This window comes from Streptomyces beigongshangae, assembly GCF_019710745.1.
Lineage (GTDB): Bacteria > Actinomycetota > Actinomycetes > Streptomycetales > Streptomycetaceae > Streptomyces > Streptomyces beigongshangae.
The window spans coordinates 1-56694 of sequence record NZ_JAHKJW010000020.1; the positions used below are offsets into that span (position 1 = coordinate 1).

Below are 56694 nucleotides of genomic sequence, written 5' to 3' on the forward strand. Positions count from 1 at the left end.
CAATCATTCCAGGAAAGCCCCCGCACCTCGGTGCGGGGGCTTTCCTGCGTTCAGGGGCGTCTAGGGTTTTGTCATGCGCTATGACCTGGTGATCTTCGACAACGACGGTGTCCTCGTGGACAGCGAGCCGCTCTCCAACACCCTTCTCGCCGCGTACCTCACCGAACTCGGGCACCCCACCTCGTACGAGGATTCCCTGCGCGACTACATGGGGGCCGCCATGCACCGCGTACACGATCTGATCGAGGAGCGGACCGGGGAGCGGCTGCCGGCCGATTTCGACGCCGTCTTCGACGGGCGTGTGTTCGCCGCCTTCGAGCGGGAGCTGCAGCCGGTGCCGGGGGTGGAGGAGGTCCTGGGGAAGCTGACCGCGGACGGGGTTCCGTACTGTGTGGCGTCGTCCGGGAGCCATGAGCGGATCCGGGTGGGGCACCGCACGACCGGGCTGGACCGGTGGTTCGACGACGGGCGCGTCTTCAGCTCGCAGGACGTGGGGCGCGGGAAGCCGGCGCCGGACCTGTTCCTGTACGCGGCCGACATGATGGGGGTGCCCCCGCGGAAGTGCCTGGTCGTCGAGGACAGCCCGCTCGGGGTGCAGGCGGCCGTCTCGGCGGGGATGGACGTGTACGGGTTCACGGCGATGACACCGGCGGAGCGGCTGGCGGGCGCCGACCGCCTCTTCGACGAGATGGGCGAGCTGATCGGGCTGCTGCAGAGCCGAAGCTGAGCGGAGTTCATCTTCTGCGGCGTCTACCCACGGGTAAGCCGGAGCCCTACGCTGAGCCGCCATGACAGAGGTGCTGCGGCGTGGCCGGGCTTCGTTGGCGTTCAGCTTCTTCGCCCAGGGCGCCGTCTTCGCGCTGCTCGTGACCCGTATCCCCGCGATCCAGGACCGGTACGGGGTCTCCGACGGACTGCTGCCCGCCTTCCTCGCCGCCGTACCGGTCCTCGCGGGCATCGGGAGCGTCTGCACCGGGCGTCTGGTGAGGCGGGTGCCGCCGAGTCACGTCCTGCGGTGGTCGCAGCCGGTGGTGCTGCTCGCGCTGCTCGGCGTGGGGGCCGGTGACGGGATGTGGGCGCTGGGGCTCGCGCTCGCCGCCTTCGGGCTTGCCGTCGGAGCCCTTGACGCGTCCATGAACATGCTCGGGGTGAGCCTCCAGCACGCGTACGGGCGCAGCATCATGCTCGGGTTCCACGCCGCGTCCAGCCTGGGCGGGATCGTCGGGGCCTCGCTCGCGTGGCTGGGGGCGCACGGGGATCTGGCGCTGTTCGTGTCGTACCTGCCCGCGGTGGCGGTGCTGCTGCCCGCCGCGCTCGTGGGGAGCCGCTGGTACGTGGACGGGGACCGGTCCGGGGCCGGGTCCGGGGAGGAGCGGGTGCAGGAGGCGGCCGGCGGCACGGGTGCGGGGCTCAGGCCGCTGCTGCCGCTGTGCCTGGTGATGGCCTTCTCGTACATCGGTGACGCGACCGTCTCCAACTGGAGCGCCAAGTACCTGCAGGACGTGCTCGGCAGCTCGGAGCAGCTGGCGACCGTCCCGTACAACGTCTACATGGTCACCACGCTGATCGGGCGGGCCGTGGGGGACCTCGGGGTACGGCGGTTCGGGGCCGTGGCGGTCGTGCGGGCGGGGGCGCTGGTCGCGGCGGCGGGCTTCGCGGTGGTGGCGGGGGCGCCCGGGGCCTGGACCGGGATGCTCGGCTTCACGCTCGTGGGCTTCGGGCTGTGCGTGATCGTTCCGCAGGCATTCGCGGCGGCGGGGAAGCTCTTCCCCGGGGCTGCGGACGCGGCGGTCGCCCGGCTGAACATCTTCAACTATGTGGGGTTCCTGGTCGGTTCGCCCCTGGTGGGCGCTCTGGGCGATGCGTGGAGCTATCGGGGGGCGATGCTCGTGCCGATGGCGTTGGTCCTGGTGACACTGTTCCACGTTCGCTCGTTCGCCTCCGGGCCTTCCGGATACGGTGACGGTCATGAGCGGCCGCGCACAGCTGATGTGGGACGAGGCAGTAACGGGCTATGACTTCGGTCCGGACCATCCGATGGACCCGGTCCGGCTGACGCTGACCCGGCGCCTGGTCGACGCCTTCGGGCTCGACCGGGAGGTGGAGGTCGTCGCGGCCAAGCCCGCCGGGGACTCGACCCTGCGGCTGGTGCACCGGGAGGACTACATCGAGGCGGTCAGGGCCGCCTCCGCGGATCCCCGGGCGGCGGACCCGGCGTACGGGCTCGGGACCACGGACGATCCCGCCTTCGCCGGTATGCACGAGGTGTCCGCCCTGATCGCGGGGCAGTCGGTGGGCGCCGCCGAGGCGGTGTGGCGGGGCGAGGCGTTGCACGCGGTGAACTTCGCGGGCGGGCTGCACCACGCGATGCCCGGGAGCGCGTCCGGGTTCTGCATCTACAACGACGCCTCGCTGGCCGTCGCCCGGCTGCTGGAGCTCGGTGCCGAGCGGATCGCGTACGTGGACGTGGACGTGCACCACGGGGACGGGGTGCAGGCCGCGTTCTGGACGGATCCGCGGGTTCTGACGGTGTCCCTGCACGAGCATCCGCGGACCCTCTTCCCGCAGACGGGGTGGCCCGAGGAGACCGGGGGCGCCGGGGCGGAGGGCTCCGCCGTGAACGTGGCGCTGCCGGCCGGGACCGGGGACGCGGGGTGGCTGCGGGCCTTCCACTCCGTGGTGCCCGAACTGCTCGCCGACTTCCGGCCGCAGGTGCTGGTCACCCAGCACGGGGCCGACACGCACTTCGAGGATCCGCTCGCCCACCTCGCCGTCTCGCTGGACGCCCAGCGGGCCGTGCAGGTCGCCTGTCACGAGCTGGCGCACGAGTACGCCGGGGGGCGGTGGGTCGCGCTCGGCGGGGGCGGGTACGCGGTGGTGGACGTCGTGCCGCGGTCCTGGACGCATCTGGTGGCGATCGCGGCGGGGCGGGAGGTGGCGCCCTCCTCCACCGTTCCGGAGGGCTGGCGTCAGGAAGTGTTCGCCCGTACCCGGCAGTTGGGGCCCGCGCGGATGACCGACGGGCGGTGGCCCGTGTCATGGGCGGAGTGGGAGGCGGGGTACGACCCCGCGGACCGGCTGGACCAGGCGGTGCTGGCCGCGCGGCGGGCCGCGTTCCCCCTCCGGGGCCTGCTGGCCTAGCGCCCCTCGGGGGCGTCCGATTAGGCCAACCGTGGGGCTCCCGGCCCGTTGTGGGCGCGGTCGTGCGCCACGTGCGGCAGCATCGGGGGGTGTTGAGCACCGGAGCGCTGCGGGCGCACCTGCTGACGGCGAGGCTGGCCGGGACCGTGGCCACCTCGCGCGAGGCGAGCCTCAGGAGTTATCGGCTGTTCGCCGCCCGGGATCCGCGGGTGACGATCGGAATCGATCCTGAACTGAACTGGAAGCAGCGCGATCTGATCGCTCTGATGGCGGACAGATGCGGGGTATCCGCCGATCCGCGGCATACGTCCGGGCTCGACGTGATCGATCCCGAGCGGACCCTCGGGGCGCTGGACGCCTTCGCGGAGCGGGTCGCGCACGCCGCGCGGCACCGTTCGACGGTGCTGTTCGGCACCGGACACCCGCACCGGCTGATCGGTTTCTACGCCGCTCTCGCGGACGCTCTGTCGGCGGCCGGATGTACCGTCCTCACCTCCGCGCATGGCCACCGTGTCGACATAACGACCCGGTTCGGCCTACGCACGTACAACCTTGACTACGTACGGGGAGTCGCGCTGGTGCGGGAACCCGGGGTGTGGGGCGCCGGTTGCGGGACCGGCGCGCACACCCACTCACCCCTCCCGGTTCGGGTCGTCCTGGCCGCCGCGGCGGAGGCCGGCGGACCGCTTCCCGAGCTTGTGGTGGGGGACCACGGATGGGTCTGCGGAGCAGGTCAGCTGGGGTTCGAGGCCATCGGCCTGGGGGACACCGACGACCCCGCGCTGTTCGTCGGAGAGGCGGAGGGGCGAGTGTCCGTCGTCGTTCCACTTGATGACGCTGTGCGGTCTGATTACTACCGACCGCTTACTCGCTATGTACTCAATCGAGCGTGTCTGTCACAGTAGGCCGCCGATGGCCCCTCCTCTTCCCCACTCGCATCACCCGCCCCTACTCTGGGGAGTGAGCGCGCAACGACGAAGTGTCACCGGAAGGGGAAGCCGGCGACCGTCGAGTGCGGAAGGTTCAGGTGTGTCATGGCTGCTGGCGAGAGGCCTCTGAACGAGGTTCAGTTCCTTACCGTGGCGGAAGTCGCCTCGGTGATGCGAGTGTCGAAGATGACCGTGTACCGCTTGGTGCACAGCGGTCATCTGCCCGCGATCCGGGTGGGGAGGTCATTCCGCGTCCCGGAGCAAGCGGTTCACGAGTACCTCCGCGAGTCGTACGTGGGGGTCGAGACAGCCTGACGGCGGTCCGGGGAAGTCCCGGGGCGGCTCGATCGCGCTCCCGGGATTTCGTCCGGAACCCCTCGATTACAACCTCAGCGCTCAGGCGGGTAGGCTGGCCCCTCATAAGTCGTGTGGGCCCATGCAGCCCAGCAACGAGTAAAGAGAAGTGAGCGAGGGTAGTCGTGGGCTCTGTTATCAAGAAGCGGCGTAAGCGGATGGCCAAGAAGAAGCACCGCAAGCTGCTCAAGCGCACTCGCGTCCAGCGTCGCAACAAGAAGTAACCGCGACGGACGGCAGTCGCCACCACGCGCGAGCGGGGAGTCGGCGACGCCGCGACAGTGCGCTCTGTGGCCCCCCACCGGCCGGTGGGGGGCCACAGTCGTGTCCGGTCGTATGGTCTGTGCGGCGAATGGCCGGGTCTGTACGTATGTCCGGGGACGCCGCGGCGTCACGCATCGGGCAGTCCTCACAGCGCGACGCCGACCGGCTAACGTGACCGTCACGGGGAACGCGGCAGAGTGCGGGCAGCAGGTCGTCGACGGCTGGAAGGAAGGCGCTGATCTTGGGGAAGGTCGTGCTCGTCACCGGAGTGGCCCGTCAGCTGGGGGGCCGGTTCGTACGGCGGATCCAGCGTGACCCCGAGGTGGACCGGGTGGTCGCCGTGGACGCGGTCGAGCCGGAGCACCACCTGGGCGGAGCGGACTTCGTACGCGCCGACATAAGGCAGCCCACCATCGCCAGGCTGCTGGCCGAGCACTCCGTGGACACGGTGGTGCACATGGACGTGACGGGCACACCGCTGACCAGCGGAAGCCGGACCACGGTCAAGGAGACCAACGTCATCGGCACCATGCAGCTGCTCGGCGCCTGCCAGAAGTCCCCGACGGTCGAGCGGCTGGTCGTGAAGTCCAGCACGAACGTCTACGGCTCGGCCCCCCGTGACCCGGCGGTCTTCACCGAGACGACCACGCCCAAGTCCCTGCCCAGCGGAGGCTTCGCCAAGGACACGGTCGAGGTCGAGGGGTACGTGCGCGGCTTCGCGAGGCGCCGGCCCGACGTCGCCGTGTGCATGCTGCGGTTCGCCAACATCCTCGGACCGGGTGCGGACACCCCGCTCGCCGCGTACTTCTCGCTGCCCGTCCTGCCGACCGTCCTCGGCTACGACCCGCGGTTGCAGTTCGTGCACGAGGACGACGTGATCGACGTCCTGCGCATCGCCTCGCACGAGCCGGAGCGGGGCACGCTCAACAGCGGCACGTTCAACATCGCCGGCGACGGCGTCCTGCTGCTCTCGCAGTGCGCCCGCCGGCTGGGCCGGCCCACGGTACCGCTGCTGATGCCCGCGATCAGCTGGGTGGGCTCGGCGCTGCGCACGGTGGGCATGACGGACTTCTCGCCGGAGCAGCTGAGGCTGCTCACCCACGGCCGGGTCGTGGAGACGAACCAGATGCGCGAGACGCTCGGGTACCGGCCGAAGTTCTCGACGGCGGAGGCGTTCGCGGACTTCGCCCGCAGCCGCGGGCCCGGGCTGCTGCCCCCCGAGGCCCTCGCCGGGGCCGTCGACCGGATCGCCGCACTGCCCGCACTGGGCGGTGGCCACCTCCCGACGCAGAGCGCGGACTGACGCCAACCGAGGAGCACATCAACGATGGCGGACGCCAAGGTCATTCCGTTCGACGACGACCGGTCCCGCGGGGGTGCCGTGCCGCGGCCACCGCGGCGCCGGAACGCGGGGGGCAGGCGCAAGGGCGAGCCCGCGGTGGTCCAGGAGGTCCAGCCCCTGCCCGCACGAACGATTCAGCAGGATGATGTCCCCGTGACGCGTGAGGAGCCCGTTGCCGGTGGAGCGGCTGCCGGTGGGCCGGCCGCGGCGGAGGAGCGGGGCGGTGGCTGGGACCGGCGCATCGCCGGCGGTCTGTCGTTCCTGCGGCGGCGTCTGACGGGCGAGTACGAGGTCGACGACTTCGGTTACGACCAGGAGCTGACCGAGCAGGTCCTGATGTCGCTGGTGCGGCCCCTCTACGAGAAGTACTTCCGCGTGGAGGTGAAGGGCGTCGAGAACATCCCGTCGGAGGGCGGGGCGCTGATCGTCGCCAACCACTCGGGGACGCTCCCGCTGGACGGCCTGATGATGCAGGTCGCGGTCCACGACAACCACCCCCGGAACCGGCACCTGCGGCTGCTCGCGGCCGACCTGGTCTTCATGCTGCCCGTGGTCAACGAACTGGCCCGCAAGGCCGGTCACACCCTGGCGTGCGCGGAGGACGCCGAACGGCTGCTGGAGCGCGGCGAGCTGGTCGGGGTGATGCCCGAGGGGTTCAAGGGCATCGGCAAGCCGTTCGGCGAGCGCTACAAGCTCCAGCGGTTCGGCCGGGGCGGATTCGTGTCCACCGCGCTCCGCCAGGGCACCCCGATCATCCCGTGCTCGATCGTGGGCGCGGAGGAGATCTATCCGATGATCGGCAACGCGAAGACCCTGGCGCGGCTGCTCGGGTTCCCGTACTTCCCGATCACGCCGACCTTCCCGTGGCTGGGTCCGCTGGGCGCGGTGCCGCTGCCGACGAAGTGGACCATTCAGTTCGGCGAGCCGATCCCCACGGACGGCTATCCGCCGGAGGCGGCCGAGGACCCGATGCTGATGTTCAACCTGACGGACCAGGTGCGGGAGCAGATCCAGCACACGCTCTACAAGCTCCTGGTGCAGCGCCGCTCGGTGTTCTTCTGACCTGGTCCCCTCGGCCTCGGTACGTGGGGTGCCCCTCTTCCCGAAGAGGGGCACCCCACGACCGGCGGGTCGGCGGGTCGGCGGGTCGGCGGACGGGCTTAGTCCGCGTCCTCGCCCTCGATGCCCAGGCCCGGGAGCAGGCCCGGCAGCAGGGGCGGCAGGGTCACGTCCGGCTCGGGGGGCGGACTGTCCTTGCCCTTGCCCGACGGGGTGACGCTGGTGTCCTCCTCGGGCGGGTCGAGGAGGCCGCCGGTGCTGCCGCCGAGCAGCCCGTCGTCCTGGGTCCGGGACGTGGACGGCTTGGGTCTGCCGCTGCCGGGGCCGGAACCCGTGCCGGCGCTGTGGGACGCCTCCCCGCCCGTGGCGCTGGGCGGGACGGAGTGGTCCGAACCGGAGGAGCCGGGGGAGTCGGGGCTCGGGCCGCGGTGCCGGCCGGTGCCCTCCGGGACGGGCGGCTGCGGGAGCAGCGCCCGCAGCGGGTCGACCTCCTCCTCTATGGCGTCGAAGACCGAGCTGACCTGGCGGCTGACGTCACCGAGCTGCACGGGCAGCCGCTCGCGCAGGGCGCCCCACGCCTCCCGGTGCGACCGCGAGAAGGCGGAGAGCCGCTGGATGGGGCCCAGGGAGTCCGGGTCCCGCTCGTACGCCTCGTGCAGGAGGCGGTGGCCCTCGGAGGCGTCGTGCTGCATACCGGACAGGGCGCGCCGGATCTCGCCCAGGGACTCGTGGTCCAGGGGGCCCGACCGGCCGCGCTCCATCAGGCGGCGCGCCTCGCTCAGCCGGGTGGAGGCATGGTCGAGGTAGAGCCCGCCGCGGTCGTTGTTGTCGTCGGCCATGCCCAGCCTGAGGTCCTCCATGCCGCGCTTGAGCCCGTAGAGCGAGTCGCCGGGCAGCGCGTCGGAACTGGCGGCGGCCACTCCGCTGAACGCCCCGGCGGCCACGCCCACGGTGAGTCCACTCGCGGCGAGTCCCTTCGACAGCCTGGACCTGGGCCTCAGTTTCCCGAGCCCGGTCGCCCGGTGCGCGCCCCTGCTCCGGTGGGACCGCTGCTCGGGCAGCGCGGAGCGCGCCGCTTCGCCTCCCGTGGCCGTGCCCTCCCTCAGCATGGCCTCCATCGCGGCCACCAGCTGTGCCCGCTGGACGACCTTGACCTCGGGGTCCATCGTCGGTTTGGGCAGCTCGCCGAGGCCGGTCGCCAGGGACAGCATCCGGCTCTGCTCGGACCGGTCCGCGACGGCCGGAGCGGGTCCCTCGGACTGCTCGGACTGCTCGGCCGCCGGGCCCCTGTCGGACTGCTCCTCCAGGGCCTGGGCGAAGGCGTTCGTCCGCCGGTGCGCCGATACGTTCGCGATCACTGGCGGCACCTCCTCTCGTCATGACGGTCGGCTCCCCAGGGGGGTCCTGGGATCGCATTCCTGATCGCGACGACTCGATCGAGTGATCGAAGACGGTCAAGGTGTGACCACAGGGAGCCTGTATCCCGCACAACGAGCGGCTCGGCACTTGGGTTACGGACGACGGATGATCGGACCGCGGAACCAACGGGGTTTCACGGACTGTCAGTTGGACGTGGCTGAGCGTACGGAGCCATACGGAGTCGTATGGAGCCGTACGGGATCGTGCGGGGGCGTGCGGGTCGTACCGGAGCCGGTTCACCGGAGCCGGTACGGCGGGCCCGGCGGGCCGGCCGCGTGGTGCCGGATCCGCGGGGGCACGGGGTCTCAGCGGGCGTCTTCCGGGAGGAGCCGGGCCAGGGTGCGCACCGCCCGGTACTGGAGGGTCTTGATCGCGCCCTCGTTCTTGCCCATGACACGGGCGGTCTCGGCGACCGAGAGGCCCTGGAGGAACCGCAGGGTCACGCACTCCTGCTGCTGGGGGTTGAGACGGCGTACGGCGTCCAGCAGTGCCGCGTTCGAGAGGGACTCCAGGACGGAGTCCTCGGGGGAGCGCTCGACCTCGTTGGCGTCGAGCATCTCGCCGGTGGTCACTTCGAGCCGGAAGCGGCTCGACTTGAAGTGGTCCGCGACGAGGTTGCGGGCGATGGTGACGAGCCAGGCGCCGAAGTCACGGCCCTGCCAGGTGAACGTCCCGATGCGGCGCAGTGCGCGCAGGAACGTCTCGCTCGTGAGGTCTTCCGCGGTCGCCTTTCCGCCGACGCGGTAGTAGATGTAGCGGTACACGGTGTCGCTGTACTGGTCGTAGAGCCGGCCGAAGGCATCGGCCTCACCGGCCTGCGCGCGCTCCACGAGATCCATCATCCGGGCGCTGTCACTGTCTGCGGCCGGACGGCGTGCGGGGGTGGCTGGCGCGCTCGAACGTCCTCGTCTGCCGACCGCCGCGCTGTTCTCGGCCAGTGCGTAGCACGGGCCGACGGGCGCGACGGAGACAGCGAGGGCGGGGACGGCGTACGCGGTGGGGACGAAGCCGCGCAGGCGGTCGAGGACCGTCGCGCGCAGCGTAGCCAGGCCCGAGGCGTCAACCCCGACGTGTGGGTACACGGGACTCCCAGAGGCAGAGCTTCCATCACGTGCAGTGAGGGACTTTTCACCCTTCGTGGCGAAAGGTGGGGTCCGTCATGCGTCTGAGGAGAATAACGCTTCGTACAGGCAGTGCTACACCCAGTTGCTCAAACAATCGATTACGTCGCTTCTGTAACCGAATGACACCCCCGCAAGTGCCGGATTGTGACCGCTTGTTGATCGAAACGGTCCGTGTTCGGTCTGGGTCCGGGGCGTGTTGTGGCCGGGTCCCGTCAACGGAAATCACCGGATCACACCTGTGCCCGGCGTGCCCCGGGGCGGTGCCCGGGTGCCGGCGGCGGCGGTGCCGGGGCGCTAGCGGCGGCGGCGGTGCAGGGCGATCGCCGCCGCCGTGCCGCCCGCCACGGCCCCCACCCCGGCCGCCGCCGGGATGCCGACCTTCGCCGCCTTGCGTCCGGTGCGGTAGTCGCGCAGCCGCCAGTCGAGGGTGCGCGCGTGCTTGCGGAGCTTGGCGTCCGGGTTGATCGCGTAGGGGTGCCCGACCAGTGACAGCATCGGGATGTCGTTGTGCGAGTCGCTGTACGCGGCGCAGCGGCTCAGGTCCAGGCCCTCGCCCGCGGCCAGGGCGCGCACCGCCTCCGCCTTCGCGGGGCCGTGCAGCGGTTCGCCGACCAGCTTGCCGGTGTAGACGCCGTCCACCGACTCCGCGACCGTGCCGAGGGCGCCGGTCAGGCCGAGGCGGCCGGCGATCACCGTGGCGATCTCGACCGGGGCGGCCGTGACGAGCCAGACCTTCTGCCCGGCGTCCAGGTGGGCCTGGGCCAGCGCGCGGGTGCCGGGCCAGATGCGCTCGGCCATGTACTCGTCGTAGATCTCCTCGCCGATCGACATCAGCTCCACGACGCGGTGGCCCTTGACGATCGACAGCGCGGAGTCGCGGGCGTCCTGCATGTGCTCGGGGTCCTCGATCCCCGCCAGCCGGAACCACGCCTGCTGCCAGGCGAACCGCGCGAGGTCGCGGGACTCGAAGAACTTCCGCTTGTAGAGGCCGCGGCCGAAGTGGAAGATCGCCGCACCCTGCATCACGGTGTTGTCCAGGTCGAAGAACGCGGCCGCCTGGTCGTCGCCGTACACCGGGAACTCCGGTTCGGCGGCTCCGGGCGCGGCTTCGTGCGCGAGCTCCTCCAGCACCTGGGAGGTCTTGCGTGCTGCCTCTGCCGAGGCCTCGCCCGCCAGCACGCTGCGCGCGGTGGCGGGGCGCCTGCGGGGAGTGAGCCATCCGAGAGCGGCCATGGCGTGAGCATAGCCAGTTTGTTCGGGGCGTCTGGAGTCGAGAGGTTGGGATGTTGTGAACTCTCCGTGACCGTGCCGTTAAAGAACTCATTTCCCCGGGGCCGTTCCTGTAGGGCTCCGGCCCGGGCGCCGTCGGCCGGCCGCGGAGGTGCGGGAGCCCGTCGCGCCGGTTCCCCGCACTCCCGCGGGGCACGGGAGAATGGCCTGCATGAGTTCTCTTTTTCGGCGTGGGGAGAAGAAGGTGCCGCGTGAGCGGTTGGTCACACTCATCGGGAAACCCGACTGCCACCTGTGTGAGGACGCACAGGCCGTGGTGGCGAAGGTCTGCGGCGATCTCGGTGTCGTCTGGGAGGAGAAGGACATCACCCAGGACGCGGAACTGCACCGGGAGTACTGGGAGCAGATCCCGGTCGTGCTGGTGGACGGCGCGCAGCACACGTTCTGGCGGGTGGACGAGGACCGGCTGCGGCGGGCGCTCGCGGGGTAGCCGCGCGGGGCGGCCGGGACCGGCGGGCCGCAGCTGTGACCGGACTGTGGCCTGACCGGTCAGTCCGGCGGGTCCGGAAAGTCACTTAGGATCGAGGGCGATTCGGACTCGGGGGCGGGGATCGTAGAGGAGAGTGTGCGGCTTTGCCCCCAACAAGACAGGAACGAGGGTGCGTGAGCGCCGGTTCCGTACGGGTGCGCCGGGGGCGCGTGACGCCGGTCACGTTGCCGGGGCAAAACGGACACCATCTTTGTGCACGCGTTCACAAAGGCATAGCCTGCAGGGGACGGGGCGGTCCGGGTACGTGTGACCGCCTGCAGCCCCGCGCTACCCGCAGGAGCACCGTGGCAACTGGCCGAACTCACCGACCGGCGACCCGCAGCCGAGGAATCCCCGAGGCCACCGTCGCCAGGCTTCCGCTGTACCTCCGAGCCCTCACCGCTCTGTCGGAGCGCTCGGTGCCCACGGTCTCCTCCGAGGAGCTCGCGGCCGCGGCGGGGGTCAACTCCGCCAAGCTGCGCAAGGACTTCTCCTACCTCGGTTCGTACGGGACGCGCGGTGTGGGCTACGACGTCGAGTACCTCGTCTACCAGATCTCACGCGAGCTGGGCCTGACCCAGGACTGGCCCGTGGTGATCGTCGGCATAGGAAACCTGGGCGCGGCCCTGGCCAACTACGGCGGGTTCGCCTCGCGCGGCTTCCGGGTCGCGGCGCTCATCGACGCCGACCCGGCGATGGCCGGGAAGCCCGTCGCGGGAATCCCCGTGCAGCACACCGACGAGCTGGAAAAGATCATCGACGACAACGGCGTGTCGATCGGTGTCATCGCCACCCCCGCCGGCGCCGCCCAGCAGGTCTGCGAGCGGCTCGTCGCCGCCGGTGTGACCTCCATCCTGAACTTCGCGCCGACCGTGCTGTCCGTGCCGGACGGCGTCGACGTGCGCAAGGTCGACCTCTCCATCGAGCTGCAGATCCTCGCCTTCCACGAGCAGCGCAAGGCCGGCGAGGAGGCCGAGGCGCAGGCCGACGCCGCACTGGAGGCGGAGGCCGGGGCCGCCGCCGCGGCGGCCGGGAAGTCCGGCAAGGGACCCGACGGGGACGTTCCCGCGGTGATGCCGGCATGAGCCTTCTCGTCGTCGGGCTCAGCCACCGCAGTGCCCCGGTCAGCGTCCTGGAGCGGGCCGCGCTGTCCGCGGACGCCCGGGTCAAGCTGCTCCAGGACACGGTCGCCGCCGAGCCGGCCACCGAGGCCGCGGTGCTCGCCACCTGCAACCGGATAGAGCTGTACGCCGACGTGGACAAGTTCCACGCCGGTGTCGCCGAGCTCTCCACGCTGCTCGCGCAGCACAGCGGGGTCGGGCTGGAGGAGCTCACCCCGTACCTGTACGTGCACTACGAGGACCGGGCCGTCCACCACCTCTTCTCCGTGGCCTGCGGGCTGGACTCGATGGTGGTCGGCGAGGGCCAGATCCTCGGCCAGATCAAGGACGCGCTCGCCGCCGCGCAGGAGCTGCACACCGCCGGACGGCTGCTGAACGACCTGTTCCAGCAGGCGCTGCGGGTCGGCAAGCGCGCCCACTCCGAGACCGGCATCGACCGGGCCGGGCAGTCCCTGGTGACCTTCGGCCTGGAGCAGTTCGCCGCCGGTGCGACGGTCGACGCCTGGGCCCGGGGCAAGCGGGCCCTCGTGATCGGCGCGGGCTCGATGTCCTCGCTGGCCGCGGCCACGCTCGTCCGCGCCGGGGTGTCCGAGGTGGTCGTCGCCAACCGCACGTTCGGCCGGGCCGAGCGGCTCGCCGGGCTGCTCGTCGAGCAGTACGGCAAGGACCGCGGGAGCGGCACGGACGTGCTGGCCCGCGCGGTGCCGATCGACGCGGTCGCGGATGAGCTGACACGTGCCGACGTCGTCGTGTCGTGCACCGGCGCGACCGGTCTCGTCCTCACGGCCGAGGTCGTCGCGACGGCGACGGAGGGCCGTACGGCCCCGTCGGCGGCCGGCGGCGGCACCGGCGCGCGGCGCGGGACCGGCGACGACGGCCCCGCCCGTACCACCGCGCCCGCCGTGCGGGAGGGCCTGGCGTCCACCGGTGCGGGCGGCGACGAGAACTGCCCCCTCGACCTCTCCGCCGTGCAGGGCACCGCCGGGTTCTCCGTGCTCGGCGAGGCCGCGGTGGCCGGTCTGGCCGCGGCCGAGCTGGAGCAGCACGCCGCCTGGGTGGACAAGGGCGCGTCGGCCACGGGTACGGCCGCGTCCGAGGCGCCCGCCGGCTTCGCAGCGGCGCCCGACCCCGCCGCCGAGTCCGGGACCATCGCCGCGCTCGCCGCCGCCTCGGCCGCCGTCGGGTGGGTGCCCGAGCGGCGCCGGCCCGAGCCGGTCGCCGAGGTGCCCCGGCCCGCGCCCGTGCTCTCGCTGCTCGACCTCGCCATGCCCCGTGACATCGACGCGGCCGCGCACCGGCTGCCCGGGGTGCGGCTGGTGGACATCGAGTCCCTCGCCGAGGCATCCGCCGACGCGCCCATGGCCGCCGACGTGGACCAGGTGCGGCGCATCGTCTCCGACGAGGTCGCCGCCTTCGGCGCCGCCCAGCGCGCCGCTCACATCACTCCGACCGTCGTGGCGCTGCGGACGATGGCGGCCGACGTGGTCGCGAGCGAGATCGCCCGCCTCGACGGACGGCTGCCCGGCCTCGACGAGAAGCAGCGCGGCGAGATCACCCAGACCGTGCGACGCGTCGTGGACAAACTGCTCCACGTGCCGACCGTACGGGTCAAGCAGCTGGCCGCCGAGCCCGGCGGCGCCGGGTACGCGGACGCGCTGCGGACCCTGTTCGACCTGGACCAGGAGGCGGTCGCCGCCGTGTCCCGGGCCGATGACGGCGACAGCGGCGACACTGGGAACAGCGTCGCCGGCGGCAGCAGGAACAGCGGCGACGGCCGCGGCACCACCGACTTCGACGGCAGGGTCTTCGGAGCGGACACCTTCCACAGCGGCAACAGCGGCAACAGCGGCACATTCGAGAGCGCCGAGAACCGAGGGCGAGCATGACTGAGCAGGCACTGAGGCTCGGGACCAGGCGAAGCAGGCTCGCCATGGCCCAGTCCGGGCAGGTGGCGGACGCCGTGAGCCAGGTGACCGGACGGCCCGTCGAGCTCGTGGAGATCACGACCTACGGGGACACGTCCCGCGAGCACCTCGCGCAGATCGGCGGTACGGGCGTCTTCGTGACCGCCCTGCGGGAGGCGCTGCTGCGCGGCGAGGTCGACTTCGCCGTGCACTCGCTCAAGGACCTGCCGACCGGGCAGCCCGACGAGCTGGCGCTGGCCGCCGTACCCGCCCGCGCGGACGTCCGTGACGTGCTGATCGCACGCGACGGCCTGACGTTCGCCGAGCTGCCGGACGGGGCGCGGATCGGCACCGGCTCGCCGCGTCGCATGGCCCAGCTGAACGCGTACGCACGCGATCACGGGCTGACGATCGAGACCGTGCCGATCCGGGGGAACATCGACACCCGGATCGGATTCGTGCGCAGCGGTGAGCTGGACGGCGTCGTGCTCGCCGCCGCCGGGCTGCAGCGCGTCGGACGGACCGGCGAAGTGACCGACTTCCTGCCGGTCGACACCGTTCTGCCCGCCCCCGGCCAGGGGGCACTCGCGATCGAGTGCGCCGCGGACGACGCGGACCTCGTCGCCGCGCTCGCCGCGCTCGACGACCCGTTCACCCGGGTCGCCGTGACCGCCGAGCGGTCCCTGCTCGCCGCCCTGGAGGCCGGCTGCAGCGCCCCTGTGGGTGCCTTCGCCGACCTCCTGGCCGACGGGCAGATTGTCAAGGAAATGCGCCTGCGCGGCGTCGTCGGCACGACCGACGGCTCGACGCTGGTGCAGTTGTCCACCACCGGTCCCGTGCCCGAGACACATGACCAAGCAATGGCGCTCGGCCGTGAACTCGCCGCCGAGATGCTTGCCAAGGGCGCGGCCGGTCTGATGGGGGAGCGAGTACATTGAGCCCCACCACCCTTCCCGTCGGCCTCGAACACGGGCACGTCACCTTCCTCGGTGCCGGACCCGGTGATCCCGGACTGCTGACCCTGCGCGCCGTGGAGGCGCTGGGCAACGCGGATGTCCTGGTCGCCGAACCCGAAGTGCTCGACGTCGTCCGCACGCACGCCAGACGGAACGTCACCGTGCTCGAAACCGGTACGGAGCCGAGCCCGGACACGCCTCAGCTGAAGGTAGTTGACGGTGCGTCAAGGACCTCTGGCGTCCCCGCGTCGAAGGACGCGGCCAATATTGTCATGGAGGCCGCGCGGGGCGGCAGGCGGGTCGTCCGTGCGGTCCAGGGCGACCCCGGACTCGACACGTACGCCGCCGGCGAGATGCTCGCCTGCGTCGCCGCGGGCGTGCCCTTCGAGGTCGTGCCCGGTGTCGCCGCCGCCGTGGGCGTGCCCGCGTACGCGGGTGTGCCGCTGCGGGACGCCGAGGGCGCGGACGTGCGGTTCGTCGACGCCCGCACGGCGTCGGCGCGCTGCTGGAGCGAGGTCGGCGTGTCCGACGGGACCGTGGTCGTCTCGACGACCCTCGATTCCGTGGGGGCGGCCGCGGGGGAACTCGTCGCCGCCGGGCGCAAGCCCGACACCCCGATGACCGTGACCGTCGCCGGTACGACCACCCGCCAGCGGACCTGGTGCGCGACGCTCGGCACCATCGCGCAGACGCTCAAGCAGGCCAAGGTGCTGCCCTCGCCCGAGGGCGGCCGGCCGGTGATAGCCGTGGTCGGTGAGCGTTCCTCCGCCGCCCAGCGCGAGCAGCTCTCGTGGTTCGAGTCCAAGCCGCTGTTCGGCTGGAAGGTGCTCGTGCCGCGCACGAAGGAGCAGGCGGCGTCGCTCTCCGACCAGCTGCGGTCCTACGGGGCCGTACCGCACGAGGTGCCGACGATCGCCGTCGAGCCGCCGCGCACGCCCCAGCAGATGGAGCGGGCGGTCAAGGGGCTCGTGACGGGCCGCTACGAGTGGATCGCCTTCACGTCGGTGAACGCGGTCAAGGCCGTACGGGAGAAGTTCGAGGAGTACGGGCTCGACGCCCGGGCCTTCGCCGGGATCAAGGTCGCGGCCGTGGGCGAGCAGACCGCGAAGGCGCTGGTGGCCTTCGGGGTGAAGCCGGACCTGGTGCCGAGCGGTGAACAGTCCGCCGCGGGGCTGCTGGAGGACTGGCCGCCGTACGACCCGGTCTTCGACCCGATCGACCGGGTCTTCCTGCCGCGGGCCGACATCGCCACGGAGACGCTGGTCGCCGGGCTGATCGAGCTGGGCTGGGAGGTGGACGACGTCACGGCCTACCGGACCGTGCGGGCGTCGCCGCCGCCGGCCGACACGCGTGAGGCGATCAAGGGCGGCGGTTTCGACGCGGTGCTCTTCACGTCGTCCTCGACCGTGCGCAACCTGGTGGGCATCGCCGGGAAGCCGCACAACGTGACCGTGATCGCCTGTATCGGCCCCGCCACGGCCAAGACGGCCGAGGAGCACGGGCTGCGGGTCGACGTCATGTCGCCCGAGCCGTCCGTGCACAAGCTGGCCGAGGCGCTGGCGGAGTTCGGACTGCGCCGGCGGGCCTCCGCGGTGGAGGCCGGGGACCCCGTCACCCGGCCCAGCGAGCGGCGGCCCGGCTCCCGGCGGAGACGGTCGACGACCTGAGCCGCGGGCAGCGGTGAGGCCGTGAGGGTCACGGGGCGCACTCGTCGAGTGCGCCCCGCCTGCGTTCGGTGACCGGCTGCGGCGGGCTGAGTTCGGTGTCCGGCTGCGGTCGGCTTCGTCCTGCGTCCGGGCGTGGCGGGCTTCGCTCGGTTCGGTGTCGTTCTGTTCTGCCTCAGTCGGGTGTGCCGGCCCGGTCGAGTGCCCTCGTCCAGATCTCGGTGGCCTGCCGCAGGCGGCTCCTGTCGGCTTCCGGGAGCGAGTGCGCGTACCGCTTCCGCAGGGACAGGACGACCGAGGGGATGCGCAGCCGCGCGGCGCACGTGCCGTCGGCCACCGCCACGTCGATCTCGCGGCGCCGGAGGCCCTCCGTCGCCCCCTGCTTCCGGTACTCCGCCTTCAGCCGCTCGGCCGCCTCGTCGGGCGTCCGGTACCGGTGCCCCTTTCCGACCATGCACTTCCGCCAGTCCCGCATGGCCGCGGTGTACTCCGCGTCCGCCGTCACGACGTCCGTGAGCGAACTGTTGAGGTTCTGGGGCAGGTAGGTCGCCACGGCCCAGTCGTCCAGTTCGCCGAACAGCCTTTTGCGGCTCTCGGCCTCGCAGCCCACTTCCGGGAAAGTGATCGTCCTTTCCCGGCCGAACCGCATGGCGCGGAGATCGGTTTTCCCGCCACGCAGGGCGTGCATGTACGCCGCCGCCTTTTCTGTCGACAACCGGGCGACGTATTGGTCGTTCGTCGGGGATTTCCCGCGGTTCCCGTTTTCCGGAGAGGCGGACAGGGCGGGGGAGGCGGGATCTTTTCCGGTGGCGTACAGGCGGTGGAGCCCATATCCCTCCGTGCGCCGCTCTTCCAGGTTCACTTGGCGTTCCTGAGGGGAGCCGGAGGGCGGGACGAACGCGTCGACCTCGTAGCGGAAACCCCGCTCCGTCATGCACGCCGCGATGAGCCTCGTCTCCGCGTGGTGGAGCACGGCATCGTCCCGGGGGTGGTTCCCGGACCGGGTGAGCAGGTCGAGTTCCGCCGCGGTGAGGCCGGACGCGGCGGTGGGACCGTTCGCCTCCCCGTTCGCGCCCCTGTTCGCGCCCCCGTCCCCGGACGACGTGCAGGCCGCCGACGCGAGCACGAGCGCCGCGGCACCCCAGGAGAGCACGCTCGTCCTGAAGGCCCGGCCGTGTGCCGTGACGCCGTGTGCCATGAGGGTGCCCCCACTGCTCCTTCGTGTCCTTCGTGCGTGTCCTTCGTGTCCTTCATGGACGTACCGCGGGTGTGTGACGTGCGGCGGTGCCCGCCGGTCGCCCGGCGGACACCGTCGGGTCCGGTCAGTCGTAGGGGTTCGGGCCGCTGCAGGTGGACGTGGTGGTGTTGCTGGGGGAGATCCAGCTGTTGGACGAGAAGGCGTTGTTGTGCGAGGAGGCCAGCTGGGTCTCACCGGTGCCCCGGGGCAGGCTGTAGAAGCCTCCGCCGTAGTTCTTGTTGGTCCAGGTGACGGAGTTGCAGTTGACGCCGTTGTTGTAGATCGAGGATGCGCAGTTGTCCCAGTTCCCGTTGGGACAGGCGCTGTTGCCGAAGACGGACCAGTCCGGGTTCTTGCCGGACAGCTGCCCCGGTCCGGCGCCCGTGTAGTTCTGGCCGTTCCAGAAGCAGAGGCTGCCCGAGTTGCAGCCGGCCGGTGCCGCGGCCGTCTTCACGCTGGTGGGCATCGTGGCCGCCGACGTGCCGTCGGGGCCGCTCGCCGGAGTGGCCGCGGACGTACCGGCCGTGCCTCCCATGGTCAGCACGACTCCCGCCGCCACGGCCCATACCCGTCTCATAATCTTCCCTTTCGGTCCGGGGTGTTTCGGCCATTCGATTGTCCGCTGGCCGATTTACGCGCTCGACCGATGCGCATGTGCCTTTGATCAGGCACGTGCGCACGGATGCCATGAGCTTTCCGTCCCAGCATTGCCCAGGGGGTCACGCTGGGCAATGATGTGTCACCTGGGTGAAAAAGCCGGTGTCATCGGGGGGAGGAGAATGCTCCGCATCCATTTCACAGACGCCGATTTGGCCCGTACGCGATGTGCCGGATCACCGAATGCGCTGTGGGAGATCACCGCCAGCCTGCACCGTTTCCAGACGCGAAAAGGCCGCTGGGCCTATGCGGAGTGGCACAGGGCCACCCGCGTCCGGCTGGAGGAGAAAGGGCTCGGCCGCGTACTGCGCGAGATCCTGCTGCCCGTCTTTCCGAGGGCGTCCTACTTTCCCGACTTCCTGACCCCGCCCGAGTCCATGGAAGGGCTCGACGCCGGTCTGGAGGCCGTCCTCGCGACCCCGCCGCGCCAGGTCCTGGCGGAGGTGGCGCAGCTGGACCGCCTCGTGGGAGCCCCCTCCTGGGCCCCGCGGCTCGCGGAGCGGGAGACCCGGGAGGAACTCGTACGGGCTATCCGCGCCTACCACGGCGCCGCCGTCGCCCCCTACGAGGAACAGATGCAGGCCCGCCTGGAGGCCGAGCGGGCGATGAGGTGCCGGGCCCTCCTCGACGGCGGCGTCGAGGGGATGCTGACGGGGCTCGGACCCACCATGCGCCGGCGCCGGTCCGTCCTCCATGTCGACTTCCCGTCCAGCGACCGGGACCTGCACCTGAACGGCCGCGGGCTGACGCTCGTCCCGTCGTACTTCTGCTGGCACACGCCGACCACCCTCGCCGACCCGCGGCTGCCGCCCGTCCTGGTCTACCCGTTGCACCACGAGGCCCCGGCCCCGCGGCCGGACTCGCCGGGTCCGCCGGGGACGTGGGGCGAGCGACTCTCCGACAGCCCGGCCGGCCCGGCCGGCTCCCCGGCGAGCCTGACCGGGCTGCTCGGCCGCGCCCGGGCCGGTGTGCTGTGCGCGGCGGCCGTCGGAGCCACGAACGCCGAGATCGCGCGAGCGGTCGGCATCTCCGCCCCGTCCGCCAGCAGATACGCCACAGCCCTGCGCTCGGCAGGGCTGATCACCAGCAACCGCTGCGGGGCGACCGTCCTCCATACGCTCACCCCCACCGGGGCCGCCGTACTGCGGGCGGGCAGGCGGGCGGCGGAACCCGGGAGGGGGCGGCCTCCCGGACAGGGAGGGTGACGGCCCTCGGAGGACGCCGTGCGGTGCTGGTTCGGCGCCGGGATGCTCGACACCGTGGTCGCCGTGCTGGGTCCGGCCGACATCGATGAGCCGTGGGCGCACGTCCTCACCGCTCGATGACCTGATACCGGCAGTTCGGCGGCGACGGCCCCGACGGCGGTCCTCCTCCGGCGCGGACCGACTTCAGCACGGCCGGCGCGTCGGCGGCAGCCTTCCCACGGCGGTCGACGCCCCGCGGGGTGCCGTCGCGGCAGCCGTCCCCTCGGGTCGCTCCCGTCCGGGCGTGATGTTCGATGACGACTTCTAGCAGTCCGCCTCGGTGCCACTGCTCACGGACGAGTCGACGTCGACCGAGTAGCCGGCTCCGGCGGTGAGGTCGGGACGGTTTCCGTGGCCGTCCTCCGCGAGACGCTCGGCGGTGAGGAAAGAGATCCGCAGGACCCTCTCCTCCCTGGTGAAGCACAGGTCGTCGGGCGAGGTTCCGGGACCGGGATCCCAGCCGTCCCGTGCCGCCGCCGTCCGGTAGTGTGCGGCCACCTCGGCCCGTGTGCCGGGGAAGGCGTAGGTCCGGCCGGCATGCACCGAGACCTCTCCGCTGTCCGCCCAGCAGCCGGCGTCGACCTCCTCGAAGCCCCGGGGCACGGTGGCCCCGGCGGGCCGGGAACCGAGGATGTCGAGTGCCGCGGTATCCCGCACCCGGTCGTCGGTCCCCTCGCAGTCCTCGGTGAGTTCCAGCAGCGCGCAGCCGGTGAGTGTCCCCGCCGCGAGCGCGGTCGACAGGAGCAGGGACATCGGACGGGTGGCGCCTGTGCGCAGGGGCAAAGCGGACTCCGGGGTGAAGGGTCGGGTGCCGGGGCGTGCTCGACGAGTGTGCCCCCGTCTGCGTTCAGCGGCCGGCGGCGTGGGGGAGGAAGGCCGTCCAGGTGGTGGGGGTGAGGGTGAGGCGGGGGCCGTCGGGATTCTTGGAGTCGCGGACGAGGACGTGGGCGGGGGCGGCTGCCACCTCGACGCAGTCCGGGCCCTCGTCCGTGCTGTAGCTGCTCTTTATCCATGAGGGGTGTGGGCTGGCGCCGTCGCCGGGCTTGAGGCTCATGTCTCTCCAAGAACTTTCTCGATGAAGGCCACGGACTCCCGTGGGCTGAGAGCCTGTGCTCGGATGGTCCCATAACGCATGTCGAGGAGCTGGACCTCTTTCGGCTCGGTGATCACCCGGCTGAGGTGCTGGACCTCGACATGTCCGACCGTGGTGCCGCCCTTCAGTCTGAGCAGCCGGAACGATCCAGCGAGACCTGAGTTCTCGTCGCGTCCCAGTGGCAGTACTTGAAGGTCGACATTGCGGAACCCGGAGACCTCCAACAGGCGTTCGAGTTGCCGTCGCAGGACCATTCTGCCTCCGACGGACCGGCGGAGTGTCGACTCGCACTGCACGAAACTGAAGAAAGGGAAGGCCGTCGCGCTGTCGAGGATTCCCTGACGGGCCGCACGAGCCGCCACCCGCCTCTCCAGCTCCTCGACGGGGAACGGCGGCCGACGCGAACCGAAGACACTCCGTGCGTACTCCTCCGTCTGCAACAGGCCGTGCACGACGGAGTTGTTGTAGGCACACAACTCGACCGCGTCCGACTCCAGCTTCTTCAGGTCCCGTACCTTCTTCGGGTACCGGACCTCCGCCACGTCCTCCTTGAGTGCGGCGATCCTGCCGCCCGCCGTCAGGGCCTCGTCCGCGCGGTCCAGGTACTCGGGGCGGGGGATGCGCCGTCCCCGTTCGACCGAGGAGACCAGTTCCTCCCCGTACCCGATGGCCTCTCCGAACTCGGCCTGGGTGAGGCCGGCCGCCTCGCGCCACAGTTTGAGCTGCCGTACCACCGTCCGCATCACGGCCCCGGCCTCGTCGTCCTCCGGTTCCGCGTCCCAGTCGTTCACGTCCGCCGTCCTCCCCTGCTCCCGCCGAGCCCTTCCCGGTCCAACGCGTCAGCCCGCGGCCGGACATGCCGTACCGCCCGGACGGAACCGGACGGCGCGCGGACATCCAGCGGCCGCACGGGCCACCGGACTTCACAGATTACGCACGAGTGAACACGCTGGGTGATGTGAATCAGCAGACAGCCCCGCTCGTCCCCCCGATCCCGCCGCACCGCTTCACCGTGCCGCTCTCCGCCACGCGCCGGGGTGCCCGTCTCGCCCGGGTGCTCGCGGCCGAGCAGCTGTGCGCCTGGGGGCTCCCGCCGGACCCGGCCCGGCTCGTCGTGGCCGAACTCGCCGCGAACGCCGTCCTGCACGGCCAGGTCCCCGGCCGTGATTTCCGCCTCACCCTCCTCGTCACACGGTCCGGCACGCTGCGTATCGAGGTCGTCGACCTGTCCGGTGACCGGCTGCCCGCGCGGTCTGCGGCGGCGGACGCCGCGCTCGCCGAGTCGGGGTACGGCCTGCTGCTCGTCGAGGAGTCGGCGGACCGCTGGGGAGTCCGGACCGGGCCGGGACCGGGCAAGGCCGTGTGGGCGGAGATCGACTACCCGGGGCACGTCGCGAGGGCCCGGCCGGAGGCCGACCGTGCGTCGGCAAACGCACCGGTGGGGCGGGCGTAGCGTGGTGGCATGACTTCGTACGGATCCTTTCCCGGTACGCGGCCGCGGCGGTTGCGTACCAGTCCCGTGATGCGGCGCATGGTCGCCGAGACCCGGCTGCACCCGGCCGATTTCATCCTTCCGGCCTTCGTGCGCGAAGGGGTGTCCGAACCGGTGCCGATCGAGGCCATGCCGGGTGTCGTGCAGCACACGCGGGACAGCCTGAAGAAGGCCGCCGCGGAGGCCGTGGCGGCCGGGATCTCGGGGATCATGCTCTTCGGTGTGCCGGAGGACGCCAAGAAGGACGCGGTGGGGACGGCCGGGACCGACCCGGACGGAATCCTGCAAGTGGCCCTGCGGGACGTGCGGGCCGAGGTCGGTGACGAGTTGCTCGTGATGTCCGACCTGTGCCTGGACGAGACCACCGACCACGGGCACTGCGGTGTGCTGGACGCACAGGGGCGGGTCGACAACGACGCCACCCTGGAGCGGTACGCCGAGATGGCCCAGGTCCAGGCCGACGCGGGAGCCCATGTGGTCGGCCCCAGCGGGATGATGGACGGCCAGATCGGGGTCGTCCGCGACGCCCTCGACCAGATCGGGCGCGAGGACGTGGCGGTGCTGGCCTACACCGCCAAGTACTCGTCCGCCTTCTACGGGCCCTTCCGGGAGGCCGTCGGCTCCTCGCTGAAGGGCGACCGCAAGACGTACCAGCAGGACCCGGCGAACGCGCGGGAGTCGCTGCGGGAACTGGCGCTCGATCTGGAGGAGGGCGCCGACATGGTGATGGTCAAGCCCGCCGGTCCCTACCTCGACATCCTGGCGCGTGTCGCGGACGCGGCCGACGTGCCGGTGGCCGCGTACCAGATCTCCGGCGAGTACTCGATGATCGAGGCCGCCGCCGAGAAGGGCTGGATCGACCGTGACAAGGCGATCCTGGAGACGCTGACCGGCATCAAGCGGGCCGGTGCGCGGAACATCCTCACGTACTGGGCCGTCGAGGTGGCGCAGAAGCTGCGGTGACAGGGGTGTGTGACGAGTTGGGGCGACGACCAGCATGGTCGTCGCCCCAACTCGTCACAAGTACCCGCTAGTCGGTCAGATGCCTACCTCGTGGTGGGCGAGGGGCCGACCGGTGTCACCAGGTGAGGGCGTCGGCCCTCGACGCCTGCCAGTAGGTGACGTAGATCGAGTCGTCCACGTACACGCCCTCCGCGGGGAGCGACGGGCTGAAGGGCGTGTCCGAGTCCGTGTCGAGGTGGACCTCCAGGGACTCGGCCGTGTAGCCGTTGGAGCCGCTGCCGTCCGCCGCCGAGAGGCCGACGCCCGCGTAGCCCGACTCGCCCGGGGCCAGGGTGACCACGGCCTGCGGCTTGGACTCCTCGACGACCGGCGGCACCGACTGGGCCTCGCCGAACCGGACGACCGGGTAGTTGGGCAGGTGGCAGAGGGTCGAGCCGGTGTTGGTGACGGTGAGGAGCAGGTGGTTGAGGGGGCGGGGGACCGGGGTGGCGGTCACCCGGATGTCGGTGCAGGGGGTGAGGGCGGAGGAGTCCTTCGCGTCGGAGCCGGTGGCGGCGCCCGTGGCGCCGGAAGAACCCTTTCCGGTCTTGCCGGTCTTGTCGGCCCTGGCCGCCACGGCGTCGGCCCGGCCCGTGCCTGTGCCCGTTCCCTCGTTCTCCTGGGACGAGGGTGCCACGGACGAGGAGCCGGCCGGTGCGCCCTCGTCGCGGACGCCGTCCGCGTTGCTGCACGCGGTCAGGGACAGCGTGGCGACCGTGAGCGCGGCGGCGGCGAGCAGACGGGTACGGGTGGTGCGTGCGGACATGAGTGATCCCCCTGGTGCGGTACGGATGGTGACGCAAACCGCTCGACCGGATGCCGGAAGCGGCGTGTTTGGATGGCCCAAGCTTGTGCGGTGGTCCGTCCCGGGCGCCACATCCGTCGGCAATTCCGGGACGCTGGAACGGCTGTAAGGGCTCTGACCCGGGGGAATGACCTACCCCTGGAATGCGGATCCGGGACGCGGGGAGAGGGAGAACGGTGGCGGGGGACGAGTTCACTGAGCTGTTGGGGCAGTTGAAGGAGCGGTCCGGACTCAGTTACGGGGTGCTCGCGAAGAGGCTGCACACGAGTGCGTCCACGCTGCACCGGTACGTCAACGGGGAGGCCGTGCCGACGGACTACGCGCCCGTGGAGCGGTTCGCGCGGATGTGCAGGGCGACACCCGAGGAACTGGTGGAGCTGCACCGGCAGTGGATCCTGGCGGACGCACGACGCAAGCAGAGGCCGACCGGATCCGGCCCTGAGACCGGGTCCGGGGCAGGGTCCGCGGCCGGGGTCGGGGCCAAGGCTGCGGCCGGCAGCGGGGACGGGGATTCGGCTGACGGTCCGGCAGCCCCGGCTCCGGCTCCGGCGGGCGGTCCGGCAGCCCCGGTTCCGGAGGATGGTCCGGGCCCTCCGGACGGTCCGGAGGGCCCCGGTGGTTCGGCTGCGGCGGACGGGCCCGGTGGTCCGGCTCCGACGGGCCGTCCGGGCGCGCGGCGGCGGCGTACCGGTGTTCTCGCCGGTGCCGCCGTGGCCGCCGCCGTCGTGTCGGCGGCGCTCGTGGCGCATCTCGCGCCGGTCGGGGGCGGCGACGGGAGCCGCGAGCGGTCCGTGGACGCGGCCGGGTCCCCCGACGGGCGCCCGAGCGCCCACGGGTCCGCCGGCGCGAAGGGCCGGTCGGCCGCACCGTCCCCTTCGCGCTCCGGCAGCCCCTCGCCGTCCGGGTCCCCTTCCCCTTCCGCCACCCGCGGCGCGGGCGGCACGGGCGGGGCCGCCGGGCCCGTCCCCGACGGCGGGGCCGCGGACGGCGCCACCGCACCCGCGGTCGCCGTCAACCCGTACAAGTGGGAGAACCAGTGCAGTCAGCACTACCTCTTCGACCGCGAGCCCGAGCAGGTGCCCCCGCCCCCGAGCGAGCCCGACGCCCGCGGGTGGGTCAACGCGCTCGGCGGGGTCGCCGCCGGGCAGCAGATGCTCGCGCTGACCGTCCAGGGCACCGGGAAGTCCACCGTCGTCCTGGAGGAGCTGCATGTGCGGGTGGTGGGGAAGAGCGCCCCGCTCGCCTGGAACGACTTCGTGATGGGCGTCGGGTGCGGCGGCGACGTGCGGACCACGTCGTTCGGTGTGAACCTGGACGCCGGACGGCCCGAGACCTCGCCCAGGGCCGGCCAGCGCGACTTCCCGTACAAGGTGAGCGAGACCGATCCCGAGGTCTTCCACGTCTTCGCGGACGCCCGGACGTACGACGTCAGCTGGTACCTGGAGCTGGAGTGGTCGAGCGGGGACGCCAAGGGCACCGTACGCGTCGACGACAACGGCAAGCCCTTCCGGACCAGCGGGAACGTGGGGCGGCCCGCCTACACCTTCCCGCTCGGTGCCTCAGCCTGGGGACGCGACGAGTACGAGCCGGACGTGCCCGGCTGAGTGTTCGTCCCTTCCCCGGCGGGTGGGTGGTGAAACACCGATCGCATGGTTCCCCGCCCCGGATCCCGGGGTCGGGGCACCGTCAAGTCGGCGCGGGAGCTAGGTTGTTGCCCATCGTTGACGCGACTCTCCAGGGGGAGAACCCATGCCCGGTGACGCTCTCAGCCAGGACCCGGCCGAGCTGAGAAGGAGGATCGACACCACCAGGGCGCACCCCGCCCGGGTCTACGACGTCTTCCTCGGGGGCAAGGACAACTACCCGGTGGACCGGGCCGCGGCCGCCGCGGCCCTGGCCGCCAACCCGCGCGGCTACCTCGACGTCCGGCACAACCGCGACTTCCTGCGCCGCGCCGTGAACACGCTGACCGGCGAAGAGGGCATCCGGCAGTACCTGGACATCGGCACCGGGCTGCCGACCCAGGAGAACGTGCACCAGATCGCCCAGCGCATCGCCCCCGACTCCCGGGTCGTGTACGTCGACAACGACCCGGTCGTGCTCGCCCACGCGCGCGCCCTGCTCACCAGCGGGCCGCAGGGCGCCACCGACTACATCGACGCCGACCTGGAGAACCCGGCCCAGATCCTCGAAGGCGCCGCGAAGACCCTGGACTTCGACCGGCCGGTCGCCCTCGCCCTGGTGGCGATCCTGCACTTCGTCGAGGACGGGCGGGCGTACCCGATCGTGCGCGAGCTGATCGACGCGCTGGCCCCGGGCAGCCGGCTCGTGCTCAGCCACCTCACCGAGGACCTCAACCCGGAGAACGTCCGCGCGGTCCAGCGGACGTACACCGAGCGGGGCTTCACCTTCGTGCTGCGCACGAGGGCGGAGGTCGAGCGGTTCCTCACCGAGAACGGGCTGGAGATCGACGAGCCCGGCGTGGTCCCCGCACACCACTGGCGGCCCGACCACGCGGCGCCCGTGCCCGAACTGCCCGAGCGGGGCTACCTCGACGGTCTCGACGACATCGAGAAGGTGCGCTACCGGGACATCAACGACGTGACGGACGCGGACATCAACGTGTACGCGGTCACCGGCCGCAAGCCCTGAGCCCCGGGCCCCGCGTCGGGTCCTGAGCCAGGTCCTGAGTGAGGTCCTGAGTCGGGTCAGTCCCAGCGGAAGGTCCAGGAGCGTGCGCCGAGCACCTCGTGCTCGGCGTACGCCCGCAGGGAGGCGTGGCCGCCCCCTGTCATGGCGTCCGGGCAGAACGCGTAGTGCTCGGCGGCCGTCGCCGCCGCCTCGGCCGGGGTCCGGGGCGGTGCCGCGACGGAGACGACCAGCCGGTCGGCGGCCAGCGCCACGACCCGGGCGCCGAAGCGGTCCTCCCAGGAGCGCAGGACCGCGCACAGCTCCGCCACGTCGTCCGTCAGGTCGGCCGGTCCGCACCAGCCGATCGCCGCCGGTATGTCCGCGCTGCGGCGGGCCGGGACGAGCGCGAGCCGCACCCCCTCCAGCGGGCCCGCACCGCCGGTCAGGGCGTCCGCCACCTCGGCCGCCCGCACGTCCGGGTCGGCGTCCGGGGTCCCCGCCGGGGCGAGGCCCGGCCAGTCGGTGTCCTGCTCCCGTGTCGCGTACTCCTCCCAGAGCTCGCCCAGCACCTCGTCGGCGTCGTGGTCGCCCGGGTAGGAGGCCAGGTCCGGATCCAGTCCCCACTTGTCCGGACGGGGTTCGCCGTCCCCGCCCCCGCCGACCAGGACCGGATACAGGCCGGCCGTGCGGCGCGCGGGCGCCAGCCGCAGCCAGTCGCCCGGCGCCGCCGGTCCGTCGGCGAGCCACAGCAGCGGCTCGTCCCAGGGGCCCTCGACCGTCGTGTCGAGCAGGGCGCCGGGCGGGAGGTCGAGACCGAGCGAGCGGCCGGCCGGGTCGGCCGCGAGCTTCGGCAGCTGGTTCGGAAGTGTCGCCATGCCCGAGACTCTAGGGCCCGCCACTGACAACGCCTCCGGGGTCCGCGGGCGCCGTCCGTCAGTCGGTGCCGAACCAGGTCTGCGCGAGCGAGTCCAGCGTCGGCCGCGGGGGCGGGGGCAGCATGCCCAGGTACGAGCGGAGGTTGCTGTAGACGTGCAGCAGCGTGTACGCCATGAGGGTGTGCGGGTCGAACGGCGGGCGCCCGTACGCCTCGTAGAACCGCTTCAGCAGCCGCGGCCGCCCGCACGAGACGAAGAGGCCGACGCTCACGAAGTCGTAGGCCGGGTCGCCGACCATCGCGGGCTCGAAGTCGAACAGGCCCGTCAGACGCCAGGTGTCCGGGTCCACGGTCAGGTGCTGGCGCATGAACTCGGTGTGCAGCAGCACCCGCCGGGCCGGGGCGGCCAGGGGCACCGAGCCGAGGAACCACGGGATCTGGTCGAGCCACGCCTCGGACAGTCCGCTCTCGCGCTGCTGCTCCACCGCGTTCGCGCGCTGCGCGTCGACGAACAGGTTCCAGTCGGCCGGGCCGATCACACCCGCGAGCGGCGCGGGACTCAGCGCGTGCAGCGCCGCGAGCGTCTCCCCGGCCTCCGTGACGAGCCGGTCCTGCTCCGCCGCCGGGATCCGCGGCCACGCCTCGGCGAGGCTCTCGCCGGGCAGCCGGGACATCAGGACGAAGGACCAGCCGTTCTTGTACGCGCCGGCCGAGTGCAGCTGCGGGGTCGGCACGGGCAGCCTGCCGTACACATGGGCGAGCATCCGCTCCTCGCGCCTGGCGTCGAGCTTCTCGAAGGCGGGGAACAGCTTCAGTACGTGCGCGGCACCGATGGCGTACACCGGCAGTGAGCCCTCGATGTAGCGGACCATGGGCTTGGGGACCAGGCCGAGGCGTTCGCACAGGTCCGCGACGGCGGGCCGCAGCAGGGCCTCGTCACGGACGACGTCGTCCAGCTCCTCGCCGGTCTCAACGAGTGGCAGCATGACGGGCGGACACCCTCCGGACGGCCTGCGGCGCAGCCTGCGGGGCGGGGAAGGGCGGTGCGGTGCTCATGGCGCTCCCAGCGTGCGGATCGGCAGGGCTCGTGGATCCCCGGAGCCGGGGTCGGCGGCCCTGCCGCACCGCATCATGGGGGGTGCGCTCCGGGACCTCAACCTCTGGCCAAGGTTCCGCGTCGCACACACACGGCAGCCCTTCACCCGAACGGGTGAAGGGCTGCCGTGTGCCGGACGGTGCGGCCCGGACTCAGAGGCGGTCGGGTGTCCTGATGCCGAGCAGGGCCATGCCCTGGTGGAGCGTGCGGGCCGTCAGGTCGACGAGGAACAGCCTGTTCTCGACGACCTCCTTCGGGTTCGCGTCGCTCAGCACCTGGCACTGGTCGTAGAACGTCGTCAGGTGGGACGCCAGCTGGTAGAGGTACGCGGCCAGCTTGTGCGGCTCGTACCCCGTGGCCACGTCCAGGACCAGCTCGCCGAACTGGTCCAGGTGCAGCCCCAGCGCACGCTCCGCCGGGGCCAGCGCCAGCTCCGGGTGGGCCTGCGGACGCGCGTCCCCGGCCTTGCGGAGGATCGACTGGACACGGGCGTACGCGTACTGGAGGTACACGCTGGTGTCGCCGTTCAGCGACACCATCTGGTCCAGGTCGAACTTGTAGTCCCGGACGGCGGACGTGGAGAGGTCCGCGTACTTCACGGCGCCGACCCCGACGAACCGGCCGTTCTCGGCGATCTCCTCCTCGCTCAGGCCCACCTTCCCGGCCTTCTCCCGGACCACCGCCGTGGCACGGTCGATCGCCTCGTCCAGGAGGTCCACCAGCCGGACCGTCTCGCCCTCACGCGTCTTGAACGGCTTGCCGTCCTTGCCGAGGACCGTGCCGAAGGCGAGCTGCCGCGCCGTGGTCTCCCCGTCCAGCCAGCCCGCCCTGCGCGCCGTCTCGAAGACCATCTTGAAGTGCAGGGACTGGCGGGCGTCGACCACGTACAGGAGCGTGTCCGCCTTCAGGTCGAGGACGCGGTTCCTGATCGCGGAGAGGTCGGTGGCCGCGTAGCCGTAGCCGCCGTCGGACTTCTTCACGATCAGCGGGACCGGGTTGCCGTCCGGGCCCTTGACGTCGTCGAAGAACACGCACAGCGCGCCCTCGGACCACTGCGCCACACCGCTCTCCTCAAGGAGGCGGCACGTCTCGTCCAGCATGTCGTTGTAGCCGGACTCGCCGACGATGTCCGCGTCCCGGATCTCCATGTCCAGCTTCTCGAAGACCGAGAAGAAGTAGACCTTCGACTCGTCCACGAACCGCTGCCAGGTGGCGAGGGTGGCCGGGTCGCCGGCCTGGAGGTCGACCACCCTGCGGCGGGCCCGCGTCTTGAACTCCTCGTCGGAGTCGAAGTGCGTCCGCGCGGCCTTGTAGAGGCGGTTCAGGTTGGACATCGCCTCCTCGCCGGTCCCGGTGCCCCCGGCGCCTTCAGCGCCCTCGGTGCCTTCGGTGTCTTCGGGGGTCCTGCGGTCCAGCTCGTGCGGGTGCTCGTCCAGGTACTGGATGAGCATGCCGAACTGGGTGCCCCAGTCGCCGATGTGGTGCCGCCTGACGACGGTCTCGCCGGCGAACTCCAGGATCCGCATCACGGCGTCGCCGATCACGGCGGAACGCAGGTGCCCTACGTGCATCTCCTTCGCCACGTTCGGCTGGGCGTAGTCGATGACCGTGGTGCCGGGGCGGTCGAGCAGCGGCACGCCGAGGCGCTCCGCCGGGTCCGTGGCGCGGGCCGCGAGGGTCTCGGTGATCGCGCGGTCGGTGACCGTGACGTTCAGGAAGCCGGGGCCGGAGACCTCGATCTCCCCGATCAGGTCGCCCTTGACGACGCGGTCGACGACCTGCGCCGCGAGGTCCCTGGGGTTGGCCTTCGCCTTCTTCGCCAGGGCGAGGATCCCGTTGGCCTGGAAGTCGGCCCGGTCGCTGCGTCGCAGCAGCGGGTCCGCGTCCGCGGTCTCCGGCAGGGCTGCCGTGAGCGCGGCCGTCAGGCGCTGGTGGACGTGGGCGGTGAGGGACGTGACCGAGGCCATTTCAGTGGGTGCCGTTCTCCTCGTGGGTATGGATCAGCCCAGTATCCCACGGTGGGCAAAGGGATTTTTCGCCCCCGCCGCCCTCGCCCTTCCCCTCCCCGGCCCCCTCCCTGGGGGTCGCGCCCCGGACCCCCCTGTCGCGCCACGCGCTCGTCCCCGAGCGCCGGACGGGCCGCGAACCGGCCCGTCCGGCGCTCGGGGAAAGCCGTTTTCGTGGATGCGGCCGGAGCTGGGAGAATAAAGGGGTCAGCCGTGCGCACCGTGCCGCCGCGGCCCATGACACCCCCGAGGAAAGAAGGACGTGCCGATCGTGGCTCAGAGCACCGAGACCACCGACTGGGTCTCCCGTTTCGCGGATGAGGTCATCGAGGAGTCGGAGCGCCGGGCCCCGGGCGCGAAGACATCGGTCGCCACCGCTCCGGTCATCGTCGTCGCGTCCGGGCTGTCCCCCTCCGGCCCCATCCACCTCGGCAACCTGCGCGAGGTCATGACCCCGCACCTGGTCGCCGACGAGATCCGGCGCCGCGGACACGAGGTCAGGCACCTGATCTCGTGGGACGACTACGACCGCTACCGGAAGGTGCCGAACGGTGTCCCCGGCACCGACGCGTCCTGGGCCGAGCACATCGGCAGGCCCCTGACCTCCGTACCCGCCCCGGCGGGCTCCCCGTACCCGAACTGGGCCGAGCACTTCAAGGCCGCCATGGTCGAGGCGCTCGCGGAGCTGGGCGTCGAGTTCGACGGGATCAGCCAGACCGAGCAGTACACGTCCGGCGTCTACCGCGAGCAGATCCTGCACGCGATGAGGCACCGCGGTGACATCGACGCGATCCTCGACCAGTACCGCACCAAGAAGGCCCCCGCGAAGAAGCAGGGCCAGAAGCCCGTCGACGAGGCCGAGCTGGAGGCCGCCGAGGGGTCCGGCGCGGCGGCCGAGGACGACGGCACCGGCTCCGCCGGGTACTTCCCGTACAAGCCCTACTGCGGCGGCTGCGGCAAGGACTTCACCACGGTCACGGCCTACGACGACGACACCACCGAGCTGACGTACACCTGCACGGAGTGCGCCTTCTCGGAGACCGTCCGGCTCAGCGAATTCAACCGCGGCAAGCTGGTCTGGAAGGTCGACTGGCCGATGCGCTGGGCGTACGAGGGCGTCGTCTTCGAGCCCAGCGGGGTCGACCACTCGTCCCCCGGGTCGAGCTTCCAGGTCGGCGGGCAGATCGTCGGGAGCGTCTTCGGCGGCAAGCAGCCCATCGGGCCCATGTACGCCTTCGTGGGGATCTCCGGGATGGCGAAGATGTCGTCCTCCAAGGGGGGCGTGCCCACACCCGGTGACGCGCTGAAGATCATGGAGCCGCAGCTCCTGCGCTGGCTCTACGCCCGCCGCCGGCCCAACCAGTCGTTCAAGATCGCCTTCGACCAGGAGATCCAGCGCCTCTACGACGAGTGGGACAAGCTGGAGGGCAAGGTCGCCGACGGTTCCGCCCTGCCGGGGGACGTGGCCGCGCACTCGCGCGCCGTCGGCACCGCCACCGGCGAACTGCCGAGGACGCCCCGGCCGATGGCCTACCGCACCCTCGCCTCCGTCGCCGACATCACCGCGGGCGCCGAGGACCAGACCCTGCGCATCCTCAGCGAGCTCGATCCCGCGCACCCGCTCGCGTCGCTCGACGACGTCCGGCCGCGGCTCGACAGGGCGGAGGCATGGATCAACACCCAGGTCCCGGCCGACCAGCGGACCGTCGTCCGGGAGGAGGCCGACGCCGAGCTCCTCGCGTCCCTCGACGACCAGGGCCGCGCATCACTGCGGCTGCTGCTCGACGGCCTCGACACGCACTGGTCGCTGGACGGGCTCACCCACCTCGTGTACGGCGTCCCGAAGGTCCAGGCCGGCTTCTCCGCCGACGCCGGACCCAGGGAACTCCCGCCGGAGATCAAGGTCGCCCAGCGCACGTTCTTCGCGCTGCTCTACCACCTGCTGGTGGGCCGGGACACCGGCCCGCGCCTGCCCACGCTGCTCCTCGCGGTGGGGCAGGAACGGGTGCGGAAGCTGCTCGGCGCGTAGGGGGTGGGCGCGTAGAGGGCGGGCACGGCCCTCACCGGCCCGTACGTGAAGGGGGCGCCCGGAGGTCTCCGGGCGCCCCCTTCGCGTAGGCGCGTATGCGAAAGCGCAGGCGCCTGCGCTTTCACGTACGCGCCTGCGCTTTCGCGTACGCGCCTACGCGATGTGGTCCTCCTCCAGCTCCACGGCGTGCCGGTTCGCGAAGCGCGCGACCAGCCGCTTGGCCTCCTGCTCGGACATGTCGACGCGGAACTCCGACTCGACGTCGGCGCCGAACTCGCGCGGAGTCGGGTAGCTGCCGTTGATCGACCGCTTGAAGAGCTGGTAGAACGATTCCTCGTCCGGCTCCTGGACCGGGGTGCCGCCGCCCTCGCCGAGCTGACGGGTGCGGTTGGGGCCCGACGGGATCGGGAAGGTGCCCGTGTCCTCCGGGGAGGGCTCCCGCTCCTCGTACTCCTCCAGCACCTGTCCGTCCGGCCGGCCGTTCCGGGACGCGCGGCGCTGCTCGGCCTCGTACTGGGCCTGCTGCGCCTCGTACTGCGCCCACATCGGGTCGTCGGGCACGTACGTCGGGTCGTAGCCGCCCTCGTAGACGACCTCCTGGTGCGGGGGAGCGAACCACGGGCTGAACTCCGGTTCAGGCTCCGGCTCCTCCTCCCGCTCCCGTTCCCGCTCCTGGTCCTGGTCCTGGTAGTGCGGGTGGTCCGGCCGGTCCTGCTCCCGGGCCCACTCCTCCTCCGTGACGGAACGGCGGTCCTCCTGCCGCTCCGGACGCCGCCGGCCGTCGTGAGACTCCGCGGGGCCCACCCGAGGCGGGACGGCGACCGCACCGGCCGTGGACGCGGGCACCTCGGCGCGCTCCAGCTCCAGCTCGGTCTGCGGCCGGGGGGCCGGGGGCAGCAGCGCGGGCTCGATGCCCGCCGCCGCCAGACCGGAGGGGGCCGTCTCCGCCAGCGGCACGCCGTAACGGGCCAGCCGCAGCGGCATCAGGGACTCCACCGGTGCCTTGCGGCGCCAGGAGCGGCCGAAGCGCGAACGCAGCCGCGCCTGGTAGACGAGACGTTCCTGCTCCAGCTTGATGACCTGCTCGTAGGAGCGCAGCTCCCACAGCTTCATCCGGCGCCACAGCAGGAACGTGGGGAGCGGGGAGAGCAGCCAGCGGGTGAGGCGCACGCCCTCCATGTGCTTGTCGGCCGTGATGTCCGCGATCCGGCCGATCGCGTGCCGGGCCGCCTCCACGGAGACCACGAACAGGATCGGGATGACCGCGTGCATACCGACGCCCAGCGGGTCCGGCCAGGCGGCCGCGCCGTTGAACGCGATCGTCGCCGCCGTCAGCAGCCACGCCGTCTGGCGCAGCAACGGGAACGGGATCCTGATCCAGGTGAGGAGCAGGTCGAGCGAGAGCAGGACGCAGATGCCCGCGTCGATGCCGATCGGGAACACGTAACTGAAGTTCCCGAAGCCCTTCTCCAGGGCGAGTTCGCGTACCGCCGCGTAGGAACCGGCGAAGCCGATCGCTGCGATGACGACCGCTCCGAAGACGACCACCCCGATGAGGATCCGGTGCGTCTTGGTGAGCTGCATAGGCGCGGCCACCCGTACTCCCCTCCCATTACGACCTGTTGCGCGCAACAGAGTGGCACATGTGTACGGGGCGTGGACGCCCGGTACGGCCGAAGCCCGGCCCGGTACGGGTGGAGCCCGGCCTCCGTCGGGGCCGGGCTCCGTCGAACGTCCTGGTGGGGGCCACGAGTTCGCGACAGCGATGACCGGGCCCCCGGCGTCAGCCCTTGGCGAGGTCCGAGCCCTGGCCGGACGCCTCGTCGACACTGGCGCTGGCGCTGTCGGTGGGGCCGGCGCTGGAACCGGTGCTCGCGCCGCCGTCCCCGTTCCCGTCGCCCTCGTTCCCGCCGCCCTTGTTCGCGGCGACGACCGCCTGCACGGCCTCCTTCGCGGCCTTCTGCGCCGCCTTCGACAGGTCGGCCGCCTTCGGGGAGTCGTCACCCGCCAGACCCGCGCCGTTGTAGTCGACCGTCACGACGACGTTCTCGACCCGCGTCACCAGCGTCTGCTGCTTGAAGGTGCCTTCCTTCTTCTTCAGCTCGTACGTCACCAGCGTCGCCTCGTTGCCCGTCCCGGACACCGGCTTCGACTCGGCGTTCTTCGCCTCCTCGACCGCACGCGCGTCCGCGGCGTGCTTCGTGTAGTACTCCGAGGCCAGCTTCTCGCCCGTGCCGCGGGTCTGGTCCGACTCGAAACGCAGCAGGGACACGTTCAGCCAGCGGAACTGCGAGCCCTCCACACCGTTGTTGTCGAGGCTGTCCCAGGAGCAGCTGCCGCGCGTGGCGACGTCGTCCGACGTGCCCTCCTTGCCGGACTCGGTGCCCTCCGGGACCAGCTCCTTCAACGTCTTCGACGAGAACACCTTGCACGGCTCGGGCAGCTTCGCGTACGCCGCCTCCTTCACCACCGGGTCCGCCTCCTCGGTGGCCGAGGACGACGCCGAGGCGCTCGTGTCCTTCTTCGCCTCGTCGCCGGAGCCGTCACCGGAGTCCGAGGAGCAGCCGGAGGCGACGAGCATCACCGGGACCGCGGCCGCCCCGGCCAGGATGCGGGCGAGTCGCTTGCGGTGTCCCTGTACGGATCGGTGCATGGTTCCTTCACTCAAGACGCTCGGGTGTACGTGCGAACGGCCACGGTAGCCCGAACGGGACAGGTGCGGCTCGGGTTCCGCCGAGGCCGGACGTCCCGCCGGACGCCCCTAATCGCTGAACGTCCCGGCCAGCCGGCTCGCCAGCTTCCGCGCCCTGTCCTGCATTTCCTCGCTGCTCGGGATGTCCGTGGTGGTCGCCGGCTGCTCGTCGTACTGGATGGTCACGACGACGTTGGACGTGCGGAACACCACAGTCACCGTCCGCTGCTTGGAGTCGGTCAGGGCGTCGTCGAGGAAGGCCGCGTCACCCAGCCCGTCGAGTGTCCGGGGCTGGAGGGCGGCCGACGGGGAGCCCGGGGTGCCGGTCACGTCGGAGTCCGGCGAAGCCGACGTGCCGGACGATCCGGGTTCGGAGGAACCGGGACGGGGGGAGCTGGATCCGGAAGGGCTGGTCGAGCCGGATGAATCGGGCGAGTCGGGTGAGTCGGGTGAATCAGAGGTTTTTGATGATTCCGATGATTCCGATGATTCTGCTGAGTCGGGCGAGGCGGATGAGGGAGGTGTCGACGCGGCCGGCTCCGGGAGGTCCGCCGCCTCCTCCTTCTTCGCGTAGATGTCGCTCGCGCGGTCGTCGTCGCTGACCGCGTTGTCGTACGACACCACGCGCTCGAAGTCCACCAGCAGATGGTCCGTCGCGGTCGCCGACTCCGCCTTCCAGCGGCAGCCGACCTTCCGGTCCGTGTCGTACGTGACCGTCGCCGTCCCCTCGTACGTCCTCTCGCGCCGCTCCTCGTCCGTCAGCTGCCGGATGCCGGGCAGCAGCGAGTCCAGCGTGCTGCGGGACACCGCGCCGCAGGGTTCGGGGAGGGTGCGGTACCTGCCGGGCTGCGGTGCGGCGGCCGCCGTCGCCGTGTCGCCCGACTTCGCGTCGTCCTCGTCGCCGTCGTCCGGCGATCCACCGGTGCAGCCCGCCAGCAGTACCGCCAGGAGCGCGGCGACGCCGGGTACGTACGCCTTCCGCTGCACGGAGGGCTCCTCTCGACGGGCCGCGGAACTGCTCGCGACCAGGGTGTCCTGTGGTTATTCGGTTGCCGCGCGGGGGCGGGCCCTGGAGACAATGTGTATCGCACGCACTGCCGTGGATGCCGGTCCGTTGTCCTGAACGTTGGCCTTGGCGCCGGTTTTGCGTTTCACGACTTCTGTTGGTTTCGCGGGGGAATGAGGACGATATGTCGTACGTGGAAGTGCCGGGGGCGAAGGTTCCGATCCGTATGTGGGCGGACCCGGCGTCGGTGGAGGACGGCGCGATGCAGCAGCTGCGCAACGTCGCCACGCTGCCCTGGATCAAGGGCCTGGCCGTCATGCCGGACGTGCACTACGGGAAGGGCGCGACGGTCGGGTCGGTCATCGCGATGCGGGGCGCGGTGTGCCCCGCGGCGGTCGGGGTGGACATCGGCTGCGGCATGTCCGCGGTCAAGACCTCCCTGACGGCCAACGACCTGCCGGGCGACCTGTCCCGGCTGCGCACGAAGGTCGAGCAGGCGATCCCGGTGGGGCGGGGCATGCACGACAGCCCCGTCGACCCGGGCCGCTTCCACGGCCTCGCGACCGGCGGGTGGGACGACTTCTGGGGGCGTTTCGACGGAGTGGCGGAAGCGGTCAAATTCCGTCAGGAGCGCGCCACGAAGCAGATGGGAACGCTCGGATCGGGAAACCACTTCGTCGAAGTCTGTCTGAGCGAGGACGGTTCGGTCTGGCTCATGCTGCACTCCGGATCCCGGAACATCGGCAAGGAACTGGCCGAGCACCACATCGGCATCGCGCAGAACCTCCCGCACAACCAGGGCCTGATAGACCGCGACCTCGCCGTCTTCGTCGCGGACACCCCGCAGATGGCGGCGTACCGCAACGACCTCTTCTGGGCGCAGGAGTACGCCAGGTACAACCGCACGCTCATGATGGCGCTGCTCAAGGACGTGATCCGCAAGGAGTTCAAGAAGGCGGGGCCGACCTTCGAACCCGAGATCAGCGCCCACCACAACTACGTGGCGGAGGAGCGGTACGAGGGGATGGACCTGCTGGTCACCCGCAAGGGCGCGATCCGCGCGGGCTCCGGCGAGTACGGCATCATCCCGGGCTCGATGGGCACCGGCTCGTACATCGTGAAGGGCCTCGGCAACGAGAAGGCGTTCAACTCGGCCTCGCACGGGGCGGGCCGGCGGATGAGCCGCAACGCCGCCAAGCGCCGCTTCTCGACCAAGGACCTGGAGGAGCAGACGCGGGGCGTGGAGTGCCGCAAGGACTCCGGCGTGGTGGACGAGATCCCGGCCGCGTACAAGCCGATCGAGCAGGTCATCGACCAGCAGCGGGACCTGGTCGAGGTCGTGGCGAAGCTGAAGCAGGTCGTCTGTGTGAAGGGCTGACGGAAGCCGCCGCGGCTCTTCCTCCTGCGGCCCCGCAGCCCTTCAGCCCCGCAGCCCCGCGGCCTCCTACAGCTCCCGGTGGACCTTCGTGTTGGACGCCTGGGCCCGGGGACGTACGACCAGGAGGTCGATGTTGACGTGGGAGGGGCGGGTGACCGTCCAGGTGATCGTGTCGGCGACGTCCTCGGCGGTGAGGGGCTCGGCCACCCCCGCGTAGACCTTCGCCGCCTTCTCGGCGTCGCCGCCGAAGCGGGTCAGCGCGAACTCGTCGGTCCTGACCATGCCGGGGGCGATCTCGACGACCCGCACCGGTGTGCCGACGATCTCCAGGCGGAGGGTCTCGGCGAGGACGTGTTCGGCGTGCTTGGCGGCCACGTAGCCGCCGCCGCCCTCGTAGGTGCCGTGGCCCGCGGTCGAGGAGACGACGACCACCGTGCCGTCGCCGGACGCGGTCAGCGCGGGGAGGAGGGCCTGGGTGACGTTGAGCGTGCCGATGACGTTCGTCTCGTACATCTGGCGCCACTGCGCCGGGTCGCCGGACGCGACCGGGTCGGCGCCGAGCGCGCCGCCCGCGTTGTTGACCAGGACGCCGATCTTCCTGAAAGCCGTCGCGAACTCGTCGACCGCCGCGCGGTCGGTGACGTCCAGCGCGTACGCCGTCGCCTGGCCGCCCGCCGCGGTGATCTCCTCCGCGAGTGCCTCGATGCGGTCCTTGCGGCGGGCGGTGAGGACCACCCGGTAGCCCGCGGCCGCCAGCTGCCGGGCCGTCGCGGCGCCGATCCCGCTGCTCGCGCCGGTGACGACGGCGATACGGGAGGCGGGGGAGGGTGCGGCGCTCGCGGCGGATCCGGCGGGTGCGGCGGCGGTCATGGGGCTGCTCCTCGGGGGAGGGCGCGGGCGCGACGGCCTGCCACCGCGCCTCGCTCGTACGGTCGATTGCTTCACCGGCCAGGATAGGCGGGCGCGCGAGAAGAGGTCCGGGGCGTCGACGATGTCTCTGGTGTCGACGATGCCTCTGGTGTCGCGGCATGGGTGGCCGTTCCCGGACCGCAGGACGGGGCACCGGCAATCCCTGGACGAGGCGGGAGGGGGAGGGGGGAATAGTCCGGGCGGGGGGCTCGTTTGCGGGTATAGTTGAATCGTAAACAACCTGCGAGGGATGAGGCAGCCATGCAGTTCGGGATCTTCACCGTCGGCGACGTCACGCCGGACCCCACCACGGGCCGGACCCCGACCGAGCACGAGCGGATCAAGGCCATGGTCGCCATCGCGCAGAAGGCCGAGGAGGTCGGGCTCGACGTCTTCGCGACCGGCGAGCACCACAACCCGCCGTTCGTGCCGTCGTCGCCGACGACCATGCTCGGCTGGATCGCCGCGCGCACCGAGAACATCGTCCTCTCCACCTCCACCACCCTCATCACCACCAACGACCCGGTGAAGATCGCCGAGGACTTCGCGATGCTCCAGCACCTGGCGGACGGGCGCGTGGACCTGATGATGGGGCGCGGCAACACCGGCCCGGTCTACCCCTGGTTCGGCAAGGACATCCGGCAGGGCATCAACCTCGCCGTCGAGAACTACGCCCTGCTGTACCGCCTGTGGCGCGAGGACGTGGTGACCTGGGAGGGCAAGTTCCGTACGCCGCTCCAGTCGTTCACGTCGACGCCGCGACCGCTGGACGGGGTGCCGCCGTTCGTCTGGCACGGCTCGATCCGCTCGCCGGAGATCGCCGAGCAGGCCGCGTACTACGGGGACGGGTTCTTCCACAACAACATCTTCTGGCCGGCCGACCACACCAAGCAGATGGTCGAGCTGTACCGGTCGCGGTACGCGCACTACGGGCACGGCACGCCCGAGCAGGCGATCGTCGGGCTCGGCGGACAGGTGTTCATGCGGCGCAACTCGCAGGACGCGGTGCGGGAGTTCCGGCCGTACTTCGACAACGCGCCGGTGTACGGGCACGGTCCGTCGCTGGAGGACTTCACGCGGCAGACCCCGCTGACGGTCGGCACGCCCGAGCAGGTCGTCGAGAAGACACTGTCCTTCCGGGACTACGCCGGTGACTACCAGCGGCAGCTGTTCCTCGTGGACCACGCCGGGCTGCCGCTGAAGACCGTGCTGGAGCAGATCGACATGCTGGGCGAGGAGGTCGTGCCCGTGCTGCGCGAGGAGTTCGCCAAGGGGCGTCCGGCGGGGGTGCCGGAGGCGCCCACGCACGCGGCGCGGGTGGCCGCGGCCACCGCTGGTTCCGGTGCCGCCGCTGGTGCTGGTGCTGGTGTCGGTGCCGGTTCCGGTGCCGTTGCCGGCAAGGAAGTGGCCGCGTCATGAAGCTCGTCGTCGTCTCGGCGGGGCTGAGCGTTCCGTCGTCCACGCGGTTGCTGGGGGACCGGCTCGCGGCGGCCGTCGTGGGGCGCGTCCCCGCGACGGCTCCGGCCGAGGTCGAGGTGGTGGAGCTGCGGGACCTCGCGGTGGCGATCGCGCACCACCTCACCAGCGGGTTCCCCGGGCCCGAGCTGGGTGCGGCGCTGGACGCGGTGGCGGCCGCGGACGGGCTGATCGTCGTGACGCCCGTCTTCTCGGCCTCGTACAGCGGGCTGTTCAAGTCGTTCTTCGACGTGCTGGACCGTGACGCGCTGGCGGGGAAGCCGGTGCTGATCGCCGCCACCGGGGGTTCGGCGCGGCACTCGCTGGTGCTGGAGCACGCGATGCGGCCGCTGTTCGCGTACCTGCGGGCGGTGGTCGTGCCGACCGCGGTCTACGCGGCGTCCGAGGACTGGGGCGCGGAGGGGCTCGCCGAGCGGACCGGGCGGGCCGCGGGGGAGCTGGCGGCGCTGATGGGAGCGCTGACGGTGGCGGGGACGGGGGCCGGAACGGGTGCCGCGCGGGGTGCGGCCGACGGGCCCGTGCCGGGAGCGCGGCGGGACGGGTCCGTGCGGGTCGGCGGCCTGGAGGTGACTCCCTTCGCGGAGCAGCTGGCGGCGCTGCGGCCCGAGTAGGCCGTTCGGTTCACCTTGACCGGGTGGGTGAGGTGCACACGGGAGGTGTCCGTTCCCGCCGGGCAGCTCCGCTCCCGTCGGACGGGTTCTCCGTCGTCGACGCGCGGGAAAGAACACACCATGAACACCGGTCACTCCATGCCCGGACCGACGGTCCCGGCGAACGGGCGGCGCCGGACCCCGCCGGTCCCCGGCCGCACGGCGGCCCCGGACGGAGCGGGAAGGGCCGGCCACTTCGCCGTCTCCGACGAGAGGCGCGGAGAGCCGGAGGGGGAGCAGCTCGCACCGGACGAGGGTCTTCGCGCGGACGAGGGTCTTCGCGCGGACGACGGCCACGGCGCTCACAGCGGTCATGGCGGCCGTAGCGGCCGAGAGGTCCTGTGACATGCAGGCATCCGACCAGAACGCCGCTCCGGACGGCGCCGGGGGACCTCATGACGGTCCGTCGGCGTCTCCGCCTCCCGCGGGAGGAGCCCTCCGGCCGGACGGCGGACTGCGCGCGGTGCCGCCCGGCACCGCGCGGCGTCTCGGTCTGGACGCGCTGACCGTGAGCGCGGTAGTCCTCGGCGATCTGCTGGAACTGGTGTGGAGCGACCCGGCCGAGGGACTGGGACCGGAGCTGGAGGAACTGCAGTTCACCCTCGGCGAGGGACCCACGGTGCAGGCCGCCCGCCGGGGCGACTTCTGCGCCGAGCCGGACCTGGCCGCCACCGACCCCGCACGCTGGCCCGCCTTCCTCCCGGCTGCCGCGCACACCCGCGTCCGCTCCGTCATCGCCGTCCCGATCCGGATCGGTGCCGCCACGGTCGGCGTACTGACCGGATACCGCGTCGCTCCCGGCCCGCTGACCGCCGCCCGGCAGCGCGACGTCCACCGTCTGGCACATGACCTGGTACCCCTGCTGCTCGACAGCCCGAAAGCCGTCCCGGAGGAGGAGACCGGCCCGAGGCCCGACCTGGCGCTGTACCACGCCGAGATCCACCAGGCCACCGGTTTCCTCTCGGTCGAGCTCGGGGTCCCCCCGGCCGAAGCCCTCCTGCGGCTGCGCGCCCACGCCATCGCCGGCGGCCGGTCCCTGACCGACCTCGCCCGGGCGGTCCTCGCGCGCCGTCTGCCCCCGGGGACGTTCGACGGATGACGGGACCGCGGAACCGGTGGCCGCCGTCGGCGGCCACCGCCCGCGAGGGGGTGTCCCGCAAGGGGCCGACAGGACTTCACTGGGTACGGACGGCCGGCCGGGCCGGCCGAGCGGCAGGCTCCTTCGCGCGGGCGACGCGGTGCAGGACGTCGCACCGTCCGGCCCGTCCCCGGTCCGGTCCGTCGCACCGTCCGGTCCGTCCCCGCCCGGTTCGTCCCCGTCCTCGCGACCGGACCCCGGTGACGCCGCCCGGCCGTCATCGTGGGGGAGCACCGGCATGACAGAGCAACCCCGGTCCTTCCGTGGCTTCGCGGGAGCCCTTGTCCGAGGAGAGGAAGCATGAACAGACAGGAGAACATCTCGCGTGCGTTCGTGGAACTGGCCGACACGCTGGTGGAGAACTTCGACGTCATCGAGTTCCTGCAGCGGATGACCGTCCGCTGCCAGGAACTGCTGGACGTCACCGACGCCGCGGTCTTCCTCGGCCATCCGGGCTCGGGTCTGTACAGTCCCGCGCCCTGCGACCCCGGACCCGGACTGCAACGCGTCCTGGACGCGGCCCTGGAGGAGGGACCGGCCGTGGAAGCCTTCCGCACCGCCCGGCAGGTCCTCCCCGGCGCCCCGGCCGACCGCACGCCGCCGCGCTGGCCGCGGCTGGACACACGGATCCGGCAGGCCGGTTACGCACCGCCCAGCGCCCTGCCGATGCGGTTGCGCAAGGACAGCGTCGGCGCCCTGCTGCTCCTGCACACCGACAGCCGCTCCCTGACGCCGCAGGACCTGAGACTCGCCCAGGCGTTCGCCGACGTCGCGACCATCGGCCTGCTGCACGCCCGCACCGCGGGCGAGCAGGAGTTCGTCAACGCGCAGCTGCGCATCGCCCTGCGCAGCCGCATCATCATCGAGCAGGCCAAAGGAGTCATCGCGGCCCGCTGCGGCGTCTCCCCCGACCAGGCATTCGAGGCGATGCGCCGTCACGCAGGCCACCACCGGATCCTGATCAAGAAGGTCGCCATGGACGTCGTCGACGCCGGATTCCTGCCCGCCGTTCCCCCCGGCCGGCCGCAGACGGCCCAGGACGGCTGAACCGGGTGCCGGACGGTTGAACCGGGTGCCGGACGGTTGAACCGGGTGCCGGACGGCCCGGGTCCTGGAACCGGCCGCGGATCCGGTGGGGCCCGGCCGCCCCCGTACTCGGCGGGCGGTACGCCGCGGCGGGCTTGGCAGACTGGTCCCGTGCCCCACACCCTGCTGCTCGCCGAGGACGACCGTGCGATCCGCCATGCCCTGGAGCGGGCCCTGACCCTGGAGGGCTACGCGGTCACCGCCGTCGCCGACGGCGACCAGGCGCTCGCCGCGGTCCGCCGCGACCCGCCCGACGTGCTCGTCCTCGATGTGATGATGCCGGGCACGGACGGCCTCCAGGTCTGCCGCGCCCTGCGTGCCGAGGGCGACCGCACCCCCGTCCTGATGCTCACCGCGCTCGTCGAGACCGCGGACCGCATCGCGGGCCTGGACGCCGGCGCCGACGACTACGTGGTCAAGCCCTTCGACGTCGAGGAGGTCTTCGCCCGGCTCCGGGCCCTGCTGCGGCGCACGGGCCCGCCCGACGACGTACCCGGCGAACCGCGGCGCGCGTCCGACGGCCGGATCGTCGCCGCGGACCTGCGCCTCGACCCGCAGGCCCGCCGGGTCTGGCGGGGGTCGCGGGAGATCGAGCTCACCCGCACCGAGTTCGACCTCCTCGAACTGCTCGCCCGCCACGCCGGCACGGTCCTCGACCACACCACCCTCTACGACCGCATCTGGGGCTACGACTTCGGCCCGGGCTCCAAGAACCTCGCCGTGTACGTCGGTTACCTGCGGCGCAAGCTCGACGAGCCCGGCGCGCCCTCCCCGATCCACACGGTGCGGGGTGTGGGATACGTGCTGAGGGAGGGCTGAGTGCGGCCAGGACTCTCCTCGCTGCGCACCACCTTCACGGTGTCGTTCGCGGCGGTGGCGGCGGTCGTCACCGTGCTCATCGGCTTCCTGTCGTACGACGCCGCCGCCCGGCTGGTGCGCGTGGACCAGCAGACCGTCTTCGAGGGCGTCGTGCGGGACCTGCTCGACGAGGTGCGCCGTAACCCCCTGTCGCCCGCGGACTTCACCACCGGCGACACCGACGGCGGCCCGCGCGACGAGATCGTCCGGCCGAGCGGCACGGTCGTACAGGTCCTGGGGCCCGGCGGGTCCGTCGTCGACCGGGGCCACCCGCCGCTGCCCGTGGGCGCCGCGGACCGTCCGGTCGCGGCCGGGCGGTCCGCCGGGCGGCTGGTGGTGCACCGGGACGTCGAGGTCGGCGACGGCGACGACGTGTACCGCGTCGCGACCGTCTCGCTCGGCGGCGGCCGGGGCGCCGTGCAGGTGGCGCAGGAGTTCAGCGGCACCGAGGACCTGCTGCGCGACCTCCAGCAGCGGACCGTGCTGCTGGAGGCCGCCGTGGTGACCGCCGCGGGCCTCTTCGGATGGTGGCTGGCCCGGCGCATCACCTCGCGCCTGGTGCGGCTCACCGGCGTCGCCGAGGACGTGGCGCGCACCGGACGCCTCGACATCCAGGTGCCGGTCGCCGGACACGACGAGGTGGGCCGGCTCGGCCGGTCCTTCGACCGCATGCTGGGCCGGCTCGCCCAGTCCGAGGACGACCAGCGGCGCCTCGTCCAGGACGCGGGACACGAACTGCGTACGCCCCTGACCTCGCTGCGGACGAACATCTCGCTGCTGCGCCGCATCGACGAGCTCCCGCCCGCCGTCCGTACGGAGCTGGTCGCCGACCTCGCGGAGGAGTCCCGCGAACTCACCGACCTGGTCAACGAGTTGGTCGCCCTGGCGGCCGGCCGGTCCGACACCGAGCCGCCGCGCCGGGTGAGCCTCGCCGACCTCGCGGACGAGGTGGCGGTGACGGCCCGCCGGCGCACGGGGCGGGCCGTCACGGTACGGGTGTCCGGGGACCCGGCGGTCGACGGCCGGCCGGCGGCGTTGCAGCGGGCGGTGTCCAACCTGGTGGAGAACGCGGCGAAGTTCGACCGGGGCGGGACCGGTCCGATCGAACTCGTCGTGACCCGCGCCGGGGACACCGTCCGCGTCGAGGTGCGGGACCGCGGGCCCGGCATCGCGCAGGAGGACCTGGACCGGGTCTTCGACCGCTTCTACCGTGCGCCGGACGCCCGGAGCCTGCCCGGCTCCGGGCTGGGCCTGTCGATCGTGCGCGAGGTGGCGGCCGCGCACGGCGGGGAGCCGTTCGCCGTGCGCCGGGAGGGCGGCGGCTCGGTGACCGGGTTCACGGTGCGCGGCGCGTAGCGACGGGTCACGGGTGACGGGTGGTGGGTGACCCGGGGCCGCCAGGCCGGGAGCGGGGCCCTGGAAGGGCCCCGGAAGGGCGGTGGAAGGGACACGGCCGGGCGAGGGACGGGCGGGAGGGTGCGGGCCGAGAGCCCAGGTCGAGGGCCGTGCCGGACGGGGGTCTGCCGGGCCGTGGGGGTGGTGCTGAGTACACCCGCCGATACGGGCTCTGTGCCCAATGTGCCGAAGCCTCCTCCTCCGTAGCGTATTGATCAGGGCACAGGGAGTGCCCGGGAGCGGGGCGCGGACCGTGCCCGACGGAGGCTGATGACGATGTTCCGCCGAACCGATCGACGTACCGAGGGCCATGGGGCGGGCCCCGCCGGGATGGCTCTGCGCCTGGTCAAGGTCAGCAAGACCTACGGGAGCGACGACAGCGCCGTACGGGCGCTGGACGAGGTGACCTTCAGCCTGGCGAGCGGCACCTTCACCGCGGTGATGGGGCCCTCGGGCTCCGGCAAGTCCACGCTGCTCCAGTGCGCGGCCGGGCTCGACCGGCCCGACAGCGGCATCGTGACCGTCGACGGTGCGCAGATGACCGGCGGCACGGAGGCCGAGCTGACGAAGTTCCGGCGCAACCGGATCGGTTTCATCTTCCAGCAGTACAACCTGCTGGACACACTCACCGTGGCCCAGAACACGATCCTGCCGCTGAAGCTCGCCCGGCGCCGCGTGAACCGGGAGCGGGTGCGGGACACCCTCACCGCCGTCGGCCTCGGCAACCGCCTCGGCCACCGGCCCGACCAGCTCTCCGGCGGCCAGCGCCAGCGCGTCGCCATCGCCCGCGCGCTGGTGACCGAGCCGAGTGTGATCTTCGCGGACGAGCCGACCGGCGCCCTGGACACCCGCAGCGCGCGGGACGTCCTGCTGCTCCTCCAGGAGGCGGTACGCGTCCACGGCCGTACGGTCGTCATGGTGACCCACGACCCGGTCGCGGCCTCGTACGCCGACTCGGTCCTGTTCCTCGCGGACGGCCGGCTCGCCGGCCAGATGCACCAGCCGACCGTGGACGCGGTGGCCGAGCGCCTCGTGCACCTCGGCGACGACGTGATGGCGAGGGCTTGACCATGATGTTCGCCCTCGCCATGCGCTCCGTCCGGCAGCGCCCCGGACGCTTCGCCGCCACTCTGCTGTCGGCCTTCCTGGGCGCGACGATCGTCATGACCTTCAACTCGATGCAGGACACGGCCGGCGCGCGGGGGGTCGACGCCGTCAGCAAGGACACCCTGTCCAGCGCGGCGGGCGTGGTCGGCAGCTACGGGACCCTGCTGGTGTTCTTCGCCGTCGCCTCCACGCTGACGGTGAACGTGCGCCAGCGCTCCTCGGAGATCGAGCTGCTGCGCTGCTCCGGTGCCACGCCCTCACAGATCCGGCGCATGGTCGTCGGGGAGTCGGTGGTCGTCGCCCTGGTGGGCGCGCTGCTCGCCGTCGTTCCCTCGCTGCTGGCCGGGCGGATGCTGCTCGACCTCTTCAAGGACAGCGGGCAGGTCGCCGACTCCGTCGACCACGCCTTCGGGCCGATCGCCCTGTACTCGGGCTTCGCCACCACGGTGGTCGCGGCGGCGGGCGCGGCGTTCCTCGCCGTGCGGCGGGCCACCGTCCGGCGGACGCGGCCCCGCGGCAAGGGGCGCAGGTTCCTCGTCGTCGCCGCGCTGGTGCTCGGCGCGGTGTCGGTCTGCTCCACCTTCGCCCTGTCCGGGACCGACGAGATGCTGATGGCGCCGCCCGCGTACGGCTCGATCCTGCTGTCGGTCGGCTTCGGGCTCCTGGCACCGGGTCTGCTGAAGGCGCTGGTCGGCCGGCTGCCGCTGACGGGTCCGAGCGGCTACCTCGCCGTACGCATCCTGCGGGTGCAGGCCGCCCGGCTCTCCGGTGTCCTGGTGCCGCTGACGCTCTTCACCGGCATGGCCACGGCCACCCTGTACATGCAGGCCGTCGAGAACGACGCCATCGACGCGGCGGGGGTGCCCAAGTCGGTCGACGCGAAGAACCTGGAGACCCTCAACCTGGTGATCGTCGGGATCATCGTGGTCTTCTCCTGCATCATGCTGATCAACTCCCTCTACGCGTCGACCACTTACCGGCGCAAGGAGTTCGGGCAGCAGCGGCTCGCGGGGGCGACCCCGGGGCAGATCCTGCACATGATCGGCCTGGAGTCCCTCCTCCTCACGGTGACGGGTGTCGCCTTCGGGGCGGTGGCCGCGCTGGCCGGGGCCGTCCCGTTCACGATGGTCCGCACGGACGGGGTCCTGCCGGACCAGGGGCTGGGCATCTGGCTCACGATCGTGGCGGTGGCCGCGGCGGCGACGTTCGGGACGAGCCTCCTCACGGCCCGGCGGGCACTGAAGGACTCCGCGGTCCAGGCGGTGTCACTGGCCGCATGAGGTGGTCGCAGGACGCCGCAGGGCGACGCAGAGGGGTGTGGGCAACCGCTTCAAGCGGTTGCCCACACCCCTCTGCGGTGCTCATGCCACGGGGCCGGCGCCCGAAGGTGAGCTTCGGCGCCCTCGGCTCAGGGCCAGACCAGGCAGTACGGCTGGTGTCCCGCCTCGTGCAGGCGGTGGCTGAAGTCCTGCCACTCGTGCAGCAGTCGGTAGACGTTGAACGCGTCCCGGGGGCCGCCGCGGTCCGGGACCGTCGACCAGATGAAGGCCGCCGCGCCCACGGCCTCCTCGCCTATGCCGCGCAGCGGGTCGACGACCGTCATGGGGAGCCTGACGACGGCGTAGTCGGGGTGGAGCACGACCAGTTCGAGCGGGGGCACCTTGTGCAGGGGTATGCCCTCTATGCCGGTGAGGACCATCGCGGCCATCGTCTCCGGCTTGATCTTCGTGAACATGCCGTTCATACCGAGCTCGTCACCGCCGAGCTCCTCCGGGCGCATGGAGATCGGGACGCGGGCGGCGGTCGCGCCGTCCGGGGCCCCGAAGTATTTGTAGGTCACCCCCACCCGGCCACCATTCCCGCTGCTTCCTGGCCTGAGCTGGTCCGCCCCGCGGTCCGTGTAGTCCATACCGTCCATACGCGCGGACGGCTCGATCCGCTCAGGCTCGCCCTGCGATCCCTGTGCCTGCCGTGCTTCGGCCGCTTCCGCCTCGCGTCGGTGCTTCCCCCGCCGGGCACGCCGAGGACCGAGGTCATCGGTCCCCTCGCCCAGTCCGCCACCGCGATGCATATCTCCACCCGACTGCCTTCTGGGGCGCGCGACCCCCGCCACGCGACCCGATCATCGTGACAGTGACCTCCCCAACGGCCGCACGCCGAAACGTGCGCTGAAACACCTGTCCGCGGGATCTTCGCAGCCTCCGACACCATGGTCCGTGTGAGCCACCTTACGAAGCCTCGGCTTCACGGCCTCAGCGTACCCCGGCCCCCGCGTCCGGCCATGAGGGCGGAGATTCCGGAGCACGTCGCAGCCGGGGTCCGGGCGGCCGCAGTTGAGCCGGCGGCCCGCGGACGTGCCGCGTCCCGACCGGTCCGGGAAAGGGATCCCGACCGGTCCGGGGAAGGGGGCGCCGCCTCCGGCGGGAACGCCGGCTGTCCTAGGCTGGAGGAGTCCGACGTCCGCCCGCGAGGAAACCGCAGGTCATGACCGAACTGCCCTACAGTTACGAAGCCCCACATTCGCAGAGCCTCTTCGACCGTGCGGCGGCCGTGACGCCCGGCGGCGTGAACTCCCCCGTCCGCGCGTTCCGCGCCGTGGGCGGTACGCCCCGGTTCATGGTGTCCGGCAAGGGGCCCTACCTGACGGACGCCGACGGCAGGGAGTACGTCGACCTCGTCTGCTCCTGGGGGCCGATGATCCTCGGCCATTCCCACCCCGAGGTGATCGAGGCGGTCCAGGAGGCCGTCTCCCGCGGCACCTCCTTCGGCACGCCCGGCGAGGGGGAGGTCGCGCTCGCCGAGGAGATCGTCGCGCGCGTCGGACCCGTCGAGCAGGTCCGGCTCGTGTCCAGCGGCACCGAGGCGACCATGTCCGCCATCCGGCTCGCGCGCGGTTTCACCGGACGCGCCAAGGTCGTGAAGTTCGCCGGCTGCTACCACGGGCACGTGGACGCCCTGCTGGCCTCCGCCGGCAGCGGCCTGGCCACGTTCGCGCTCCCCGACACCCCCGGCGTCACCGGCGCCCAGGCCGGGGACACCATCGTCCTTCCGTACAACGACCTCGACGCCGTCCGCGCGGCCTTCCGCGCGCACCCCGGCGAGATCGCCTGCGTGATCACCGAGGCATCGCCCGGCAACATGGGCGTCGTACCGCCGCTGCCCGGCTTCAACCAGGGCCTCAAGGACGCCTGCGCCGCCGACGGTGCCCTCTACATCTCCGACGAGGTCATGACCGGCTTCCGTACGAGCCGGGCCGGCTGGTACGGGGTGGACGGTGTCGTGCCCGACCTCATGACCTTCGGCAAGGTCATGGGCGGCGGCTTCCCGGCCGCGGCCTTCGGCGGGCGCGAGGACGTGATGGCGCACCTCGCGCCCGCGGGCCCCGTCTACCAGGCCGGCACGCTGTCCGGGAACCCGGTCGCCACCGCGGCGGGCCTCGCCCAGCTGCGACTGCTCGACGACGCGGCGTACGCCCGGCTCGACGCGGTGTCCGAGCAGATCCGTACGCTCGTCGCGGACGCCCTCACCAAGGAAGGTGTGGTGCACCGGCTGCAGAACGCGTCCAACATGTTCTCCGTCTTCTTCACCGGGGCGGACGTACGCACCTACGAGGACGCGAGGGCGCAGGAGTCGTACCGCTTCAACGCCTTCTTCCACGCGATGCTGGCGCGGGGCGTCTACCTGCCGCCGTCCTCGTTCGAGTCCTGGTTCGTCTCGACGGCGCACGACGAGCAGGCGGTACAGCGGATCGCCGACGCCCTTCCGGCGGCGGCACGGGCAGCAGCGGAGGCCACGGCAGCATGAGTGACATCACCGTCGTACACGTGATGCGGCACGGGGAGGTGGAGAACCCGGACGGTCTCCTCTACGGGCGGCTGCCCGGGTACCACCTGTCCGAGCTGGGGCGGCGGATGGCCGAGCGGGTCGCCGAGCACCTCGCCCCGCGGGACGTCACGCACGTCGTCTCCTCCCCGCTGGAGCGGGCCCGGGAGACGGCCGGCCCGATCGCCGATTCGCACGGTCTGGAGCTCACGACCGACGCCCGGCTGATCGAGGCCGAGAACGTCTTCCAGGGCAAGGCGTTCGGGGTCGGGGACGGCGCGCTGCGCAGGCCGGAGAACTGGAAGCACCTGGTCAACCCGTTCAAGCCGTCCTGGGGCGAGCCGTACCTGGAGCAGGTCGTACGGATGATGGGCGCGCTGGACGCCGCCCGGGACGCGGCCCGGGGGCACGAGGCCGTGTGCGTCAGCCACCAGCTGCCCATCTGGACACTGCGGTCCTTCGTGGAGCGGCGGCGGCTGTGGCACGACCCGCGGAAGCGGCAGTGCACGCTGGCGTCCCTGACCACGTTCACGTACCGCGGGGACAAGATCGTGTCCGTGGGGTACACCGAGCCCGCGCGGGATCTGGTGCCGGCACACCTCCGGGCGGGGGCCAAGCCGGTGAAGGGCAAGTCCAAGGCGTACGGGGCCTAGCCTTCCGACTCCGCCCGGCTTTTCCTCGTAGTGCGGGTGGGTGGGGGGCCGGGCGCGCAGTTCCCCGCGCCCCTCACGGGCGCGTCCGTCGAGGGTGTGCCGCTGACGGAGAGTGCCGTGACGGTGACGCGTATTCCATGAGGGCGGTTCTCCTGCTGGCCGTCACAAGTTCGTCGTCGAACGGTCACCGGAATATCCGCAGGTGAGCGGGAACCCCGCCCTTCGTCGTGCCCTCTAACCCGGTGCCCAGATTTCTTGGGCACCGGCACGACGAACAGGGGACGGGAATGCGCGACATCAGTCGAAGGGGAATGCTGGGGATCGGGGCCGGAGCCGCGGCGGCCGTGGGACTCGCGGGCTGCGGTACCGCCCTGGGGAACCACTCCGACGGCTCCGGCGGTGTCGGGGATTCCGGAGGCGCTGGTGGCGAGGGGGGCGGACGCCCCGGCCGCTCCCTCGGCGACGGCTCCACCTCCTTCACCGGGAAGCAGCCCGGGCAGCCCGGCAAACCCGTACCCCTCGAACCCGGCGAAACCCCGCCGCAGTTCGTCGTCTTTTCCTGGGACGGTGCGGGAGACGTCGGCAACGGCCTCTTCGAGCGATTCCTGAAACTCTCCGAAGAACACGACGCGCGAATGACGTTCTTCCTCTCCGGGCTCTATCTCCTGCCCGAGTCGAAAAAGCGCAAGTACCTCCCGCCGAACAACGCGCCGGGCGCGTCCGACATCGGTTACCTCACGGACGGCCACATCAAGTCGACGCTGAGGAACCTCCGGCGGGCCTGGCTCGACGGGCACGAGATAGGCACCCACTTCAACGGCCACTTCTGCGGCGGCACCGGCACGGTCGAGAACTGGACCCCGGCCCAGTGGAAGAGCGAGATCGCCCAGGCGAAGTCCTTCGTGAAGGAGTGGCGCACGAACACGGGCTGGAGCGAGGACGAGGTGCCCCCGCTGCCCTTCGACTACGAGAAGGAACTCGTCGGCGGCCGCACCCCGTGCCTGAAGGGCCAGGACAACCTGCTGCCCACCGCCCGCGAGCTCGGCTGGCGCTACGACGCCTCCTCGCCCGGCGGCACCCAGGTCTGGCCCGGGAAGAAGGAAGGGCTGTGGGACCTGCCGCTCCAGGCGATCCCCTTCCCCGGGCACACCTTCGAGGTCCTCTCCATGGACTACAACATCCTGGCGAACCAGTCGGTCAACTCCACCCAGGCCCCGCCCGCCAACTACCCGGCCTGGCGCAAGCAGGCGACCGACGCGTACATAGCGGGCTTCACGCGCGCGTACGAGACGAACCGCGCGCCCTTCTTCGTCGGCAACCACTTCGAGGACTGGAACGGCGGCATCTACATGGACGCCGTCGAGGGCGCGCTGAAGCACATCGCCGGCAAGAAGGACGTACGCCTGGTGTCGTTCCGCCAGTTCGTGGACTGGCTCGACGCACAGGACGCGGCCGTCCTGGAGAAGCTGCGGTCGCTGGGGGTGGGGCAGGAGCCGGCCGGCGGGTGGAACGCCTTCCTCGGCGACGTCCCGACCCGCTCCGGAAGCGGGCCGGGCCCGGGGAGCAGCGGGCCGGGCTCGATGAAGGGCCCGGCGAAGGCCGCTTGATGATCCTCCCGGGGCTGCCCGGAACCGAGCCCGAGGCGGTGCCCGGAACGGAGCCCGGGGCGGTGCCCGGAACGGAGCCCGGGGCGGCGGCTCCGCCCCGTGAGGGGGGTGCGCAAGATCCTCGGAACGGACATGCGAAACTTTTCACATGAGTGCCGCCAGCCGCGCCCCCCGGCGCACGAACCGGACCCGTGGCCCCGTCCGCAACCGAGCCGCCGCACTGACCTGCGGGACCGTCGCCGCCGCGCTGTTCCTGTCCGCGTGCGGGTCCGGCGGCACGTCCGGCGGGGCGGGCGACACCGGTTTCGTCACCGGCTCCGACGGCATCGCGACGGTCGAGAAGGGCAGCCGCGCCCAGGCCCCCGACCTGTCCGGCGAGACCATCGACGGCAAGCGGCTCGACGTCGCCGACTACAAGGGCAGGATCGTCGTCCTGAACGTCTGGGGCTCCTGGTGCGCCCCGTGCCGTCTGGAGGCCAAGAACTTCGTCAAGGTCTCCGAGGACCTCAAGGACCGGGGAGTGCAGTTCGTCGGCATCAACACCCGCGACACCAGCACCACCCCCGCGATCGCCTTCGAGAAGGCGCACGGCGTCGAGTACCCGAGCCTGTACGACCCCACGGGCAAGCTGATGCTCCGCTTCAAGAAGGGCACGCTCAACCCGCAGGCGATCCCCTCCACGCTCGTGCTGGACCGGGACGGCAAGGTCGCCTCCCGGTCGCTGGCCGCGCTGAGCGAGGCGAACCTGCGCAAGATGATCAAGCCGATCCTCGCGGAGAAGTGACCGCTCGTGTCCCTTCTCGCAGCCGCAGGCACCGACGCCAACCAGACCGTCCTCACCGGGGCCCTGGTGCTCGCCGTCCCGATCGCCGTCCTCGGCGGGCTCGTCTCCTTCTTCTCGCCGTGCGTGCTGCCGCTCGTGCCCGGCTACCTCTCGTACGTCACCGGGATCAGCGGCACCGACCTCGCCGAGGCGCGGCGCGGGCGGATGGTCGCGGGGGCCTCGCTGTTCGTCCTCGGCTTCACCGCGGTCTTCGTCTCGGGCGGCGCCCTCTTCGGCTACTTCGGCTCGACCCTGCAGGAGCACCAGAGCACCCTGTCCAAGGTGCTCGGCGTCCTCATGGTCCTCATGGGTGTCTTCTTCATGGGCATGATGCCCTGGCTCACCCAGCGGGAGTTCCGCTTCCACAAGCGGCCGGTCGCCGGGCTGGCCGGTGCTCCCGTGCTGGGCGCGCTGTTCGGGATCGGCTGGACCCCCTGCATCGGCCCGACGCTCGCCTCCGTGCAGGCACTCGCGTTCGACCAGGCGAGCGCCGGACGCGGGGCCGTGCTGACGGTCGCGTACTGCGTCGGCCTGGGTCTGCCCTTCGTCGTCGCGGCGGTCGCCTTCCGCAAGGCGCTGGGTGCCTTCGGCTGGGTCAAGCGCCACTACGTGTGGGTGATGCGTATCGGCGGCGGCATGATGGTCGCGACCGGTCTGCTCCTGCTGACCGGCGCGTGGGACGGCATCGTGCAGGAGATGCAGGGTTGGTCCGACGGCTTCACGGTAGGGGTCTGATCCATGGGCACGACACGGGACACCGACGTGCGGACCGGCGACGGGACGAACAGCGGGACCGACGGCGGGACGAACAGCGGGACGAACAGCGGGACCGACAACAACCCCACGACGAGTGGGGGAAGCGGCACGGACGGTGCTTCGGTGCGGGACGCGGGCGAGTTCGGTGACGCCGGGGCCCAGCTCTCCACCGCGCCCCGCGAGACGACGGTGCCCGGCTCCTTCGGCGGTGCACGCGCGCCCGGTGCCGCGGGATGGCTCGGGTGGGCCGGCCGCGAGGCCCTCGGCTGGACCCGCTGGATCTGGCGGCAGCTGACCTCGATGCGGGTCGCGCTGCTCCTGCTCTTCCTGCTGTCCCTCGGCGCGATCCCCGGCTCGCTGATCCCGCAGTCCGGGACCGACGAGATGAAGGTGGCCGACTTCCAGGAGCGGCACACCACACTCGGGCCGATCTACGAGAAGCTCGGGCTGTTCCACGTGTACAGCTCCGCCTGGTTCTCCGCGATCTACATCCTCCTCTTCGTCTCCCTCATCGGCTGCATCGTCCCCCGCACCTGGCAGTTCGTCGGCCAGCTGCGCGGCCGCCCGCCGCGTGCGCCGCGGCTGCTGACCCGGCTGCCCGCGTACACGACCTGGCGGACCGGGGCGGCCCCCGAGGAGGTCCGCGAGGAGGCGCTGAAGCTCCTCCGGCAGCGGCGCTTCCGCGCGCACCCGGCCGGGGACGCGGTCGCCGCCGAGAAGGGCTACCTGCGCGAGGTCGGCAACCTCGCCTTCCACATCGCGCTGATCGTGATGCTGACCGCCTTCGCCTGGGGCCAGCTCTTCAAGTCCGAGGGCAACAAGCTGATCGTCGAGGGCGACGGCTTCGCGAACACCCTCATGCAGTACGACGACTTCAAGTCCGGGAGCCTCTTCGACACGGACGACCTGGAACCGTTCAGCTTCGTCCTGAAGGACTTCGAGGGCACGTACGAGACGACGGGACCCAACCGGGGCACCCCGCGCACGTACCAGGCGACCGTCGACTACAGCGTGGGCGCCGACGGCGAGGAGAAGAAGAGGACCGTCAAGGTCAACGAGCCGCTGGAGATCGACGGCTCGAAGGTCTACCTCACCGCCCACGGCTACGCGCCCGTCGTCACCGTCCGGGACGGCAAGGGCGACGTCGTCTACCGCCAGGCCGTGCCGCTGCTGCCCCTCGACTCCAACTCCACCTCGACCGGCGTGGTCAAGGTCATGGACGGCTACCGCAACGCCGAGGGGGAGAAGGAGCAGCTCGGCTTCCAGGCGTTCTTCCTCCCGGCGTACGGGGGGGACGGCACCGCGGTGGTCTCGCAGTTCCCGGCGCTGCTGAACCCGGTGCTGAACCTGGAGGCGTACCACGGCGACCTCGGTGTCGACGCGGGCCTGCCGCAGAGCGTGTACCAGCTGGAGAAGAGGAACCTGAAGGAGTTCAGGAACGCCAAGGGCACGCAGCTGCGGGAGAACCTGAGGCCCGGCGAGACCATGCAGCTCCCGGACGGCGCCGGCTCGATCACCTTCGAGAAGGAGATCAAGGAGTGGGCGAACTTCCAGGTGACCCGGCAGCCCGGCTCCGGCTGGGCGCTGGCCGGGGCGCTCACCGCCATCTTCGGTCTCGCCGCCTCCCTCTTCATCCAGCGCCGCCGCGTCTGGGTGCGCGCGGTCACGGGCCCCGACGGCGTCACGGTCGTCGAGATGGCGGGCCTGGGCCGCAGCGAGTCCGCCAGGCTCCCGGAGGAGCTGGGCGTCCTGGCCGGCCACCTGTACGACGTCGCTCCGGGCGCCGCTGAGTCCCCGGACACCCCCGACACCCCCGACGCCCAGGACACCCTGGACGCCCCGGGCTCCAGCGAGACCCCGACCCCCGAACCTCCCGCCGCACCTGCCGAAGGGGCTGAGACCAAGTGACTCTCGCCGCCGCACCCGATCTCGCCGGCGCGACCCAACTCGCCGCCGCGACCAACGAGAACCTCGCGAACCTCAGCAACACGCTGATCTACTCCGCGATGGCCGTCTACACGCTGGCGTTCTTCGCGTACATCGCCGAATGGCTCCTCGGCAGCCGCAGCAAGGTCGGCCGCACGGCCGCCGCGCTGACCGCGGGCGACGACGCCAAGGACGCCAAGGGGAGCAAGG

The 56694-nt window shown here is 71.8% G+C and carries 52 protein-coding genes (1 of these 52 only partly in view); 35 read left to right on the forward strand and 17 right to left on the reverse strand.

Features of this window, described 5'->3' with window-relative positions:
- Positions 1 to 73: 73 nt before the first annotated feature.
- From KM933_RS17410 to KM933_RS17445, 8 genes are all read left to right on the forward strand, one after another.
- Positions 74 to 727, forward strand: a complete 654-nt coding sequence (locus KM933_RS17410) for an HAD family hydrolase (RefSeq protein WP_221353142.1) — start codon at positions 74 to 76, stop codon at positions 725 to 727.
- Positions 728 to 788: 61 nt separating this feature from the next.
- Positions 789 to 2018 (forward strand): MFS transporter, encoded by a 1230-nt coding sequence (locus KM933_RS17415; protein WP_221353144.1) that lies wholly within the window; start codon positions 789 to 791, stop codon positions 2016 to 2018.
- On the forward strand, positions 1969 to 3141 hold the full coding sequence (locus tag KM933_RS17420) for an acetoin utilization protein AcuC (RefSeq protein ID WP_221353146.1): 1173 nt from the start codon (positions 1969 to 1971) through the stop codon (positions 3139 to 3141). Before KM933_RS17415 ends, KM933_RS17420 begins: the two co-directional genes overlap by 50 nt.
- An 89-nt stretch (positions 3142 to 3230) precedes the next feature.
- The gene (locus KM933_RS17425) at positions 3231 to 4046 is read left to right on the forward strand and encodes a phosphatase (RefSeq protein ID WP_221353148.1); all 816 of its coding nucleotides are present in this window, start codon (positions 3231 to 3233) and stop codon (positions 4044 to 4046) included.
- Between the two features lie 129 nt (positions 4047 to 4175).
- Positions 4176 to 4385: a helix-turn-helix domain-containing protein gene (locus KM933_RS17430; protein WP_093781815.1), complete on the forward strand. Its 210-nt coding sequence runs from the start codon at positions 4176 to 4178 to the stop codon at positions 4383 to 4385.
- 164 nt (positions 4386 to 4549) lie between these two features.
- Complete coding sequence (locus tag KM933_RS17435) at positions 4550 to 4648, forward strand: 30S ribosomal protein bS22 (RefSeq protein ID WP_003948845.1); 99 nt, start codon at positions 4550 to 4552, stop codon at positions 4646 to 4648.
- A 281-nt stretch (positions 4649 to 4929) separates the two neighbouring features.
- Positions 4930 to 5991: an NAD-dependent epimerase/dehydratase family protein gene (locus KM933_RS17440; RefSeq protein WP_221353150.1), complete on the forward strand. Its 1062-nt coding sequence runs from the start codon at positions 4930 to 4932 to the stop codon at positions 5989 to 5991.
- A 24-nt stretch (positions 5992 to 6015) separates the two neighbouring features.
- Positions 6016 to 7092, forward strand: coding sequence for a lysophospholipid acyltransferase family protein (locus KM933_RS17445; RefSeq protein WP_221353152.1), 1077 nt, complete (start codon positions 6016 to 6018; stop codon positions 7090 to 7092).
- Between the two features lie 98 nt (positions 7093 to 7190).
- Here KM933_RS17445 and KM933_RS17450 read toward each other — a convergent pair whose 3' ends face one another.
- From KM933_RS17450 to KM933_RS17460, 3 genes are all read right to left on the reverse strand, one after another.
- On the reverse strand, positions 7191 to 8447 hold the full coding sequence (locus KM933_RS17450; protein ID WP_221353154.1) for a DUF5667 domain-containing protein: 1257 nt from the start codon (positions 8445 to 8447) through the stop codon (positions 7191 to 7193).
- A gap of 366 nt (positions 8448 to 8813) precedes the next feature.
- On the reverse strand, positions 8814 to 9590 hold the full coding sequence (locus tag KM933_RS17455) for an ECF subfamily RNA polymerase sigma factor, BldN family (protein ID WP_221353156.1): 777 nt from the start codon (positions 9588 to 9590) through the stop codon (positions 8814 to 8816).
- A 336-nt stretch (positions 9591 to 9926) separates the two neighbouring features.
- Positions 9927 to 10865 carry an HAD family hydrolase gene (locus KM933_RS17460; RefSeq protein WP_221353158.1) on the reverse strand — a complete coding sequence of 313 codons (939 nt, stop codon included), beginning with the start codon at positions 10863 to 10865 and terminating at the stop codon, positions 9927 to 9929.
- Between the two features lie 199 nt (positions 10866 to 11064).
- On the opposite strand from KM933_RS17460, the gene KM933_RS17465 reads away from it, so the two are divergent.
- From KM933_RS17465 to KM933_RS17485, 5 genes are all read left to right on the forward strand, one after another.
- Positions 11065 to 11352: a glutaredoxin family protein gene (locus KM933_RS17465; protein WP_221353160.1), complete on the forward strand. Its 288-nt coding sequence runs from the start codon at positions 11065 to 11067 to the stop codon at positions 11350 to 11352.
- A 344-nt stretch (positions 11353 to 11696) separates the two neighbouring features.
- Positions 11697 to 12476: a redox-sensing transcriptional repressor Rex gene (locus KM933_RS17470; protein WP_221353162.1), complete on the forward strand. Its 780-nt coding sequence runs from the start codon at positions 11697 to 11699 to the stop codon at positions 12474 to 12476.
- Positions 12473 to 14398, forward strand: a complete 1926-nt coding sequence (locus KM933_RS17475; RefSeq protein ID WP_221353164.1) for a glutamyl-tRNA reductase — start codon at positions 12473 to 12475, stop codon at positions 14396 to 14398. The genes KM933_RS17470 and KM933_RS17475 overlap by 4 nt, the downstream gene beginning before the upstream one ends.
- Positions 14395 to 15354 (forward strand): hydroxymethylbilane synthase, encoded by a 960-nt coding sequence (gene hemC / locus KM933_RS17480; RefSeq protein WP_221353166.1) that lies wholly within the window; start codon positions 14395 to 14397, stop codon positions 15352 to 15354. The genes KM933_RS17475 and hemC overlap by 4 nt, the downstream gene beginning before the upstream one ends.
- The gene (locus tag KM933_RS17485; RefSeq protein ID WP_221353168.1) at positions 15351 to 17039 is read left to right on the forward strand and encodes a bifunctional uroporphyrinogen-III C-methyltransferase/uroporphyrinogen-III synthase; all 1689 of its coding nucleotides are present in this window, start codon (positions 15351 to 15353) and stop codon (positions 17037 to 17039) included. The genes hemC and KM933_RS17485 overlap by 4 nt, the downstream gene beginning before the upstream one ends.
- A gap of 172 nt (positions 17040 to 17211) precedes the next feature.
- Here the strand turns inward: KM933_RS17485 and KM933_RS17490 are convergent, their stop codons facing one another.
- Positions 17212 to 18234 (reverse strand): hypothetical protein, encoded by a 1023-nt coding sequence (locus tag KM933_RS17490; protein WP_221353170.1) that lies wholly within the window; start codon positions 18232 to 18234, stop codon positions 17212 to 17214.
- A 124-nt stretch (positions 18235 to 18358) separates the two neighbouring features.
- Positions 18359 to 18850 carry a peptidase inhibitor family I36 protein gene (locus KM933_RS17495; protein ID WP_221353172.1) on the reverse strand — a complete coding sequence of 164 codons (492 nt, stop codon included), beginning with the start codon at positions 18848 to 18850 and terminating at the stop codon, positions 18359 to 18361.
- Positions 18851 to 19052: 202 nt separating this feature from the next.
- Here KM933_RS17495 and KM933_RS17500 point away from each other — a divergent pair, with 202 nt between their 5' ends.
- Entirely contained in the window at positions 19053 to 20135 is a 1083-nt protein-coding gene (locus KM933_RS17500) for a helix-turn-helix domain-containing protein (protein ID WP_221353175.1), read from the forward strand.
- Positions 20136 to 20438: 303 nt separating this feature from the next.
- Here the strand turns inward: KM933_RS17500 and KM933_RS17510 are convergent, their stop codons facing one another.
- The 3 genes from KM933_RS17510 to KM933_RS17520 form a co-directional block, all read right to left on the reverse strand.
- Positions 20439 to 20957 (reverse strand): hypothetical protein, encoded by a 519-nt coding sequence (locus tag KM933_RS17510; RefSeq protein WP_221353177.1) that lies wholly within the window; start codon positions 20955 to 20957, stop codon positions 20439 to 20441.
- Between the two features lie 64 nt (positions 20958 to 21021).
- On the reverse strand, positions 21022 to 21228 hold the full coding sequence (locus tag KM933_RS17515; RefSeq protein ID WP_221353179.1) for a DUF397 domain-containing protein: 207 nt from the start codon (positions 21226 to 21228) through the stop codon (positions 21022 to 21024).
- A complete protein-coding gene (locus tag KM933_RS17520; protein ID WP_260333716.1) occupies positions 21225 to 22010 on the reverse strand; it encodes a helix-turn-helix domain-containing protein in 786 nt (261 codons plus the stop codon). Before KM933_RS17520 ends, KM933_RS17515 begins: the two co-directional genes overlap by 4 nt.
- Positions 22011 to 22225: 215 nt before the next feature.
- Here KM933_RS17520 and KM933_RS17525 point away from each other — a divergent pair, with 215 nt between their 5' ends.
- Both KM933_RS17525 and hemB read left to right on the forward strand, forming a co-directional pair.
- Positions 22226 to 22720: an ATP-binding protein gene (locus tag KM933_RS17525; RefSeq protein ID WP_430727333.1), complete on the forward strand. Its 495-nt coding sequence runs from the start codon at positions 22226 to 22228 to the stop codon at positions 22718 to 22720.
- 9 nt (positions 22721 to 22729) lie between these two features.
- On the forward strand, positions 22730 to 23722 hold the full coding sequence (gene hemB, locus KM933_RS17530) for a porphobilinogen synthase (protein WP_221353182.1): 993 nt from the start codon (positions 22730 to 22732) through the stop codon (positions 23720 to 23722).
- Between the two features lie 115 nt (positions 23723 to 23837).
- Here hemB and KM933_RS17535 read toward each other — a convergent pair whose 3' ends face one another.
- Positions 23838 to 24527, reverse strand: a complete 690-nt coding sequence (locus KM933_RS17535; RefSeq protein ID WP_221353184.1) for a DUF4232 domain-containing protein — start codon at positions 24525 to 24527, stop codon at positions 23838 to 23840.
- Positions 24528 to 24709: 182 nt separating this feature from the next.
- Between KM933_RS17535 and KM933_RS17540 the strand changes: the two genes are divergently transcribed.
- Positions 24710 to 26170: a helix-turn-helix domain-containing protein gene (locus tag KM933_RS17540; protein WP_221353186.1), complete on the forward strand. Its 1461-nt coding sequence runs from the start codon at positions 24710 to 24712 to the stop codon at positions 26168 to 26170.
- Positions 26171 to 26315: 145 nt separating this feature from the next.
- Positions 26316 to 27218 (forward strand): SAM-dependent methyltransferase, encoded by a 903-nt coding sequence (locus KM933_RS17545; RefSeq protein ID WP_221353188.1) that lies wholly within the window; start codon positions 26316 to 26318, stop codon positions 27216 to 27218.
- A 56-nt stretch (positions 27219 to 27274) separates the two neighbouring features.
- Here the strand turns inward: KM933_RS17545 and KM933_RS17550 are convergent, their stop codons facing one another.
- The 3 genes from KM933_RS17550 to argS form a co-directional block, all read right to left on the reverse strand.
- Positions 27275 to 28072, reverse strand: coding sequence for a DUF4253 domain-containing protein (locus KM933_RS17550; protein ID WP_221353190.1), 798 nt, complete (start codon positions 28070 to 28072; stop codon positions 27275 to 27277).
- A 58-nt stretch (positions 28073 to 28130) separates the two neighbouring features.
- The gene (locus KM933_RS17555; protein WP_221353192.1) at positions 28131 to 29057 is read right to left on the reverse strand and encodes a phosphotransferase family protein; all 927 of its coding nucleotides are present in this window, start codon (positions 29055 to 29057) and stop codon (positions 28131 to 28133) included.
- Between the two features lie 262 nt (positions 29058 to 29319).
- Positions 29320 to 31134, reverse strand: a complete 1815-nt coding sequence (argS, locus tag KM933_RS17560) for an arginine--tRNA ligase (protein ID WP_221353194.1) — start codon at positions 31132 to 31134, stop codon at positions 29320 to 29322.
- 301 nt (positions 31135 to 31435) lie between these two features.
- Here argS and lysS point away from each other — a divergent pair, with 301 nt between their 5' ends.
- Complete coding sequence (gene lysS / locus KM933_RS17565; protein ID WP_221353196.1) at positions 31436 to 33202, forward strand: lysine--tRNA ligase; 1767 nt, start codon at positions 31436 to 31438, stop codon at positions 33200 to 33202.
- Positions 33203 to 33355: 153 nt separating this feature from the next.
- On the opposite strand, the gene KM933_RS17570 is transcribed toward lysS, so the two are convergent.
- The 3 genes from KM933_RS17570 to KM933_RS17580 all read right to left on the reverse strand — a co-directional run bounded on the left by KM933_RS17570 (position 33356) and on the right by KM933_RS17580 (position 36881).
- On the reverse strand, positions 33356 to 34798 hold the full coding sequence (locus KM933_RS17570; protein WP_308013436.1) for a DUF2637 domain-containing protein: 1443 nt from the start codon (positions 34796 to 34798) through the stop codon (positions 33356 to 33358).
- A gap of 187 nt (positions 34799 to 34985) precedes the next feature.
- Positions 34986 to 35855, reverse strand: a complete 870-nt coding sequence (locus tag KM933_RS17575; protein ID WP_221353198.1) for a DUF3558 family protein — start codon at positions 35853 to 35855, stop codon at positions 34986 to 34988.
- 108 nt (positions 35856 to 35963) lie between these two features.
- Positions 35964 to 36881 (reverse strand): DUF3558 domain-containing protein, encoded by a 918-nt coding sequence (locus KM933_RS17580; protein ID WP_221353200.1) that lies wholly within the window; start codon positions 36879 to 36881, stop codon positions 35964 to 35966.
- Between the two features lie 203 nt (positions 36882 to 37084).
- On the opposite strand from KM933_RS17580, the gene KM933_RS17585 reads away from it, so the two are divergent.
- Positions 37085 to 38278 (forward strand): RtcB family protein, encoded by a 1194-nt coding sequence (locus KM933_RS17585; RefSeq protein WP_221353202.1) that lies wholly within the window; start codon positions 37085 to 37087, stop codon positions 38276 to 38278.
- Positions 38279 to 38344: 66 nt separating this feature from the next.
- On the opposite strand, the gene KM933_RS17590 is transcribed toward KM933_RS17585, so the two are convergent.
- Entirely contained in the window at positions 38345 to 39148 is an 804-nt protein-coding gene (locus tag KM933_RS17590; protein ID WP_221353204.1) for an SDR family NAD(P)-dependent oxidoreductase, read from the reverse strand.
- A 300-nt stretch (positions 39149 to 39448) separates the two neighbouring features.
- On the opposite strand from KM933_RS17590, the gene KM933_RS17595 reads away from it, so the two are divergent.
- The 8 genes from KM933_RS17595 (at position 39449) to KM933_RS17630 (ending at position 48177) form a co-directional block, all read left to right on the forward strand.
- Positions 39449 to 40606, forward strand: coding sequence for an LLM class flavin-dependent oxidoreductase (locus KM933_RS17595; protein WP_221353206.1), 1158 nt, complete (start codon positions 39449 to 39451; stop codon positions 40604 to 40606).
- Positions 40603 to 41274 (forward strand): CE1759 family FMN reductase, encoded by a 672-nt coding sequence (locus KM933_RS17600; RefSeq protein WP_221353208.1) that lies wholly within the window; start codon positions 40603 to 40605, stop codon positions 41272 to 41274. Before KM933_RS17595 ends, KM933_RS17600 begins: the two co-directional genes overlap by 4 nt.
- 385 nt (positions 41275 to 41659) lie before the next feature.
- The gene (locus tag KM933_RS17605; RefSeq protein WP_260333707.1) at positions 41660 to 42412 is read left to right on the forward strand and encodes a GAF and ANTAR domain-containing protein; all 753 of its coding nucleotides are present in this window, start codon (positions 41660 to 41662) and stop codon (positions 42410 to 42412) included.
- A 339-nt stretch (positions 42413 to 42751) separates the two neighbouring features.
- Positions 42752 to 43498: a GAF and ANTAR domain-containing protein gene (locus tag KM933_RS17610; RefSeq protein WP_221353210.1), complete on the forward strand. Its 747-nt coding sequence runs from the start codon at positions 42752 to 42754 to the stop codon at positions 43496 to 43498.
- 150 nt (positions 43499 to 43648) lie between these two features.
- Complete coding sequence (locus KM933_RS17615; RefSeq protein ID WP_221353212.1) at positions 43649 to 44356, forward strand: response regulator transcription factor; 708 nt, start codon at positions 43649 to 43651, stop codon at positions 44354 to 44356.
- Entirely contained in the window at positions 44357 to 45751 is a 1395-nt protein-coding gene (locus tag KM933_RS17620) for a sensor histidine kinase (RefSeq protein WP_221353214.1), read from the forward strand. It abuts the gene before it with no gap.
- A 309-nt stretch (positions 45752 to 46060) separates the two neighbouring features.
- Positions 46061 to 46858 carry an ABC transporter ATP-binding protein gene (locus tag KM933_RS17625; protein WP_221353217.1) on the forward strand — a complete coding sequence of 266 codons (798 nt, stop codon included), beginning with the start codon at positions 46061 to 46063 and terminating at the stop codon, positions 46856 to 46858.
- A gap of 5 nt (positions 46859 to 46863) precedes the next feature.
- Entirely contained in the window at positions 46864 to 48177 is a 1314-nt protein-coding gene (locus tag KM933_RS17630; protein WP_221353388.1) for an ABC transporter permease, read from the forward strand.
- A 128-nt stretch (positions 48178 to 48305) separates the two neighbouring features.
- Here KM933_RS17630 and KM933_RS17635 read toward each other — a convergent pair whose 3' ends face one another.
- Positions 48306 to 48968 carry a hypothetical protein gene (locus KM933_RS17635; RefSeq protein WP_221353219.1) on the reverse strand — a complete coding sequence of 221 codons (663 nt, stop codon included), beginning with the start codon at positions 48966 to 48968 and terminating at the stop codon, positions 48306 to 48308.
- 413 nt (positions 48969 to 49381) lie between these two features.
- On the opposite strand from KM933_RS17635, the gene hemL reads away from it, so the two are divergent.
- The 7 genes from hemL to ccsB form a co-directional block, all read left to right on the forward strand.
- Positions 49382 to 50701, forward strand: a complete 1320-nt coding sequence (gene hemL, locus KM933_RS17640) for a glutamate-1-semialdehyde 2,1-aminomutase (protein ID WP_221353221.1) — start codon at positions 49382 to 49384, stop codon at positions 50699 to 50701.
- A complete protein-coding gene (locus KM933_RS17645) occupies positions 50698 to 51372 on the forward strand; it encodes a histidine phosphatase family protein (protein WP_221353223.1) in 675 nt (224 codons plus the stop codon). Before hemL ends, KM933_RS17645 begins: the two co-directional genes overlap by 4 nt.
- Positions 51373 to 51659: 287 nt before the next feature.
- Positions 51660 to 52979 (forward strand): polysaccharide deacetylase family protein, encoded by a 1320-nt coding sequence (locus KM933_RS17650; protein WP_221353225.1) that lies wholly within the window; start codon positions 51660 to 51662, stop codon positions 52977 to 52979.
- A 148-nt stretch (positions 52980 to 53127) separates the two neighbouring features.
- Entirely contained in the window at positions 53128 to 53763 is a 636-nt protein-coding gene (locus KM933_RS17655; protein ID WP_221353227.1) for a TlpA family protein disulfide reductase, read from the forward strand.
- 6 nt (positions 53764 to 53769) lie between these two features.
- Positions 53770 to 54537, forward strand: coding sequence for a cytochrome c biogenesis CcdA family protein (locus tag KM933_RS17660; RefSeq protein ID WP_221353229.1), 768 nt, complete (start codon positions 53770 to 53772; stop codon positions 54535 to 54537).
- Between the two features lie 3 nt (positions 54538 to 54540).
- Positions 54541 to 56466 carry a cytochrome c biogenesis ResB family protein gene (locus KM933_RS17665; RefSeq protein WP_221353231.1) on the forward strand — a complete coding sequence of 642 codons (1926 nt, stop codon included), beginning with the start codon at positions 54541 to 54543 and terminating at the stop codon, positions 56464 to 56466.
- A protein-coding gene (gene ccsB / locus KM933_RS17670; RefSeq protein WP_221353233.1) for a c-type cytochrome biogenesis protein CcsB crosses the window boundary here: on the forward strand, positions 56463 to 56694 show its 5' end (the start). 905 nt of this gene lie beyond the right edge of the window; the window shows 232 of its 1137 coding nt (coding positions 1-232); the start codon lies at positions 56463 to 56465; its stop codon lies beyond the right edge, outside the window. The genes KM933_RS17665 and ccsB overlap by 4 nt, the downstream gene beginning before the upstream one ends.

What these genes read in the sequence shown, in the direction of transcription:
- KM933_RS17555 (WP_221353192.1), bottom strand. Translation starts at nt 29,057, where the DNA reads ATGCTGCCACTCGTTGAGACCGGCGAGGAGCTGGACGACGTCGTCCGT.
- KM933_RS17665 (WP_221353231.1), top strand. Translation starts at nt 54,541, where the DNA reads ATGGGCACGACACGGGACACCGACGTGCGGACCGGCGACGGGACGAAC.
- KM933_RS17585 (WP_221353202.1), top strand. Translation starts at nt 37,085, where the DNA reads ATGTCGTACGTGGAAGTGCCGGGGGCGAAGGTTCCGATCCGTATGTGG.
- hemB (WP_221353182.1), top strand. Translation starts at nt 22,730, where the DNA reads ATGACTTCGTACGGATCCTTTCCCGGTACGCGGCCGCGGCGGTTGCGT.
- KM933_RS17490 (WP_221353170.1), bottom strand. Translation starts at nt 18,234, where the DNA reads ATGGCACACGGCGTCACGGCACACGGCCGGGCCTTCAGGACGAGCGTG.
- KM933_RS17500 (WP_221353175.1), top strand. Translation starts at nt 19,053, where the DNA reads ATGCTCCGCATCCATTTCACAGACGCCGATTTGGCCCGTACGCGATGT.
- KM933_RS17540 (WP_221353186.1), top strand. Translation starts at nt 24,710, where the DNA reads ATGCGGATCCGGGACGCGGGGAGAGGGAGAACGGTGGCGGGGGACGAG.
- KM933_RS17610 (WP_221353210.1), top strand. Translation starts at nt 42,752, where the DNA reads ATGAACAGACAGGAGAACATCTCGCGTGCGTTCGTGGAACTGGCCGAC.
- KM933_RS17495 (WP_221353172.1), bottom strand. Translation starts at nt 18,850, where the DNA reads ATGAGACGGGTATGGGCCGTGGCGGCGGGAGTCGTGCTGACCATGGGA.
- KM933_RS17430 (WP_093781815.1), top strand. Translation starts at nt 4,176, where the DNA reads ATGGCTGCTGGCGAGAGGCCTCTGAACGAGGTTCAGTTCCTTACCGTG.
- KM933_RS17645 (WP_221353223.1), top strand. Translation starts at nt 50,698, where the DNA reads ATGAGTGACATCACCGTCGTACACGTGATGCGGCACGGGGAGGTGGAG.
- KM933_RS17545 (WP_221353188.1), top strand. Translation starts at nt 26,316, where the DNA reads ATGCCCGGTGACGCTCTCAGCCAGGACCCGGCCGAGCTGAGAAGGAGG.
- KM933_RS17445 (WP_221353152.1), top strand. Translation starts at nt 6,016, where the DNA reads ATGGCGGACGCCAAGGTCATTCCGTTCGACGACGACCGGTCCCGCGGG.
- KM933_RS17605 (WP_260333707.1), top strand. Translation starts at nt 41,660, where the DNA reads ATGCAGGCATCCGACCAGAACGCCGCTCCGGACGGCGCCGGGGGACCT.
- KM933_RS17420 (WP_221353146.1), top strand. Translation starts at nt 1,969, where the DNA reads ATGAGCGGCCGCGCACAGCTGATGTGGGACGAGGCAGTAACGGGCTAT.
- KM933_RS17630 (WP_221353388.1), top strand. Translation starts at nt 46,864, where the DNA reads ATGTTCGCCCTCGCCATGCGCTCCGTCCGGCAGCGCCCCGGACGCTTC.
- KM933_RS17475 (WP_221353164.1), top strand. Translation starts at nt 12,473, where the DNA reads ATGAGCCTTCTCGTCGTCGGGCTCAGCCACCGCAGTGCCCCGGTCAGC.
- KM933_RS17550 (WP_221353190.1), bottom strand. Translation starts at nt 28,072, where the DNA reads ATGGCGACACTTCCGAACCAGCTGCCGAAGCTCGCGGCCGACCCGGCC.
- KM933_RS17520 (WP_260333716.1), bottom strand. Translation starts at nt 22,010, where the DNA reads ATGCGGACGGTGGTACGGCAGCTCAAACTGTGGCGCGAGGCGGCCGGC.
- KM933_RS17600 (WP_221353208.1), top strand. Translation starts at nt 40,603, where the DNA reads ATGAAGCTCGTCGTCGTCTCGGCGGGGCTGAGCGTTCCGTCGTCCACG.
- KM933_RS17650 (WP_221353225.1), top strand. Translation starts at nt 51,660, where the DNA reads ATGCGCGACATCAGTCGAAGGGGAATGCTGGGGATCGGGGCCGGAGCC.
- KM933_RS17415 (WP_221353144.1), top strand. Translation starts at nt 789, where the DNA reads ATGACAGAGGTGCTGCGGCGTGGCCGGGCTTCGTTGGCGTTCAGCTTC.
- KM933_RS17595 (WP_221353206.1), top strand. Translation starts at nt 39,449, where the DNA reads ATGCAGTTCGGGATCTTCACCGTCGGCGACGTCACGCCGGACCCCACC.
- KM933_RS17410 (WP_221353142.1), top strand. Translation starts at nt 74, where the DNA reads ATGCGCTATGACCTGGTGATCTTCGACAACGACGGTGTCCTCGTGGAC.
- KM933_RS17465 (WP_221353160.1), top strand. Translation starts at nt 11,065, where the DNA reads ATGGCCTGCATGAGTTCTCTTTTTCGGCGTGGGGAGAAGAAGGTGCCG.
- KM933_RS17535 (WP_221353184.1), bottom strand. Translation starts at nt 24,527, where the DNA reads ATGTCCGCACGCACCACCCGTACCCGTCTGCTCGCCGCCGCCGCGCTC.
- KM933_RS17655 (WP_221353227.1), top strand. Translation starts at nt 53,128, where the DNA reads ATGAGTGCCGCCAGCCGCGCCCCCCGGCGCACGAACCGGACCCGTGGC.
- hemC (WP_221353166.1), top strand. Translation starts at nt 14,395, where the DNA reads ATGACTGAGCAGGCACTGAGGCTCGGGACCAGGCGAAGCAGGCTCGCC.
- KM933_RS17575 (WP_221353198.1), bottom strand. Translation starts at nt 35,855, where the DNA reads ATGCACCGATCCGTACAGGGACACCGCAAGCGACTCGCCCGCATCCTG.
- KM933_RS17515 (WP_221353179.1), bottom strand. Translation starts at nt 21,228, where the DNA reads ATGAGCCTCAAGCCCGGCGACGGCGCCAGCCCACACCCCTCATGGATA.
- KM933_RS17635 (WP_221353219.1), bottom strand. Translation starts at nt 48,968, where the DNA reads ATGCATCGCGGTGGCGGACTGGGCGAGGGGACCGATGACCTCGGTCCT.
- hemL (WP_221353221.1), top strand. Translation starts at nt 49,382, where the DNA reads ATGACCGAACTGCCCTACAGTTACGAAGCCCCACATTCGCAGAGCCTC.
- argS (WP_221353194.1), bottom strand. Translation starts at nt 31,134, where the DNA reads ATGGCCTCGGTCACGTCCCTCACCGCCCACGTCCACCAGCGCCTGACG.
- KM933_RS17625 (WP_221353217.1), top strand. Translation starts at nt 46,061, where the DNA reads ATGACGATGTTCCGCCGAACCGATCGACGTACCGAGGGCCATGGGGCG.
- KM933_RS17590 (WP_221353204.1), bottom strand. Translation starts at nt 39,148, where the DNA reads ATGACCGCCGCCGCACCCGCCGGATCCGCCGCGAGCGCCGCACCCTCC.
- KM933_RS17460 (WP_221353158.1), bottom strand. Translation starts at nt 10,865, where the DNA reads ATGGCCGCTCTCGGATGGCTCACTCCCCGCAGGCGCCCCGCCACCGCG.